This window comes from Margalitia sp. FSL K6-0131, from assembly GCF_038008735.1.
GTDB lineage: Bacteria > Bacillota > Bacilli > Bacillales > Bacillaceae_C > Margalitia > Margalitia shackletonii.
In genome coordinates this window covers 4,669,391-4,727,061 of record NZ_JBBOZS010000001.1, presented here as the reverse complement: position 1 = coordinate 4,727,061, position 57,671 = coordinate 4,669,391, and the positions used below count along the sequence as shown (strand labels likewise).

At 36.9% G+C, this 57,671-nt stretch carries 53 protein-coding genes and 1 riboswitch (1 of these 54 cut by a window edge); of the genes, 33 read left to right on the top strand and 20 right to left on the bottom strand.

The annotated features are described in order from the left end of the window. The 3 genes from NSQ59_RS23105 to NSQ59_RS23095 form a co-directional block, all read left to right on the top strand. Positions 1-520 carry the 3' end of a tripartite tricarboxylate transporter permease gene (locus tag NSQ59_RS23105; RefSeq protein WP_340832874.1) on the top strand. It extends 1,007 nt beyond the left edge of the window, so 520 of the gene's 1,527 nt are visible here — the last part of the coding sequence; its start codon lies beyond the left edge, outside the window; its stop codon occupies positions 518-520. A gap of 213 nt (positions 521-733) precedes the next feature. Next, the gene (locus NSQ59_RS23100) at positions 734-2,326 is read left to right on the top strand and encodes an ATP-binding protein (protein ID WP_083489543.1); all 1,593 of its coding nucleotides are present in this window, start codon (positions 734-736) and stop codon (positions 2,324-2,326) included. Further along, on the top strand, positions 2,323-3,027 hold the full coding sequence (locus NSQ59_RS23095; RefSeq protein ID WP_126647844.1) for a response regulator: 705 nt from the start codon (positions 2,323-2,325) through the stop codon (positions 3,025-3,027). The genes NSQ59_RS23100 and NSQ59_RS23095 overlap by 4 nt, the downstream gene beginning before the upstream one ends. Before the next feature lie 69 nt (positions 3,028-3,096). On the opposite strand, the gene NSQ59_RS23090 is transcribed toward NSQ59_RS23095, so the two are convergent. Then, entirely contained in the window at positions 3,097-3,729 is a 633-nt protein-coding gene (locus NSQ59_RS23090; RefSeq protein ID WP_340832873.1) for a DUF4349 domain-containing protein, read from the bottom strand. Continuing rightward, positions 3,659-3,979, bottom strand: coding sequence for a hypothetical protein (locus NSQ59_RS23085; RefSeq protein ID WP_340832871.1), 321 nt, complete (start codon positions 3,977-3,979; stop codon positions 3,659-3,661). Before NSQ59_RS23085 ends, NSQ59_RS23090 begins: the two co-directional genes overlap by 71 nt. Before the next feature lie 406 nt (positions 3,980-4,385). Between NSQ59_RS23085 and tet the strand changes: the two genes are divergently transcribed. Continuing rightward, a complete protein-coding gene (gene tet, locus NSQ59_RS23080; protein WP_340832869.1) occupies positions 4,386-6,353 on the top strand; it encodes a tetracycline resistance ribosomal protection protein in 1,968 nt (655 codons plus the stop codon). 47 nt (positions 6,354-6,400) lie between these two features. Here tet and NSQ59_RS23075 read toward each other — a convergent pair whose 3' ends face one another. Beyond that, positions 6,401-7,582 carry a NupC/NupG family nucleoside CNT transporter gene (locus NSQ59_RS23075; RefSeq protein WP_340832867.1) on the bottom strand — a complete coding sequence of 394 codons (1,182 nt, stop codon included), beginning with the start codon at positions 7,580-7,582 and terminating at the stop codon, positions 6,401-6,403. Positions 7,583-7,798: 216 nt separating this feature from the next. On the opposite strand from NSQ59_RS23075, the gene NSQ59_RS23070 reads away from it, so the two are divergent. Together NSQ59_RS23070 and NSQ59_RS23065 are read left to right on the top strand one after the other, a co-directional pair. Continuing rightward, on the top strand, positions 7,799-8,248 hold the full coding sequence (locus tag NSQ59_RS23070; RefSeq protein WP_340832866.1) for a MarR family winged helix-turn-helix transcriptional regulator: 450 nt from the start codon (positions 7,799-7,801) through the stop codon (positions 8,246-8,248). Between the two features lie 18 nt (positions 8,249-8,266). After that, positions 8,267-9,460, top strand: a complete 1,194-nt coding sequence (locus tag NSQ59_RS23065) for an MFS transporter (protein ID WP_340832865.1) — start codon at positions 8,267-8,269, stop codon at positions 9,458-9,460. A gap of 54 nt (positions 9,461-9,514) precedes the next feature. Here NSQ59_RS23065 and NSQ59_RS23060 read toward each other — a convergent pair whose 3' ends face one another. Further along, positions 9,515-10,000, bottom strand: coding sequence for a QueT transporter family protein (locus tag NSQ59_RS23060; protein ID WP_340832864.1), 486 nt, complete (start codon positions 9,998-10,000; stop codon positions 9,515-9,517). Positions 10,001-10,008: 8 nt separating this feature from the next. Then, positions 10,009-10,053: riboswitch (PreQ1 riboswitch) on the bottom strand. Between the two features lie 65 nt (positions 10,054-10,118). Further along, positions 10,119-10,580, bottom strand: a complete 462-nt coding sequence (locus tag NSQ59_RS23055) for a PaaI family thioesterase (RefSeq protein WP_445669247.1) — start codon at positions 10,578-10,580, stop codon at positions 10,119-10,121. Between the two features lie 160 nt (positions 10,581-10,740). On the opposite strand from NSQ59_RS23055, the gene NSQ59_RS23050 reads away from it, so the two are divergent. Next, the gene (locus NSQ59_RS23050) at positions 10,741-11,505 is read left to right on the top strand and encodes a MerR family transcriptional regulator (protein WP_055742356.1); all 765 of its coding nucleotides are present in this window, start codon (positions 10,741-10,743) and stop codon (positions 11,503-11,505) included. A 697-nt stretch (positions 11,506-12,202) separates the two neighbouring features. Here NSQ59_RS23050 and NSQ59_RS23045 read toward each other — a convergent pair. Continuing rightward, positions 12,203-12,337: a hypothetical protein gene (locus NSQ59_RS23045; protein ID WP_268888350.1), complete on the bottom strand. Its 135-nt coding sequence runs from the start codon at positions 12,335-12,337 to the stop codon at positions 12,203-12,205. A gap of 65 nt (positions 12,338-12,402) precedes the next feature. Then, entirely contained in the window at positions 12,403-14,151 is a 1,749-nt protein-coding gene (locus tag NSQ59_RS23040; RefSeq protein WP_340832863.1) for an alpha-glycosidase, read from the bottom strand. Positions 14,152-14,314: 163 nt separating this feature from the next. On the opposite strand from NSQ59_RS23040, the gene NSQ59_RS23035 reads away from it, so the two are divergent. The 9 genes from NSQ59_RS23035 (at position 14,315) to NSQ59_RS22995 (ending at position 25,594) form a co-directional block, all read left to right on the top strand. Next, positions 14,315-15,586: an extracellular solute-binding protein gene (locus NSQ59_RS23035; RefSeq protein WP_055742354.1), complete on the top strand. Its 1,272-nt coding sequence runs from the start codon at positions 14,315-14,317 to the stop codon at positions 15,584-15,586. A gap of 227 nt (positions 15,587-15,813) precedes the next feature. Continuing rightward, positions 15,814-17,097, top strand: a complete 1,284-nt coding sequence (locus NSQ59_RS23030) for a carbohydrate ABC transporter permease (RefSeq protein WP_126647853.1) — start codon at positions 15,814-15,816, stop codon at positions 17,095-17,097. Then, positions 17,098-17,940: a sugar ABC transporter permease gene (locus NSQ59_RS23025; RefSeq protein WP_055742352.1), complete on the top strand. Its 843-nt coding sequence runs from the start codon at positions 17,098-17,100 to the stop codon at positions 17,938-17,940. A 96-nt stretch (positions 17,941-18,036) separates the two neighbouring features. Further along, on the top strand, positions 18,037-20,406 hold the full coding sequence (locus NSQ59_RS23020; protein ID WP_340832862.1) for a glycoside hydrolase family 31 protein: 2,370 nt from the start codon (positions 18,037-18,039) through the stop codon (positions 20,404-20,406). Between the two features lie 30 nt (positions 20,407-20,436). After that, positions 20,437-21,459, top strand: a complete 1,023-nt coding sequence (locus NSQ59_RS23015) for a LacI family DNA-binding transcriptional regulator (protein WP_340832861.1) — start codon at positions 20,437-20,439, stop codon at positions 21,457-21,459. Between the two features lie 170 nt (positions 21,460-21,629). Next, positions 21,630-22,352, top strand: coding sequence for a ThuA domain-containing protein (locus tag NSQ59_RS23010; RefSeq protein ID WP_340832860.1), 723 nt, complete (start codon positions 21,630-21,632; stop codon positions 22,350-22,352). A gap of 97 nt (positions 22,353-22,449) precedes the next feature. Continuing rightward, on the top strand, positions 22,450-23,478 hold the full coding sequence (locus NSQ59_RS23005; protein WP_340832859.1) for a Gfo/Idh/MocA family protein: 1,029 nt from the start codon (positions 22,450-22,452) through the stop codon (positions 23,476-23,478). A 91-nt stretch (positions 23,479-23,569) separates the two neighbouring features. After that, the gene (locus NSQ59_RS23000) at positions 23,570-24,607 is read left to right on the top strand and encodes a Gfo/Idh/MocA family protein (protein ID WP_340832858.1); all 1,038 of its coding nucleotides are present in this window, start codon (positions 23,570-23,572) and stop codon (positions 24,605-24,607) included. 18 nt (positions 24,608-24,625) lie between these two features. Next, positions 24,626-25,594, top strand: a complete 969-nt coding sequence (locus tag NSQ59_RS22995) for a sugar phosphate isomerase/epimerase family protein (protein WP_340832857.1) — start codon at positions 24,626-24,628, stop codon at positions 25,592-25,594. 310 nt (positions 25,595-25,904) lie between these two features. Here NSQ59_RS22995 and NSQ59_RS22990 read toward each other — a convergent pair whose 3' ends face one another. After that, positions 25,905-26,195, bottom strand: coding sequence for a hypothetical protein (locus tag NSQ59_RS22990; RefSeq protein WP_055742345.1), 291 nt, complete (start codon positions 26,193-26,195; stop codon positions 25,905-25,907). Positions 26,196-26,322: 127 nt separating this feature from the next. Then, complete coding sequence (locus NSQ59_RS22985; RefSeq protein ID WP_321198488.1) at positions 26,323-26,736, bottom strand: NUDIX hydrolase; 414 nt, start codon at positions 26,734-26,736, stop codon at positions 26,323-26,325. A gap of 252 nt (positions 26,737-26,988) precedes the next feature. Between NSQ59_RS22985 and NSQ59_RS22980 the strand changes: the two genes are divergently transcribed. Continuing rightward, the gene (locus NSQ59_RS22980) at positions 26,989-28,656 is read left to right on the top strand and encodes a hypothetical protein (RefSeq protein ID WP_340832856.1); all 1,668 of its coding nucleotides are present in this window, start codon (positions 26,989-26,991) and stop codon (positions 28,654-28,656) included. A 344-nt stretch (positions 28,657-29,000) separates the two neighbouring features. Here the strand turns inward: NSQ59_RS22980 and bioB are convergent, their stop codons facing one another. From bioB to speD, 6 genes are all read right to left on the bottom strand, one after another. After that, positions 29,001-29,978, bottom strand: coding sequence for a biotin synthase BioB (bioB, locus tag NSQ59_RS22975; protein WP_055742343.1), 978 nt, complete (start codon positions 29,976-29,978; stop codon positions 29,001-29,003). A 316-nt stretch (positions 29,979-30,294) separates the two neighbouring features. Continuing rightward, positions 30,295-30,666, bottom strand: coding sequence for a hypothetical protein (locus NSQ59_RS22970; RefSeq protein WP_235950599.1), 372 nt, complete (start codon positions 30,664-30,666; stop codon positions 30,295-30,297). Between the two features lie 68 nt (positions 30,667-30,734). Further along, positions 30,735-31,253 (bottom strand): acyl-CoA thioesterase, encoded by a 519-nt coding sequence (locus tag NSQ59_RS22965; protein WP_055742341.1) that lies wholly within the window; start codon positions 31,251-31,253, stop codon positions 30,735-30,737. A 170-nt stretch (positions 31,254-31,423) separates the two neighbouring features. Next, positions 31,424-32,311: a cidABC operon transcriptional activator CidR gene (cidR, locus tag NSQ59_RS22960; RefSeq protein ID WP_055742340.1), complete on the bottom strand. Its 888-nt coding sequence runs from the start codon at positions 32,309-32,311 to the stop codon at positions 31,424-31,426. A 136-nt stretch (positions 32,312-32,447) separates the two neighbouring features. Then, positions 32,448-32,573 carry a YjcZ family sporulation protein gene (locus NSQ59_RS22955; protein WP_152982461.1) on the bottom strand — a complete coding sequence of 42 codons (126 nt, stop codon included), beginning with the start codon at positions 32,571-32,573 and terminating at the stop codon, positions 32,448-32,450. A gap of 108 nt (positions 32,574-32,681) precedes the next feature. Beyond that, positions 32,682-33,500, bottom strand: a complete 819-nt coding sequence (gene speD, locus NSQ59_RS22950; protein ID WP_055742339.1) for an adenosylmethionine decarboxylase — start codon at positions 33,498-33,500, stop codon at positions 32,682-32,684. Between the two features lie 186 nt (positions 33,501-33,686). On the opposite strand from speD, the gene NSQ59_RS22945 reads away from it, so the two are divergent. After that, positions 33,687-34,352 carry a Dph6-related ATP pyrophosphatase gene (locus NSQ59_RS22945; RefSeq protein ID WP_340832855.1) on the top strand — a complete coding sequence of 222 codons (666 nt, stop codon included), beginning with the start codon at positions 33,687-33,689 and terminating at the stop codon, positions 34,350-34,352. A gap of 130 nt (positions 34,353-34,482) precedes the next feature. Here NSQ59_RS22945 and NSQ59_RS22940 read toward each other — a convergent pair whose 3' ends face one another. Next, the gene (locus NSQ59_RS22940) at positions 34,483-35,595 is read right to left on the bottom strand and encodes a 3D domain-containing protein (protein ID WP_340832854.1); all 1,113 of its coding nucleotides are present in this window, start codon (positions 35,593-35,595) and stop codon (positions 34,483-34,485) included. A gap of 607 nt (positions 35,596-36,202) precedes the next feature. Here NSQ59_RS22940 and NSQ59_RS22935 point away from each other — a divergent pair. Continuing rightward, on the top strand, positions 36,203-38,038 hold the full coding sequence (locus NSQ59_RS22935) for a PAS domain-containing sensor histidine kinase (protein ID WP_055742336.1): 1,836 nt from the start codon (positions 36,203-36,205) through the stop codon (positions 38,036-38,038). A gap of 162 nt (positions 38,039-38,200) precedes the next feature. Here the strand turns inward: NSQ59_RS22935 and NSQ59_RS22930 are convergent, their stop codons facing one another. Continuing rightward, positions 38,201-39,181: a DMT family transporter gene (locus tag NSQ59_RS22930; protein ID WP_055742335.1), complete on the bottom strand. Its 981-nt coding sequence runs from the start codon at positions 39,179-39,181 to the stop codon at positions 38,201-38,203. A 265-nt stretch (positions 39,182-39,446) separates the two neighbouring features. After that, positions 39,447-39,899 (bottom strand): DUF3231 family protein, encoded by a 453-nt coding sequence (locus NSQ59_RS22925; protein ID WP_340832853.1) that lies wholly within the window; start codon positions 39,897-39,899, stop codon positions 39,447-39,449. Between the two features lie 319 nt (positions 39,900-40,218). Here NSQ59_RS22925 and NSQ59_RS22920 point away from each other — a divergent pair, with 319 nt between their 5' ends. The 12 genes from NSQ59_RS22920 to spoIIP all read left to right on the top strand — a co-directional run bounded on the left by NSQ59_RS22920 (position 40,219) and on the right by spoIIP (position 53,558). After that, positions 40,219-40,716 (top strand): CBO0543 family protein, encoded by a 498-nt coding sequence (locus tag NSQ59_RS22920; protein WP_055742333.1) that lies wholly within the window; start codon positions 40,219-40,221, stop codon positions 40,714-40,716. Then, positions 40,709-41,194, top strand: a complete 486-nt coding sequence (locus NSQ59_RS22915; RefSeq protein ID WP_055742332.1) for a CBO0543 family protein — start codon at positions 40,709-40,711, stop codon at positions 41,192-41,194. Before NSQ59_RS22920 ends, NSQ59_RS22915 begins: the two co-directional genes overlap by 8 nt. Before the next feature lie 128 nt (positions 41,195-41,322). Then, entirely contained in the window at positions 41,323-42,087 is a 765-nt protein-coding gene (locus tag NSQ59_RS22910) for a lipoate--protein ligase family protein (RefSeq protein WP_235950830.1), read from the top strand. A 12-nt stretch (positions 42,088-42,099) separates the two neighbouring features. Further along, entirely contained in the window at positions 42,100-43,053 is a 954-nt protein-coding gene (lipA, locus tag NSQ59_RS22905) for a lipoyl synthase (protein ID WP_055742330.1), read from the top strand. A gap of 601 nt (positions 43,054-43,654) precedes the next feature. After that, the gene (gene ltrA / locus NSQ59_RS22900) at positions 43,655-44,914 is read left to right on the top strand and encodes a group II intron reverse transcriptase/maturase (protein ID WP_055737770.1); all 1,260 of its coding nucleotides are present in this window, start codon (positions 43,655-43,657) and stop codon (positions 44,912-44,914) included. A gap of 426 nt (positions 44,915-45,340) precedes the next feature. After that, complete coding sequence (locus NSQ59_RS22895; RefSeq protein ID WP_055742328.1) at positions 45,341-46,846, top strand: DHA2 family efflux MFS transporter permease subunit; 1,506 nt, start codon at positions 45,341-45,343, stop codon at positions 46,844-46,846. Between the two features lie 204 nt (positions 46,847-47,050). Then, positions 47,051-47,824 carry a class I SAM-dependent methyltransferase gene (locus NSQ59_RS22890; RefSeq protein WP_055742327.1) on the top strand — a complete coding sequence of 258 codons (774 nt, stop codon included), beginning with the start codon at positions 47,051-47,053 and terminating at the stop codon, positions 47,822-47,824. 345 nt (positions 47,825-48,169) lie between these two features. Then, a complete protein-coding gene (locus tag NSQ59_RS22885) occupies positions 48,170-49,366 on the top strand; it encodes a GTP-binding protein (protein ID WP_280513098.1) in 1,197 nt (398 codons plus the stop codon). Between the two features lie 85 nt (positions 49,367-49,451). Next, complete coding sequence (locus tag NSQ59_RS22880) at positions 49,452-50,393, top strand: metal ABC transporter substrate-binding protein (protein WP_055742325.1); 942 nt, start codon at positions 49,452-49,454, stop codon at positions 50,391-50,393. A gap of 186 nt (positions 50,394-50,579) precedes the next feature. Continuing rightward, positions 50,580-51,308 carry a metal ABC transporter ATP-binding protein gene (locus tag NSQ59_RS22875; RefSeq protein ID WP_055742324.1) on the top strand — a complete coding sequence of 243 codons (729 nt, stop codon included), beginning with the start codon at positions 50,580-50,582 and terminating at the stop codon, positions 51,306-51,308. After that, positions 51,233-52,087, top strand: a complete 855-nt coding sequence (locus tag NSQ59_RS22870) for a metal ABC transporter permease (protein WP_055742323.1) — start codon at positions 51,233-51,235, stop codon at positions 52,085-52,087. Before NSQ59_RS22875 ends, NSQ59_RS22870 begins: the two co-directional genes overlap by 76 nt. 307 nt (positions 52,088-52,394) lie before the next feature. Further along, complete coding sequence (gene spoIIP / locus NSQ59_RS22865; RefSeq protein ID WP_340832851.1) at positions 52,395-53,558, top strand: stage II sporulation protein P; 1,164 nt, start codon at positions 52,395-52,397, stop codon at positions 53,556-53,558. A gap of 93 nt (positions 53,559-53,651) precedes the next feature. Here spoIIP and NSQ59_RS22860 read toward each other — a convergent pair whose 3' ends face one another. After that, a complete protein-coding gene (locus NSQ59_RS22860) occupies positions 53,652-54,119 on the bottom strand; it encodes an NUDIX domain-containing protein (protein WP_126649536.1) in 468 nt (155 codons plus the stop codon). Positions 54,120-54,339: 220 nt separating this feature from the next. On the opposite strand from NSQ59_RS22860, the gene NSQ59_RS22855 reads away from it, so the two are divergent. Further along, a complete protein-coding gene (locus NSQ59_RS22855) occupies positions 54,340-55,572 on the top strand; it encodes an ATP-binding protein (RefSeq protein ID WP_340832850.1) in 1,233 nt (410 codons plus the stop codon). Between the two features lie 83 nt (positions 55,573-55,655). Beyond that, complete coding sequence (locus NSQ59_RS22850; RefSeq protein WP_340832849.1) at positions 55,656-56,468, top strand: VOC family protein; 813 nt, start codon at positions 55,656-55,658, stop codon at positions 56,466-56,468. 285 nt (positions 56,469-56,753) lie between these two features. Here NSQ59_RS22850 and NSQ59_RS22845 read toward each other — a convergent pair whose 3' ends face one another. Further along, on the bottom strand, positions 56,754-57,578 hold the full coding sequence (locus NSQ59_RS22845) for a GDSL-type esterase/lipase family protein (protein ID WP_055742319.1): 825 nt from the start codon (positions 57,576-57,578) through the stop codon (positions 56,754-56,756). Positions 57,579-57,671: the final 93 nt, after the last annotated feature.

The following is a 57,671-nucleotide window of genomic DNA, read 5'->3' as shown; positions in this document are numbered from 1 at the left end:
GACGGCCATTTTAATGGGGGCGTTGATGATGTATAATGTCCAACCAGGTCCTTTATTGTTTGAAGATCATCCACAAGTAGCATGGGGACTTATTGCTAGTATGTTTATAGGAAACGTTATGCTTTTAATCTTAAATCTTCCGTTAGTAAAGGTTTTTGCCAAAATCATTGAGACGCCTAAAAAATATTTAATTCCATTAATTATTGCCATTTCGATTTTTGGGGTATATGCAGTTCAAGTATCAACAAATGATTTACTGCTATTGTTGGGATGCGGAGTTTTTGGTTATTTTCTAAGCAAAAATGATTATCCGATTGCACCCCTCGTTTTGGGGCTTGTCTTAGGACCGATGATTGAAAATAATATGCGCAGGGCACTTACCATATCGAACGGTGATTATTCGATATTCTTTACTCGTCCTATTTCCCTAGCGTTTTTAATTGTAACAGTACTTTGGCTGGTGATACCGATTTTAATGAAAGCAAAAGGAAAGAAAGTCGTTATTAATGTAGAAGGTTAATAGGTTTTGACGAAAAATCTCCTTTAATGGGAGGTTTTTTTATATAATAATAGTATAATTGTTGTGAATTTTAAGAATATATTTCGTTAAATGTTCATTAAATTGTTCAATCGATAATACCAATTCACATAAATACCAAGGGCTCTTCATCAACAACAAACATTCATGCTCATTTAAAAGACTTGCAACTTCAATTAATAGAGGTGTTTATGGTTGCGTTTACATACGAAATTAATGGCCGGGATATGTATATTAATTTTTATGATTGGGGGAATTTTTGAATACACCTTTCGGGATATGATTGAAACCAATCTAAAGCATGAAAAAGGAACGAAGGCATTAGCGGTTGCCGAAACGATTTCCAATATGCCGGACATTAGGGAAGCATTCTATACAAAGAATCCATCCAGCATTATTCAGCCAATCGTGGAGAAAATTCGCAAACTGGTTGATGCAGAGTTCATTGTAGTTGGAAACCGTGATGAAGTCCGATATTCCCATCCTAATCCAAAGCGAATTGGTCAAACCATGGTCGGAGGCGACAATGCTGCTCCGTTAAGCGGTAAAGCTATCATTTCCGAATCAACTGGAACACTTGGTCCATCCTTAAGGGGAAAGGCACCGATTTTTGATAAAGGGAAAGTCATTGGAGTGGTGTCTGTTGGGTATCTCCAGACCGATATTGAAGAAGAGGTTGTAAAGCTTCAGAAAAAAGTTCTTATCATTACTTTTCTTGTTATGATTGGTGGTTTACTAGCGGCAGTTCTTATTTCTTTCCATATTAAAAAAGCCATCCTTGGGCTGGAACCAAAGGAAATTGCCCGATTGTATCAGGAAAAGCATGCTATTTTGGAATCGATTCACGAAGCGATTATTGCGGTGGACAAAGAAGGGGGTATTACAGTTGTAAATGAAACAGCACATAAAATTCTTAAAATCCCGCTTAACATGATCCTTCGTGGAAAGAAGATCGATGATGTGATAGAGAATTCACGTCTTCTTGAAGTAGTGAAAGCAGGGAAGGCAGAATATGATCAGGAATTTATGATTCTCGGTGAAGTATATCTTGTTAATCGTATTCCAATATTTGATAAGCATGGAAAGGTAATAGGAGCAGTTGCAAGTTTTCGAAATAAAAATGATCTCTCCAAACTTCTTCAAGAGCTTTCCCATGTAAAAGCATATGCGGAAGGGTTAAGGGCGCAAACTCATGAATATTCGAATCGGCTTTATACCCTGCTTGGTTTGATTCAGCTTGGCTCATATAAGGAGGCGATTGATTTTATTTCAAAGGAAGTGGATGTGACTCAAGGGTTTATTCACTTCCTTATGAAAGAAATTCCCGATCCGGTTTTAGCCGGGTTCATTCTGGGGAAATTTAGCCTTGCAAGTGAATTGAAGATTAATTTTACAGTCGATGAATATAGTAGTTTTAAAGATATTCCGAAAGAGATAAGCAGGGACTCCTTAGTAACGATTATCGGCAATCTAATTAATAATGCATTCGATGCTGTTAGAGAGAATGGTAAGGAAGAGAAACAGGTTATTTTGTTTTTAACAGACCTTGGAAAAGAACTCATTATTGAAGTGGAGGATAATGGAAAAGGGATTGATTCGGAGACGACAAAAAGAATTTTTCAAAAGGGGTTCACAACAAAGGATCGACAATTTAATGCAGGGATTGGGCTTTCATTAGTACAACAGGCTGTCTATCTGCTGGGAGGTACGATAACTTTTTCAACAAAAGTGGGAGAGGGTACTCATTTCACGGTAGCAATTCCAAAAAATAGGGGGATTTTGGATTGAGTGATAGAAAGGATATTGAAGTTTTAATTGTAGAGGATGATTTGCGGATTGCAGAAATACAGAAACGCTTTATCGAACAGCTGGAAGGTTTTCAAACAGTTGGGATTGCGGCAAGTTATATAGAGGCAAAAAGTTATATGGAACTATTACAGCCGGACCTGATTTTGTTAGATGTTTATTTTCCTGATATGAATGGTCTGGATATTTTAAAAGAAGCAAAGCAGCAGCCGAACCAAATGGATGTCATCATGATCACGGCGGCAAAGGAAATCGATAAAGTGCAAGAGGCTATTAGGATAGGGGTATTTGATTACATTATAAAGCCAGTTATTTTTGATAGATTTAAAAATACGCTTATTCGGTATAGAGAATATCATACAAAGCTTGTCGAACTGCGAAAGGACCAATTACTAGTTACACAAGAACAAGTAGATGCTTTATTACGAAAAGATATTGATAGTTATTCTTCCGATAAGTCACTATTACCAAAAGGAATTGATCCTCTGACACTGGTAAAAGTGTTAGAAGTGCTAAAATTAGTGACAAATGGCGTAACAGCTGAATTTGTAGCAAAGGAAATGGGGGTTAGCAGAACTACTGCAAGACGTTATCTGGAGCATCTGATTGCAGAGGAAAAGATCGCAGCGGATTTGGCTTACGGAACGGTTGGCCGACCGGAGCGGGTGTATATGGTGAAATAAAATAGAGCCTTAGCCGGAAGTTGGCTAAGGCTATTTACGGACCAAGTATATTATTTTTCTATCGTATTATTATTCGATTTTTTTCCTTCGATATTTCCATATTAAAAAGACGATAAATCCGATCAAACCTAATAAAACAATTACCGGAAGATTTCCAATCACAAAAACTATTAACCACGAAAGGAAGGAAACAAGGAAATTAATGCTCTTCATAAATTGTTTTTTTGTTTTTTCCCAGGTGTTCAATTGATTATTCTCGAGCCCAGGTACAACCACTTTATTTTCGGCCAAATTAATGGTGACGGTAGAAAAGTCGACTTGATTGTCGAGATATTTTATTTTTCCTTCCAGCGTTTCGATTTCTTCCTGTACCTTAGATAGCTCATTCGAAATTTCCAATAATGTTTTCGTATCCTTTGCCTCGTTCATAAATTGTGTAAGTCTTTTTTCGGTTAATTTCTTTGATTTTAACCGCGATTGTAAATCCACATATTCCTCTGTAACATCCTGTCCACTAACGGATTGATTTTCCACTTTGATCCCTAATAGTTTTACCTTGCTGAGAAATATTTGAAACTGCGCTTGCGGAACCCTGACGGTTAGATAGCCTTCTTGTCGCTCCTTTGTATCCTCATACAGTCTTTGATCGACAATATAACCACCCCATTTGACTAGAAAGATCCCTGATTTTATCCTGAACATCCGGCAAATTTTTTACTTCCATTTGGAGACTGGCATTGTAAATTACTTTCCGGGATTGCACGTTTTGATTTTTTACGGTGTCTTGCTTTGCTTTGCTGCTTTGATCTAAGGAGGATTGTTCTGTTGTTTTCACGTGACCGGCATCGTCACGGGAGGATTTACTGCCGCTTTTAGATGATTCACTATTGCTGCATGCAACGAGTAATAGAACGGACAAACTTACTGAAATAACAGTTTTCCAAAATCGCATTCATTTCTCACCTCTTTCTTTAATAAAAGGCTCTTTTCTTAAACTATGTTGCCTTTGTAGCAGAAAGTCTTATTAGCATCATTAGTTGGGAATAATCCCTATTAAGAAAAATTGCCCAAAACAAAAATAAATGTAGAGCAATGATCTATACGAAAACAGCCTTAATTAATTTCTTTTCATAATAGACGTAAGTACGACGAAATGGTTACAAAATATTGGAAGGTAATTATAGATTGGTTATTTTTTAATAATTTTATAAATTAACTACTTTATGTAAATTTAATTTGCGAACTTTTTCCAAATCGATATAATGAAAATAATAAAACGATTGGAGTGATTATCGTGCGGAAATTTAACAAACGAAAAGAGGAAATGACAATGAGAAATGAAATGAGGATATTCATACATGAACATAATAAATATTGGAATTGTAGCGCATGTAGACGCTGGAAAGACGAGTTTGACTGAACGAATCTTATTTGAAACTAATGTCATCGACGAAATAGGCAAAGTCGACGAAGGAAATACCCAAACAGACACATTAGAATTGGAAAAAAGAAGAGGCATTACGATTAAAGCATCGGTCGTTTCCTTTATGTTGAAGGATAAAAAGGTGAATCTAATTGATACACCAGGGCATGCGGACTTTATTGCAGAGGTCGAGCGTTCCTTCTCTGTTTTGGATGGAGCCATTTTGGTCATTTCTGCCGTTGAAGGGATACAAGCACAAACGAAAATCCTGATGTCCATTTTAAAGAAACTTGAAATCCCGACCATTCTATTTATCAATAAAATTGATCGTAAGGGAGCACAATCTGCTTCTTTACTCGAGAAAATAAAGGGAAAGCTAACGGAGAATATTATTCCTTTATACACTGTTGAAAATATAGGAACGAAAGAAGCGCAAATAGTTGCAAAGCGTTTTGAGAAGGATTTTCTTGAGGAAATGATCGAAATAGTTGCCATGAATGATGATGTCATGCTTGAATCGTATGTTAACGGAGAAAAAATATCGGAAAGTATGGTCTTTGGTGCATTGAGGAAACAAGTAAGAGAAGCAAAGCTATATCCTGTCTTTTTTGGATCAGCCATGACAGGTATTGGAGTACAGGAGTTACTTGAAGGTGTCGCTGATATGTTTCCGGCTAATCATGGCGGGGGTGATACACCTTTATCCGGGGTGGTATTTAAAATAGAACGAGAACCATACGGAGAAAAAATAGCTTATGTACGGGTGTATTCTGGAAGCTTGAATGTCAGGGACTATGTGAATATAAATCGTAAAAAGTTGGAAGGGGAAATCGAGACATATTCGGATAAAATTAAAAAACTTCAGCTCTTTCAGGAAGGAAGCTGTGTTCAATCTCAAAAAGTTGTTGCTGGGGATTTTGGCAAAGTATGGGGACTAAGAAATATCAGAATTGGAGATGTTGTTGGAGAGTGGTCCGATCACATTGTAGACATTCGATTCGTAAGTCCACAGCTGGAGACGCGAATTGAAGCAATCCATAAGGAAAAAAGTCATCAGCTATACCAAGCTCTTCAATACCTTGCCGAAGAAGATCCGCTCATACAAGTGATAAAAGATGATTTTCATCATGAACTTTATATTCGACTGTTTGGCGAAGTCCAAAAAGAAGTGGTAGAGAATACTTTAAAGGAACATTACCATTTGGAAGTTTCATTTTCAGAAACCCGAATTGTATGTATCGAAAAACCAAAAGGCACTGGTTTAGCTTACGAAATAATGGGAGCTCCAGGTAACCCATTTTACGCAACGGTCGGATTTCGAATTGAACCAGGAAATACTGGAAGCGGCGTGACCTATCAGCTAGAGGTTGAATTAGGATCTTTGCCGCTGTCATTCCATAAAGCAATAGAAGATACGGTATATGAGGTTTTACAACAAGGTTTATACGGGTGGGAAGTCACCGATATCATTATTACACTCACTCATTCAGGATATGCAAGTCCTGTCACTACAGCGGCTGATTTCAGAAATTTAGTCCCTCTTGTCTTAATGGAGGCATTGAAAAATGCAGGTACAAATGTATATGAACCTATGAATGAATTTGAATTAACGGTCCCGGTTGGCAGCATCAGTACAGCAATGTTTAAATTATCGGCTCTTCAAGCAGAATTTGAGGAACCCATTGTTAACGAAGAGATGTTTATCTTAAAGGGAACCTTGCCTATGGCTGTAACGGAAAAGTTTAAGAGAGGTCTGAATTCTTTTACAGAAGGTGAAGGTATTTTAATGACAAAGCCTTTTGGATATAAAAAAATGGCGAATGATTATCCGACAAGAAAGCGGGTAGATTATAATCCATTAAATCGAAAAGAATATTTAATGCATGTGATGCGAACCATTTAACATAGGAAATACCTGTCTTTGATGAAAGGCAGGTGTTTTTCTGATACTTATACGACAAAACTAACAATAATAGCTGACAAAACACTAACCAAAGTAGCCCCATACAGCAATTTTAACCCGAATCGTGCGACGGTATTTCCTTGTTTCTCGCTCAATCCTTTTACTGCACCTGCTATGATTCCGATAGAAGAGAAGTTCGCAAAGGAAACGAGAAAGACGGAGATAATTCCTAAGGATCTTGGACTAAAACTCGCCTGAATTTTAGTTAAATCTATCATTGCGACAAATTCATTTGTAACAAGCTTGGTAGCCATTATTCCTCCAGCTTTCACCATCTCTGATCCGGGGATCCCCATTAAAAAGGCAAATGGTGAGAAAATATAGCCCAGAATCTGCTGAAAGGATATGCCAAAAATCAAACTGAAAACATTATTAATCGCCGCCATTAAGGCTACAAATCCAATCAACATTGCTCCAACAATAATAGCAACCTTAAATCCATCTAAAATATATTCGCCAAGCATTTCGAAAAAACTTTGCTTTTCTTCTTCTTGAATTTCCAAGATATCTTCTTTGCTGTCGACCCTATAAGGATTGATGATGGATGAAATAATAAATCCTCCAAATAAATTTAGGATGAGTGCGGTCACGACATATTTTGGCTGAATCATCGTCATATACGCTCCAACGATAGACATGGATACCGTTGACATCGCCGAGGCGCACAGGGTATATAATCGGTGTGCGGGCAAATGGCTTAATTGTTTTTTTACCGTAATGAACACTTCTGATTGCCCAACCATTAAGGAAGCAACTGCATTATACGATTCCAATTTTCCCATCCCATTTACTTTACTCAACACAAATCCAATCCCCCTCATAATGAGAGGAAGGATACGCAAGTATTGGAAAATCCCAATTAATACAGATATAAATACAATCGGCAGTAAAACATTTAAGAAGAAAGGAGATTCTCCTTTATTGGCGATTCCTCCAAACACAAACGAAATGCCTTGTTGAGCATAATCGAGCAGCTTCACAAAAATATTAGCGATCCACTTAATGAAAATTAACCCAAATTCAGTATTAAGCAAAAGTGCCGCTAAGATGATTTGAATGACAATCATCAGAATAATAGGCCGGTAGCGAACTTGTTTCTTGTTGTTGCTTGCTAGTAAGGCTAATCCTAAAACGACCAGCAAGCCAATGATAGCAATAACGTATTTCATTTTTTTCCTCCAATTTAATGAGATGCTCCATTCATGCAGCAACGTTTACCACATACAATAATTTCATAAACCTATGATGACTCAACAACGTATATTCTATACGAAATGGACTTCAATAGTGGTGTCATATACTAATTAATTTGTATACAAATTATATTTACACATATATTATGTTATTATATAATAAATTATATGCTCATAAAGGAGAATCTCTCTATGGTGATATCAATGGATAAGTCAATTGGATCAGCTTCTGTTCGTACTAGTAAAAAAATGAGTCGAATATTGAACCTTTATCTAAAACCGTTCAATATTACAACCGAACAATGGAGTGTGTTAAGGACATTAAGTGAGTCGGACCGAATCTCCCAAAAGGAATTATCTGAGCTCGCAGATAAGGATCAAGCAACACTCACTAAAATCCTTGATTTGCTTGAGAAGCATGATTTTGTTAAGAGGATCGCAAATCCCACAGACCGACGCTCGTACCTTATTGCGATTACGGAAAGCGGAATGGATCTTACGAAGAAAGTTGCTCCATATTTGGAGGATATTTTTACCAAAATAATCAACGGTATCGACGAAAAATCGCTTGCGGTTTATCAAGAAGTATTGCTTTCACTTGAAGAGAATATCGATACACTACTAGAGCAAGAAAACAACTAGAAAGAAGGAATTTTATCAATGAATGATTCATCTAGGTTGTGGACAAAACAGTTTGTCGCCATTGTGATAATGGCTTTTTTATTTTTCCTATGTCTGCAATTACTTACAGCAGGATTTCCGGCTTTTATTACGGAAGTAAAAGACAATCCGACTGAAGGGGGTCTAATGACCACTGTCTTCATGTTGGCCGCAATTTGCACACGCCCATTCATCGGATCCTTAATACATCAGATCAATATTAAGATGATGAGTATTTTTTCCTTTGCCTTTGTTGCCATTACCGTAGGATTAAGCTATGGCCAGGAATCGATTTCCTTTTTAATCCTTTTAAGAATTTTTCATGGGATTGGCTTCGGGATTATGTCTACGATTCTTGCCACTATGGCAACGAATATTATTCCGAAGAAAAAGCTTGGGGAAGGTATTGGATATTACGGTTTAGCAACGAGTGTGGGAACAAGTATGGGACCGATGCTTGGTCTTGCAGTTCTCCAATATTTTTCTTTTAATCTATTATTGATTATTTCTGCTTTATTAGCGGTTATTACAATGATTCTCAGTTTTACTATTAAGAAACCGCAATCTGCAGCAGCTCCTAAAAAGATGGAAAAAGGCGCATTCAAAAAATACGCATTTGATAAGACAGCCTTTATTCCATGTATTTTAACCGCCTTTTTTACGATTACTTTAGGGGGCGTTATTAGCTTTTTAAGGGAGCTTGGCAAGGAAGAGAATATTAGTGGGTCAGTTTCATTATTTTTCTTAGTGATGGCAATTGTTATGGTAGTTGCACGTCCGATATCCGGACGTTTGTTTGACACGTTTGGCCATAAACTAATTATTTATCCTTCCACTGTGTGCGGTATTATCGGACTCTTCCTATTAGCAATCACACATAGCTCATGGACATTGCTCTTAGCAGGATTATTCTACGGGATTGCGTACGGAACCGTAACACCTACCCTTCAAGCAATTGCAGTCAGCATCGTAACGAAGGATAAGCAAGGTACCGCAAATGCTATGTATTTCTCCTCTATGGACTTGGGGATGGCAATCGGATCCACGGGGTTAGGATTATTAGCTTCGTATACGGGTTATCATTTCATCTATGGTTTTTCCATCTTCTGTTTAGTAGCCTTACTAATTGTGTACACGTTATTATTCGGAAGAAAGAAAAGCTTGGATGTCGTTCCGGCAACTCAGAATATGTAAAAAAATCGGCAGCTTTTGGCTGCCAATTTTTACTTTGGTGCTTGATACCATATATTAAACTCTCTTTTCAAAGTGTATGCGTTGGTTTAGTAGATACATAATTGGTGCACCGATTGCCATTACAACAAATTCTCCAATTGCTGTTGTAAGCCAAGTAAATAAAAATGGCAAATGAAAGGCTAAATGGAGCTCGATTGCAATCAAGAACATGGTAATGGTAAATACAATCGTATTCACGATCATACGGGTCCAAATATTTTTGATAAAGCGGCTAACAATGATCGTAATCAGTAATGATATAATCGATTGGCCAAATCCGAAAACAAGATCATAGGCCCGCATCGGTGATAAAAATAGATTCGTAAGAAATACACCTAATAAAACACCATAGATGAACTTCTTATTAAATACAACTAAATGATTAAACATTTCAGAAACACGAAATTGAATATTCGTAAATCCAAATGGCTGAATAAAAAACGAAACAGCAATGTAAAGGGCAGCGACAATTCCATTCCCTACAAGCGTTTTAACTTTCATATAAATTCTCTCCCTTAGTTTTTTATCGTGGGATGGTTTCGAACCACGTATTACATACACAAAGTATAATGATAGGCCTATTTAATCATCTAGTCAATTGATTTTTCTTCCAAAAGTCTCAGCTTTCTTCTTTAACCGGGACAAAATAATGATCTTTACGATAAGCTAATGCTTCCATCGTAGCAATCAATTCCCCGTCACTTTCGACTTTTATGTTATACCAAGCGGTTCGGTGGTTTCGTTTTTCTTCCATGGCAGTTGCTTTTAACCGGGAGCCTTTCTTACCTGGTGCCATAAAATTAACGGTAGTGGAAAGCCCCACTGATGTTTTTCCGTAAGAATTGCAGGCAACTGCAAACACAAAATCAGCAATGGCGAAAATAATGGCTCCATGCACGGTTCCATGGGCATTTACCATATGGTCTGCTACATCCAGCTCTGCAACTGCCATTCCTTCACCCATTTCTATTAATTCAATTCCTAAAAACTGGGCATAAGGTTCACTTTTTAACTTCTGAAAAATTTCGTCCTTATACTGGCGGTGTATCTCCATTTCATTAATGTCATGCTTCAACTTAATTCCTCCCAATTCCTTTGATGATAAGGTAATTATATACTATTTGGAATTTTCGATATTAAGAATAACGCAATGATTTTCATTTAAATAACTTTTTTCATCAAACCTATTTACATTAACGTTACGTAAAGGTGTATATTGATGTTGTCAGGAGGGATAACACGTGGAGTACACAGTGCAAAAACTAGGGAAATTGGCCGGAATCAGTACGAGAACTTTGAGATATTACGATGAAATTGGGATTCTTAAGCCGGCAAGAATCAATTCATCCGGATATCGGATCTATGGTCCTCGAGAGGTTGATCGTCTCCAGCAGATTCTTTTCTATAGAGAATTAGGAGTCAGTTTGGAAAATATCAAAAATATTATGACTGATCCGTCATTTGACCGCACCAATGCATTGAAGGAACACCGCGAAAAGCTTCTGGCAAAGCGTGCGCAACTAGATCAATTAATTTCCAATGTAGATAAAACAATAGCTGTCACAGAAGGGAGAATAACCATGTCAGACAAAGAAAAATTTGAAGGCTTTAAGCAAAAAATGATTGAAGAAAATGAAAAGAAATATGGAGCGGAAATTAGAGCCAAGTATGGGGATGAGACAATTGACCAATCCAATCAAAAAATCAAAGGACTAACAAAAGAACAATATGCAGAATTGGAAAAATTGGGTGAGGAAGTTCTTGTGACTTTAAAGGAAGCAATGGCCACCGGAGATCCTGCAAGTGATTTAGCACAGAAAACTGCGGAATTACATCGTAAATGGTTAGGGTACACTTGGGCAAGTTACAGTAAAGAAGCACATGCAGGGCTAGCGCAGATGTATGTGGATGATGAACGATTTGCAGCTTATTATAACAAAGTACAATCAGGTGCAGCGGAATTTTTGCGTGATGCGATTCTTATTTATACAGGAATGAAAAAATAAAAATGAAAGAAAGGCGATTGGGAGGACCCGATCGCTTTTTTCTCTAGGAGATAATAAGTCGAGACAGGAATAATGCCCAAAATCGTGGATAGGCAAAGGATACGGTAACAATAGAGAGAGAATCGTGCCCGAAATCGTGGTAAGGCAAAGGAAACGGTAACAATAGTGGGGAAATCGTGCCCGAAAATGTGGTCAGACGAAGGAAACGGTAACAATAGTGGGGAAATCGTGCCCGAAATCGTGGATAGGCAAGGGAATCGGTAACGATAGAGAGAGAATCGTGCCCGAAGTCGTGGTCAGACGAAGGAAACGGTAACAATAGTGGGGAAATCGTGCCCGAAAATGTGGTCAGACGAAGGAAACGGTAATAATAGAGAGAGAATCGTGCCCGGAATCGTGGTAAGGCGAAGGAAACGGTAACAATAGAGTAGGAACTCGTATTCGAAATTGTGATCAGAACATGAAATCAGAAACTATGAAACTGTATTAAATGATGATATCCAAATTAATCCTTAAGCATAAGTTGCACAAAATTAAGTAATATTCACTTACATTGACCAACCGCTGCGGTTCATCTAGTGCTAGATATACTTTTATTTATCTTGATGCTTCATACAAGGTGAAATTCTTTTTCTGCTTCTTAAAAGTAGAGGAAAATGTCAATAAAACAACCGGGGTTTATTGCCCCCGGTTGCTTTTAAAAAATATGTTTAAAAAAATGAAACAGCATTCTCGGAATAGCGGTCAGGATATTCCCAATGATTTCCCCAATGATTTCTACTAATATACTTTTGAAAAAGGACTCCTTATTTTTCTTTCTCTTTTTTAACATGTGGAACTCCTTATTATGGAAAATATATCATAATATTACCGCCGTAAACATGAAAATTCAACATCTTATTTGATTTTCCAAATAGCAAACCCAAATGGAGGAAGATCCATTTCATCTTCAATCTCCACCTGACAATTATTCCATAAATCAAGTGCGGTTCGAATGCCATTAACAAACGGTATCTCCACTTCTTTATCACTATTATTAAGCATAAATAGTAATGTTTCGTCTTTTGACTGTTTTTGGTATACAAGATAATTTTTATTTCTATCAGCCTCTAAAAAACGAAACTCTCCATCATTGCAAAAAACAGGATACTGTTTACGCAGTTGAATAAGATGTTTTACAAATGTGAAAAGTTCCTGATCCTGTTTCTCTTGATCCCAAATCATACATTTTCGGCAGCCAGGGTCCTGTCCGCCTGTCATGCCGATTTCATCTCCATAGTATATACATGGTGTCCCGATGAAAGATAATTGAAATAATAATAGGAGCTTGATTCGGTTCTTATTTCCATCTGCAAGTGTCAAGATTCTTGGTGTATCATGACTGCCAAGGAGATTAAACGCCACCTCATTTACATTTTTCGGATAGGAATGGAGAACGTTTGTAATAACATTCTTAAATTCCTCTGCACTGATTTTTCCTTTAGCAAAAAAGTCAAGTGCACCTTGTGTAAAAGGATAGTTCATCACAGCATCAAATTGATCACCTTGCAGCCAAGGCATGGAATCATGCCAAATTTCCCCGAGAATATAGGCATCTGGTTTTATGCTTTTTACTGTTTTTCTAAATTCACGCCAAAATGCATGATCTACCTCATTCGCCACGTCCAGTCGCCAGCCGTCAATATCGAATTCTTCTATCCAATATTTTGCAACATCCAATAAGTATTTTTTTACTTCCTCATTTTCTGTATTTAACTTGGGCATCTGTTCCGTAAAGGCAAAGGTATCATAATTGGGAACAGGAGTTGTTTTCACAGGGAATTCCCTCAGATGGAACCAATCTTTATATTTAGATTTCTCTTGATTTTCCAATACATCCTGAAACGGACCAAAATAAAAACCACTATGATTAAAAACCGCATCCAACATGACTCTTATGCCATGTTGGTGACAAATGTCTACCAATCGCTTAAATGTCTTTTTGTCACCAAACTGTGGATCAATTTCCATATAATCAATGGTATCGTATTTATGATTCGAAAACGCTTTAAATATAGGAGTAAAGTATATACCGGTAACACCTAAATCCACTAAATGATCGATATGCTGGATAATTCCTTCAAAATCACCACCAAAGAAGTTATCCCTTAAAGGCTCTGTACTTCCCCAAGGAAGCGTATTTTTAGGATTAATAGAAGGATTACCATTTGCAAATCTTTCCGGAAAGATTTGATACCAAACCGTATCTTTTACCCATTCGGGTGCACGAAAAATATCCGCTTGATGTAAAAAAGGAAAGCAGAAATAATATGCTACATCATCACATGGGGCTTCTGTAAAGAATCCCTTTTCCGTATAAATAATGGATTCATCATCATTTGTAAGTTCGAAACCATACCGCATTCGCCTGAACTCTGGTGAAACTTCCACAAACCAATAATCAAATAACCCGTCATTTCCGCTAAATGTCATATCTTTATAAGAAAAAATCCAGCCATCCTTATTCCAGTGATAAGGATCCCCATATAAAAGCCTTACTTTCTCCACATCGTTTTTCTTTACCCGTAATTGAATATGCAGCGTTTTTTCGTTATAAGCGTAAGCAAAATTGTTTTTTGGACGGTGGTAGATTGCCTCCAATTGCATCTTTGAACCTCCCAATCTAGAAAATTTTTATCGTATTTTTAGGTAAAAATATCATAAAAAAATTTTTTGTGCAAACGGTTGCTTTTTCTAAATGTCTGAATATATAATAATAGTGCAAACGTTTTCATAGTTTTCTATTTTTAAAAACAAGGGGGAAATTACTTTGAAGAAGTTTTTAGCATTAGTGTTTACTCTTGCACTTATGGTTGGAATGCTGGCAGCATGTGGGCCAAAGGATTCGAGCAGCGGCAGTGCATCTGATGGAGGAAAGAAAGCAGAGGATACTAAGAAACCTGAAAAATTACTTGTTTGGGAAGATAAAAAAAGAGGCGTAGCATTAGAGCCTGCAATTAAAAGTTTTGAAGAAAAATATGGTATTAAAGTAGAGTACAAGGAACTTGGCATGGCGGATGAAATGCAAAAGCAGCTACCGCTTGATGGTCAAGCAGGAACAGGTCCAGACGTTTTGACTCTTCCACACGATCAGCTTGGGGCATTAGCAACACAAGGCCTTCTTGCGCCGATTAAAGTGGACCAGTCCGTTCTTGACCTTTACACAGAATCTTCTATTCAAGCAGAAACTTATAATGGAAAATTATACGGATTACCAAAAGCTACAGAAACACCAGTATTTATTTATAACAAAAAGTACATGAAAAAAGCTCCTGAAACCTTTGATGAACTGTATACATTTGCTAAAGATTTTACAAAGGGTGGGAAATATGGATTTTTAGCACTTTGGGATAACTTCTACTTTGCTAACGCAATTATGGCTGGTAATGGTGGATATGTATTTAAAAACAATGGCGGTACATTAGATGCTAAGGACATTGGTTTAAACAACGATGGAGCACTTACTGGTGCTGAATATATTGGAAAATGGTATAAAGAAGGATTATTTCCGAAAGGAATCGTTGGCAAAAGTGGCGGTTCTGCAAAAGACGGGCTTATGAATGATGGAAAAGTGGCATCTGAAATGGATGGTCCATGGGCATTCCAAGGTCTGCAAAATGCAAAAATTGATTTTGGTGTTGCACCACTGCCTAAATTACCGAATGGCGAATATCCAAAAACATTTGTAGGTGTTAAAGGCTGGCAAGTATCTGCCTTCTCTAAGAACAAAGAGTGGGCTACAAAGCTAGTAGAATGGCTGGCAAATCCTGAAAATGCAAAAATTCGTTATGAAAAAACTGGGGAGATCCCTCCTGTTAAATCTTTAATGGAAGACTCGATTATAAAAGATAATGAAGGTGCAAATGCTGTTGCAGTTCAATCTGAACGTGGGGTTCCAATGCCAAACATACCGGAAATGGGTCAAGTTTGGGAACCAATGGCTACTTCTCTTCAATTAATTGCAACAAACAAGCAAGATGCTAAGAAATCACTTGATGATGCTGTAAAAACCATTAATGAGAAAATAGCTTCAACAAAATAAGGATAAATGAGTGGTAAAGCGGTGCCTCTTTCTTGAGGCGCTGCTTCAAATTTTTAAATCAATGCTCCATAAAAAAACATATAGGGCACTTAGTCGTTCTTTAATTAAATGGCAACAAAAGACCCCAAAAGGAGGTTTGCATGTAAAGCTCTTTTGAGGGTTGGTATGAACCTCTAGATGCTAATGTTTCACTTACATATTATGAAGAAAGGGGAGCGGGTTTGTACATGGAAATGGAAGTAAGTCAATCAAAACATCAGAAATCTGCTGTAGCTTTGTCTATAATCCCGGGGTTTGGTCAAATTTATAATCGACAATATATTAAAGGAATTATTTTATTCATTCTTTCTTTTTCATTCATTGTAGTTTTTAAGGATCTTTTAAACATGGGGTTATGGGGAATTGTGACTTTAGGAGTAGAGGTGCCTAGAGATAATTCCATCTTTTTATTAATCGAAGGAATCCTAGCACTTATTGTTGTCGTATTTGGATTAGGTCTATATGCCTTTAATTTTTATGATGCTTTTCATAACGGGAAAAAGAGGGATCATGGTATCCAGTTAACTACCTTACGTCAGCAGTATCGCAATGTAGTAGATAAAGGGTTTCCTTATTTAATTTTATCTCCTGGTATGTTTCTATTAATCTTTGTAGTTATTTTTCCAATATTGTTTGTGGTTTTGTTAGCATTTACTAATTATGATTTATATCATTCTCCGCCTGCAAAGTTAGTAGATTGGGTTGGCTTTAAAAACTTTACAGATATCGTAAAGTTAAATATTTGGAGATCTACATTTATTGATGTTTTTTCATGGACTGTCATTTGGACATTTGTTGCAACGACCTTTCAAATCGCTATCGGAATATTTTTAGCGGTTCTTGTAAACCAAAAGGATTTAAAATTCAAGAAACTTTTTCGAACGATTTTAATTTTACCTTGGGCTGTTCCGGCATTTGTTTCGATACTTGTATTTGCCGGGATGTTTAATGATACTTTTGGAACCATTAATAACGATATTTTAGCATTTTTCGGTATTGACCCAATTCCATGGCTAACAAATCCATTCTGGACGAAAGTTGCCTTAATTATGATCCAGTCCTGGCTCGGTTTCCCTTTTATCTTTGCAATGGTAACAGGAGTATTACAATCGATTCCAGGCGAATTGTATGAAGCTGCAACCGTGGATGGTGCGACTATTTGGCAGCAATTTAAAAGAATTACGTTGCCGATGATATTATTTTCTATCGCTCCGATTCTGATCACTCAATATACATTTAATTTTAATAACTTTAATATTATCTATTTATTTAACGGCGGTGGTCCAGCGGTTCCGGGCCAGACAGCCGGCGGCACAGATATATTAATTTCATGGATTTACAATTTAACACTTGAAACGAAGCAATATGCGAAAGCAGCTGCTATTACACTGATTCTATCGATCATTGTTATTAGTGTAGCGATTTGGCAGTTTAGAAGAACGAAATCATTCCAAGAAGAGGATATGATGTAAATGAGTATAAAAAAACAAAAATTCATTCGTTTAACTTTAACCTATATTATTTTGGCGATAGTTGCGGTCATGATTATTTACCCTATCTTGTGGATTGTTGGATCTTCCTTAAATCCCGGAGATAGTTTATCTGGATCTTCGATTATTCCAAAGAATGCCACCTTTTCGCATTACAAAGAATTATTTGATTTGGATAAGAGCCAATATTTACTTTGGTATTGGAATACGTTAAAAATTTGTTTTTTCACGATGGTTTTAGCCGTTTTCATGATAGCCCTAATGGGATATTCCTTCTCTAGATACCGTTTCAAAGGAAGAAAATACAGCTTAATGACCTTTTTGATTTTGCAAATGATTCCAAACTTCGCTGCCCTTATTGCGATTTATGTCTTAGCATTAGAAACACATTTAATTGATAAACATATTGGGCTCATTTTGTTCTATGTAGGTGGACTTCTTCCTATGAACACATGGTTGGCGAAGGGGTATTTTGATACGATTCCTAAGGAATTAGATGAATCTGCAAGAATGGATGGTGCTGGCCACTTCAGGATCTTCTGGCAAATAATTTTGCCGCTTGCCAAGCCTATTTTGGCCGTTATCGCCTTGTTCAGCTTTATTTCTCCCTTTACGGATTTTATTATTGCAGGCGTTTTATTGCGGTCAGAAGATAAATATACCCTTGCTGTTGGGCTTTACCAATTAGTGGCGAAACAATTCGGAAATGAATTTACAACATTTGCTGCAGGTGCTGTGCTCATCGCAATTCCTATTTCTATCTTATTTTTATCCCTGCAGAAATATCTCATTTCTGGTTTAACTGCCGGGGGAACAAAAGGGTAAACCATTTTATATTTTTAGAAATTAATTAGAAAAACGCATTTTTCAATAGAAATAACCTCTTTGAAAATAGCTTTACGAAAATAGGAGGTATACACCATGCAGGATACCAGCTTTGCCATCCATCCAGGAAATAAGAAACAATTAAAGGATACTCCATACCGAGACATCGGTTCGTTTGAAGCATATGAACAAAATGGGAGTTTCATAGAAATAAAATGTGAGCAAGGGTATGTAAATATTGTCCTTTACAGAGAGGATATCATTCGGGTTGTCATGAATCCTTTTCAAAAACCAATAATGACAAGCAGCTTTGCTTTAATCACAGGTCCTAGAGATGTTTTCTTTCAGGTTCAAGAGGAGCGTGATCATCTTTATATTACGAGCAACAATCTTAAAATGATGATCCAAAAATCACCGCTCCGAATCAATGTGTTTTCAATAGACGACAGACTGCTGGTTGGAGAAAGCGAACGTGGAATGGGCTTCAATGAGCAAAAGGAAGTTATATGTTTTAAGGATATGCAAGAAAATGATCATTTCTATGGATTTGGGGAAAAAACAAGCTTTCTAGATAAGCGTGGAGAAAAGATGACAATGTGGAACAGTGATGTATATGCCCCGCATAATCCGGAAATTGATGCGTTATATGAGTCTATTCCATACTTCATGACGCTTCGTGATGGGAATGCACATGGAATCTTTTTCGATAATACGTATAAAACCGTGTTTGATATGAAGAGTGAACAGGATTGCTATTCCTTTTGGGCAGAAGGGGGACAAATCGATTATTTTGTCTTAGCGGGCCCAACCCCAAAAGATGTACTGGAACAATATACAACTTTAACAGGAAGAATGCCGATACCGCCTAAATGGGCGCTTGGTTATCATCAATCCCGTTATAGCTATGAAACAGAGCAAGAGGTTCGTGAATTAGCAGCAACCTTTATGGAAAAGGGCATTCCTGTTGATGCCATCTATCTTGATATCCACTACATGGATGGATATCGTGTGTTTACATTTGATTTAGAACGTTTTCCGAATCCAAAACAACTTATTTCTGATTTGAAAAAAGCAGGTATTAAAGTTGTCCCAATAGTGGATCCAGGGGTGAAAGAGGATCCTGAATACCAAACCTATCAAGAGGGGATATATGGTAATCATTTTTGCAAATATATGGACGGAGCAATCTATCACGGAGATGTATGGCCTGGAAATAGTGCCTTCCCTGATTTCACTAAAACTAAAACAAGAGAATGGTGGGGAGAGAAGCACCGCTTCTATACAGATTTAGGAATTGAAGGCATATGGAATGATATGAATGAACCAGCGGTATTTAATGAAACAAAGACGATGGATGTTAAAGTTATGCACGGAAATGACGGGAATCCCAAAACCCATAGAGAAATGCATAATGTGTACGGGCTTTTAATGGGTGAAGCAACTTATAATGCGTTAAAGCAGCAAAATAAAGGAAATCGCCCATTCTTACTAACGAGAGCAGGATATGCAGGAGTTCAACGTTATGGAGCAGTTTGGACTGGCGATAACCGTAGTTTTTGGGAGCATTTGGCGATGGCATTGCCAATGTGCATGAACCTGGGAATTTCCGGTGTACCGTTTACAGGACCGGATGTTGGCGGATTTGCCCATGATTCAACTGGAGAATTGCTTGCCCGTTGGACACAGTTCGGCGCTTTTACACCATATTTTCGAAATCACAGCGGACTTGATACCGTCAGACAGGAGCCATGGTCGTTCGGAGAAACGATCGAGAATGTGGTGAAGAAGTATATTCAATTAAGGTATAAATGGCTGCCGCATTTATATACCTTATTCTATAAGGCGAGTGAAACAGGCATACCAGTTATGAGACCTTTATTGATAGAATATCCAAATGACCCTAACACCTTTAATCTTTCCGACCAATTTTTAATTGGCGAAAATGTTATTATTGCACCGATTTTGAGCCCTACTACCAATCATCGTATTGTCTATTTGCCAGAAGGAAATTGGTATGATTACTGGACAAATAAACTTTATGAAGGGAATGCTCACATAATGGCAGAGGCTTCCCTTGACACATTACCGATTTTTGTAAAAGAGGGATCAATCCTTTCCCATGGCAAGTATATAAGGAACACTTCTGAATCATTGGAAAAGATGGAAATCCATATTTATAAAACGGAAAATGGTTCTAGTAAATATAGACTTTATGATGATGACGGAAAGACATTTGAATATGAGAATGGTGCTTACTTAATGAAGGAATTTCGCTGTCATTTCCATAGTAAAACGATTACAATAAACATGGAAGATTTACACAGTGTTTATCAACCAAGCTGGAGAACGCTTGAGTTCCACCTTCATGGTGTGACGGAGGAAATAGAAGTAATATTTAATGAAAAGAAAATAGAAATAGATTTAGATGAACAAAAGGGAACTGCGATATTTCAAGCATCTATCTAGAATACTAACTTATGAAAAGGGGAGGGTAGCATGACAGTTACAATTAAAGATGTAGCAAAATTAGCTGGGGTTGCTCCATCAACAGTCTCGAGGGTCATTGCAAATAATCCGCGAATTAGTGACTCCACGAAAAAAAAGGTCAGGGATGCAATGGACTATTTAGGATATCATCCCAATATAAATGCAAGAAGTCTAGCTGCCCGATCTACACAGGCTTTAGGTCTTGTAATGCCGAGTTCCGCAGATAAGGCGTTTCAAAACCCTTTCTTTCCGGAAGTCATCAGAGGAATTAGTACAAAGGCCCACGAAAAAGGTTTTGCACTCTATATTTCCACAGGTATGAACGAAGAGGAAATTTTTGATGGAGTAGTAGAAATGGTACAAGGAAGACGGGTAGATGGAATCATTCTTCTTTCAACCAGTATGGATGATAAAATAGTCGAATATTTGTATTCTTCGCACTTTCCATTTACGGTTGTAGGAAAGCCATATAAATATGAAGATAAAATCTCCCATGTGGATAATGATAATTACAAGGCTGCAGGGGAATTAACGAAACACTTAATAGATTTGGGGCATGAACGAATAGCATTTATTGGAGGCAGTCTTAATCTCGTTATGACAACAGATCGGCTACTCGGTTATGAAAGGGCTTTACGGAATGCAAACATACCCTTTCGTGAGGATTACATTGTTCATGAGGAATTTTTAAAAGAAGGTGGAAGCGGTGCGGTTGAAGCTCTAATGGCATTAGCGGAACCGCCAACTGCCTTTGTCGTAATGGATGATTTAATGGCTCTTGGCGTACTGGGAATGCTGTCTGAAAAAGGTATATCCGTGCCGGATGATGTTTCTGTAGTGAGCTTTAATAATGTGATGCTTGCTGAATTGTCCAATCCGCCGTTAACAAGTGTTGATATCAATATTTTTCAATTAGGATACAGAGCGGCAGATTGCTTATTAGATACTCTTGAAAATGAAGATAAAAAGCCCGAACGAATCATTATTCCTCATAAAATAATCGATAGAATGTCGAGCGCTCCTTATAGATAAAGCAAGAAAAACTAAATGGAAAGATTGTTCTTTCCATTTTTTAATAAAATTGATCTGCAAATTTAATTATTTTAGAATCTTTCATTCGCATACATTAATTAGAAAGTCATATATTTAGGGACAAGGCTTCTTATCTCACTAAATTCATACTTAAAAAGGAGTGTTTTTTTATGGTAAAAGTTACAGTCTGGAATGAAAATCGACATGAAAAGAAAAATCCAGTGGTAGCCGGTATATATCCAAATGGAATTCACGGAGCTATTTCTGCTTTTTTAGAAAAAGGGGGCTTCGATGTTAAAACAGCAACATTAGATGAGCCGGAGCATGGATTAACGGATGAAGTATTAGCAAACACAGATGTTCTTGTATGGTGGGGACATATGGCACATGATGAGGTGTCAGATGAAACGGTAAATAAAGTTGTTTCAAGAGTTTTAGATGGTATGGGGTTAATTGTTCTACACTCTGGCCATTTTTCAAAGGTATTTAAAAAATTAATGGGAACATCCTGCGACCTGAAATGGCGTGAAGCAGACGATCGTGAAAGACTTTGGGTTGTAGATCCAAGTCATCCGATTGTAGCGGGATTAAATCAATATATTGAATTAGAAAAAGAAGAAATGTACGGTGAGCATTTTGATGTACCTGCACCGGATGAGCTTATTTTCTTGAGCTGGTTTGAAGGCGGAGAAGTGTTCCGCAGCGGATGTACATATCGACGCGGAAACGGCAAAGTTTTCTACTTCCGACCTGGGCATGAAACATATCCAACTTATCATAATGAAGAAATTCAAAAAGTTATTACAAACGCGGTTAAGTGGGCTGCACCTGTAGACCATGCAAGACCTGTATATGGAAATGCCAAGCCATTAGAGGAAATTTCAAAAAAATAGCAGAGCTAATCTCATAATTTTATAGAAGCGGTAGATATCACTTTGAGCAAGAATGAAGGAAGTCAAACCGCTTTCCAGTCTTAAGGAGGAATGCCAAATGACAAAAATAAAGGTTGGCGTAATTGGCTGCGGGAGTATTGCTGGACATCGCCACTTACCCGAATATGCAGCGAATCAGAATGTCGAAATTGTGGCAGTATGCGATATTGTCGAAGAAAGAGCAAAGGAAAAAGCTGAAAAATATGATGCGAAATTTTACACCAAATATGAGGATCTTCTAGCAAACGAAGAAATTGATGCTGTCAGTGTTTGTACACCAAACTATCTGCATGCACCAGTCTCCATTGCAGCTCTGAACGCTGGAAAGCATGTACTCTGTGAAAAGCCAATGGCCACATCAGATGCTGAAACAAAAGCAATGATAGAAGCTGCTGAAAAAAACGGAAAAAAACTAATGATTGCTCATAATCAGCGATTTGTTCCTTCTCATGAAAAGGCGCGTGAATTCATTGAATCTGGTAAGCTAGGAAAAGTGTACAGCTTCCGCACTGCGTTTGGTCATGGCGGTCCTGAAGGCTGGAGCGTGGACGGTGCTGACAGTTGGTTTTTTAAAAAAGAGAAAGCATTTATTGGAGCAATGGGGGATCTAGGGGTTCATAAAACAGATTTGCTTCGCTATATTTTAAACGAAGAAATAGTAGAGGTTGCTGCTTTCGTCGATACATTGGCTAAAGAAAATTCAACTGTAGATGATAATGCGGTTTGTATTTTAAAGACGGAAAGCGGAATTGTCGGTACGCTTGCAGCAAGCTGGTCCTATGTTTCAAAAGAAGATAACTCAACGGTAATCTATGGTGAGAATGGTATTTTACGTCTAGAGGAAGATCCAGACTATTCCCTAGTGATTCAACATAAAAACGGGGAAGTGGAGAAGTTCGATTTAGGTAAAATCCAATCGAATGAGGATGGCGGTCAAAATACTTCCCATGTGATAGACCAATTTATTCATAGTCTTGTAGACGATACAGATGTGCCAATTAACGGGTATGAAGGGATGAAATCGCTGAATGTCATACTTGCGGCACTAGAGTCCAGCGAAACTGGCAAAATTACAAAGGTGAAATGAGAGTCATTGTAGAATCTATAAATATGAAAAAATAAGGAGTACCATGGCCAAAAAAGTGGTCTAATCACTTTCTTGAAATGAGGTGTTTTTTATGAGTAAGTTGCGCTTGGGTGTTATTGGTGTTGGTGGAATAGCAGTTGGTCGTCACATACCTGCTTTTCGCAAATTGAAAGAAGAAGTAACCATTGTTGCAGTAAGTGATGTGAATATTGAACGTGCAAAGAGTGTTGCAGAAGAATTTGATATTCCCCATTCTTATGAAGATTATCGTGACATGCTTTCAGAGGTAGATGCTGTTGTCGTATGTACTCCAAATAAATTTCATTCGGAAATAACCGTCCACGCTTTAGAAGCTGGTGTCCATGTCCTTTGTGAGAAGCCAATGGCGATGACGGCTGAAGAATGTCAAGCAATGGTAGAAGCTGCAAAGGCAGCAAATAAAGTATTAAGCATCGGTTTTCACTACCGCTATATGAAAGAATCACAAGCAGCGAAAAAAATAATGGCCACAAAAGAAATTGGAGATCCATTAGTGGTCCGTGTTCAGGCATTACGAAGAAGAAAAGTACCGGGTTGGGGAGTTTTTACTAATAAGGATCTACAAGGTGGAGGCAGTCTCATTGACTATGGATGTCATTTGCTTGACTTATCACTATGGTTGATGGGGAATCCAAAGCCTATTGAAGTAACCGGAACCACATACAATACGTTAAGTAAACAGCCTGGCCAGGTCAATCAATGGGGCAGCTTCGATCACGAAACCTTCAATGTTGATGATCATGTAACAGGTTATATTCGTTTTGATAATGGTGCTTCGATGCTTCTAGAAGTTTCCTGGGCAGCTAATATCGAAAGTGATAAGGAAAGCGTTACAATTTCTGGCGACCAAGGTGGACTTGAGGTATTTCCATTTAAATTGAACTATGCGAAGCATGGGATGCTTTTTAATAGTGAAGCTACCTGGATTCCAAGTGAGGAGGATCCTGGCTACAGCCAAGCGAAGAACTTCGTGGATGCTTGTGTAAATGGAGCAGAACTAGTGGTGAAACCGGAAGAAGCCTTATTTGTTTCACAAATTATCGAAGCTATTTACAAAAGCAGTCAAGAGAAGAAAAGTGTACAACTTTAAGGAATGGCGGGGATAGTGATGAAATTAGGTGTTTTTACCGTATTATTCTCTGATAAGTCTTTTACCGATATGCTGGATTATGTAAAAGCTGCAGGGTTAACGGCTGTTGAAATCGGAACGGGCGGTTATCCTGGGGATGCACACTGTAAATTGGATGAACTGCTGGAAAGTCAGGAAAAAAGAGATGCATACCTAAATGAAGTAACATCTCGCGGGTTGCAAATTAGCGCATTTAGCTGTCATGGAAATCCAATTTCACCGGATTCAGAATTTGCACAAGAAAGTCATGATGTTTTTGTCAAAACGGTCAAATTGGCATCCTTAATGAGTGTACCGGTGGTAAATTGCTTCTCCGGCACCCCTGGTGATCATGAAGGCGCAAAATATCCGAACTGGCCGGTAGTAGCATGGCCAAACGAGTACGCAGATGTTTTAAAATGGCAATGGGAAGAAAAGTTGATTCCTTACTGGAAGGAATGGGGACAATTTGCAAAGGATCATAATGTAAAGATCGGCCTCGAGCTACATGGCGGTTTCTTAGTGCACACCCCATATACATTGCTGAAATTACGTGAAGCTACATGTGATGCCATTGGTGCAAACCTTGACCCAAGTCATCTTTGGTGGCAAGGAATTGACCCTGTAGCTGCAATTAAAATTTTAGCAAAGGAAAATGCCATTCATCATTTCCATGCGAAGGATACTTACATTGATCAGGATAATGTAAATATGTATGGTCTAACGGACATGCAGCCTTACGGAGATGTAAGAACAAGGTCTTGGACATTCCGTTCTGTGGGGTGCGGGCATGGTCTTCAAGAGTGGTCGGACATGATGAGCGCTCTTCGCACATATGGATATGATTATGTTGTAAGTATCGAACATGAGGATCCAATCATGTCAATTGAAGAAGGATTCAAGCGTGCGGTGAAAAACCTGCAATCAGTGCTTATTGAAGAAACACCTGCGGATATGTGGTGGGTGTAATAGATACGAAAAAATGGAAAGAGATTGTCTCTTTCCATTTTTTTTGAGTTATATGCTTGACCAGTTTATTGATTTGAAGCTTTGTTCGTTGCCAGAAATCTTTATGCGGACAGAGGTTCCGTTATTTGTGGCAAAAGGGGTATTTTTTTGAGTAAAGCGGACACACAATCCGTTATTATGTCAAAAGACAGCCATTTTCGAATGAATTTCATATTATAACGGAATGTGTGTCCTCTAACATGATGAAAAAAGGGCTTTTCAAAGGAATAACGGAACGTGTGTCCGGAAAATCTGTGACAAAAGGCGGCAATTATTTATCCCTTATCCCTTGATACAGATTCACCACACCAATCAGGAAATGCATGATCATTCCTACAACCGGAATAAATGCAAGGATATTTCCGATGATACCGAAGACGGAAGCGGATTTTGCTCTATTGGCTACAAAAGCAATGATTAAGCCGATAAAGTGAAACACAATCAATGTGCCTAACGGCGTCCAGGCATGAGCGAGAATGATAGCTCCGCCTAAAAAAGGAATACTAAAGAATAACTCCACTAAACCAATAATTATTTTATATAACCTCAAAATTGAACTCATTGAATTGAAATTCTCCTTTTTAGGATAATTATACCATTACTATAGGATGGATTAAAAAATCTTTTTGCAACTTTTCATACTCTATTTTTTTATGTCTATATTGTCTTACAGATGATAAAAATTCTTTTTATGATTTTAGTAAAGTAAATATATCATTTTTTTCAAAATCAGCGAGGATATTTTTCGGAAGCAATGTTTTTAATTGATCTTTTGTTGCCCAAAGATATTCAGAATGTTCATCTGATAATAGAATATCACCTGCTTCGCAATGACATAGGTATGTAATGAGCACAACTTGTCTTGTTGGATCTGTTTGAAAACTTGTTGCATATAAGATCTTGTTAATTTGAATCTCTAATCCGGCTTCTTCTTTTGCCTCTCTTTTCATAGCACTTTCCAAATCCTCGCCAAATTCAACCTTTCCGCCAGGGCATTCCCAGGTTCCTCCTCCGACACGTGCGTGATTATTCCGCTTAATAATTAGCACTTTTCCATCCTTTATAATAATTCCTTTAACAGCTACTATCATTTGATTTTTCACAATCACAACTCCTCCATATGATGCAGGTAATTTATTATTTTCAATTAATTTACACTTACTCGTCAATGGAATTGCATTACTGCTTTCAAAACTTGATGTCAGATACTGTACATACGTGATGGACATGTCCATTTATGGTGTCAGGCACTTTGTGAAACTTTTTTCAATGTTAATCGTATGTATTGTTATCTTGTATACTCATTATCTATGTGTTTTTATAATAATGGATGATGAATAAATGGGGGGAACATCATGATATATTTGCTGTCTGTTTTAGCTCTAACATGGAATCCTGTTATATGGAGAGTACATTATAAACAAAGATCATTTATTTCTTTTCAAGTAATTAGATTATTACTCGGTCTTGCGATTATTTTTTGCATTTCCTATTTTGGGTTAGTTGATCATACCTTGCAAGCTTTCATTAGTTATGGTCTATATATACTAGGTTTTTTTCTACTATTGGACATTTTATATGCTCAAACGAAGAAAGCAAGGATAACGCCGATTATTGGAGCGGTTTTCATTATTGCAGGTTTATTTTTCAGTTTTATCTATCCAATTACGATTACGAACGACAAATACGAGTTTGTCAAAGCAAAAGTAAAAACTGTATCCAAAATAGATGCATCCATCGATGAAAAGCATATTCCGGTTGTACCGGAAAAATATGCCCGTTACCGCAGCGAAAAATTAATAGGGGAGTTAAAGCATTCATCCTATTATGACCTAGGAGACTCAACCATTCAAAAAATGGATGGTCATCTATATTGGGTAACACCAATCGAATACACTGGGTTTTTCAAATGGATCAAAGGGGAGAAGGTTCCCGGATATATCAAAATGAGTGCGGAGGATGAAAGAGCAGAAGCACAATTAATAAAGACAAAAATGACATATGTGCCATCTGCATTCTTTGGAAAAAATGTCAAAAGACATGTCCGCAGCTTGCACAAAGATAAAATATTATTGGATGTCAGCTTCGAGCCAGACGACCAAGACCACCCTTACTATGTTATTCCATATGGGGAGTACAAAAAGTTTAGAAATATTGTCGATGTTCAAGGAATTTATTTAGTCGACCCTGCTACAGGAAAGACTAAGGAATATACACTTGCAAACCTGCCGGACTTTATTGATCACGCTATTCCAACAAGCGTTGCAGAAGATTGGAATGAATGGTATGGCAAATATGTTCACGGCTTTTGGAATTCGCACTTTTCCCAAGAGGATGTGATGGTTCCGACCCAATGGAAGGGTGTCGACGAAGTAAACGGTGTATTCAATCAAGACCTGCAACTACATTGGTTTACGGACTTTACCCGTCCAAAATCAGGAAGCGGTTCAATGGTTAGCTATTCGATTTTAAATGCACGTACCGGGAAATTCACCTTTTATACAGAAGGGAATGGCCTCCTAAATGGGAAATCAGCCATGAACGTTGCGGAAAAAACCTTCAGGGCAAATAAATATGATGCGGGCACTCCTATTCTATATTCGATTTATGGTCAATTCACATGGGTAGTTCCGTTAATGGATTCGAATCATGTGTTAAGAGAAATGATGCTTATTAATGCAAAAGATGAAAAGGTATATAGCGCTGAGGACTCCAAACGAGCCTTATTTGATAACTATAAATATGCCATTGCCACAAAACTAGGAAACGATGTTGCAACACCAACAGATCAAGCGCTGCTTAAATCGTTAAAAGGAACCGTTACTCATGTATACAAAGCTGAAACGGCACAGAGTACAACGGTCAAATTCATGGTGGATGGCAGTGAGAAAATCTTTGTTGTACAATCAACGGATTTTCCGTATTCAATCTTTTTGGAGAAAGGTTCTGTCGTTGAATTTAAGTATATTGATACGAATGAAACGATCGCTTCTATTAATGGGGAGTTTAAAATATTAAAATAAAATAAAAAAAGGAGTATCTAAAGCAAAAGATGCTCCTTTTTTGTACATTAAATAAAAAGTAAAAAGTGCTAAATAGATGATTTATAAAAAATTTTCTTCAGACAAAAAGAAGATCCCATGCAATTTCCTTTGAAAAGTGGATGAAGGACAAAACCAAGAAGAAAACAAACAAAAATGTCCTTCACAAAGGGAATGAAGGACAAAACCAAGAAGAAAATAAACAAAAATGTCCTTCATAAAGTGGATGAAGGACAAAACCAAGAAGAAAACAAACAAATTATCCTTCATACAAGTAAATGAGGATCAAAAAATGGTGATTAGTTCCATCCGTACTAACTTAACTATTAATTTGCAACTACATCAATCTCAAACCCAAGATCCTCTAATAACTGATGATCAGCCGTTGCAGATTGTCCTTCTGTTGTAAGATAATCTCCAATAAATATAGAGTTGGCTGGATAAAGACCTAAAGGCTGCAGGCTCCTTAAATTAACCTCACGTCCTCCGGAAATACGAATTTCTTTCGAAGGGTTTATGTAACGGAAGAGGCAGAGCACTTTCAAACAATACCTGGGGTTAAGCTCATTTACCCCCTCAAGAGGTGTACCTTCGACAGCATGAAGAAAGTTTACTGGAATGGAATCGGCATCAAGGATTTTAAGGCTTCTTGCCATATCTATAACATCCTGTTTTGATTCCTTCATCCCAACAATAACGCCGGAGCAAGGGGAAATGCCGCTATCCTTGACCAGATTCACCGTGTTAACACGATCCTGATATGTATGTGAGGTAGTAATACATGTGTGATGAGACTCTGAAGTATTAATATTATGATTATATCGATCCACACCTGCTGCCTTCAGTTTCGATGCTTGTTCAGGCTTTAGAATACCAAGACATGCGCAAATTTTAAGTGGATAGTTCGCTTTGATATCTTCTACAGCGGAAACAATATGATCCAGTTCCCGATTGGTTGGTCCGCGTCCGCTCGCAACAATGCAATAAGTTCCAGCCTGGAGTTCAGCGGCATGTTTAGCACCTTGTACAATCGTATCTTTGTCAACCAAGGCATATTTTTCAATCGGTGCCTTTGAAATAATCGATTGAGCACAGTAACCGCAATTTTCCGGGCAAAGTCCCGATTTTGTATTAATAATCATGTTTAACTTAACTTTGTTTCCATAATAATGCTTCCTTATTTGGTAAGCACCATGGAGTAATTCCAATAGATCCTCATCCGGGCAATTTAAAATGGCTAGCGCTTCATTATCCGTTAATTCATACCCATCTAAAACTTGACTCCCTAATAGTTTCCAATCCATCTGTATTCCCCTTTCCATCTGAAAGTACCATATGCTTCTATAGAATAAAGGAAAAACAGAAGTAATGTCAACTTTATATAAAAATAGGTTAACATTATTATATCTAATGTTAACCTATTCAATCACAATATAAACCCACAAATCTAAGATTGAGATAACATATATCCTATTACCTATAAGTGGAAATAAAAATAAGCAGAGAACAAAATGTCTCTGCTTTTCAAAGTAGGAGGGATGTGGGGAATCTCCTTTGAAATCTATCTATATGACAATATGAGGCAAAAGAACTACAAGAGGAAATTCGTGAAAAGGGGATTTATTTAATAATAGGAGCCCCAACGATTCTTTCTGGTGAATTCCCTAAGATCAATAAACTAATTCGGGAATATCCGATGCCTTTTATATTTATAAAAGTTTTCTTTAATACCGGAAAATCAATATCATCCTTCAATGTTTGAAGTTCTTTCTTATATAAACGTAAAACAGAACCTTGGACAAATGGAGGAGTATAACGACTTGCATCTTCATCCATCAATAAACTGCCCATGTACTGATATTTAAATTGCAATGCTCTAGTAAAGCTAACAACATGAACGAGTTTTTCGTAAAGCTCAGGGTATGAAGTCTGAAGCTCTGCTAATGCCTCTTTTGCAATTTTTAACTCATCAAGGCTTGTTAGTGTCAGCATCATCCATCCTCCTTAAAATATTTTTTAACTAATGAAGACTATGTCTAGATCCAGCGCCTACGCTTTTCTTAGTTATCCCATGGCTTGTTAATAGTAATGTAGCCTGCTAATTCCTTACTTTTTTGTCTTCTTAATTTACGTATTTCGGCACGTTCTTTACCTGTATTGTAAAGGAATTTTTCTTCTTCTGTTTCTGGTATTACACCTGGTACTTCCACTGGTTTCTTGTTTTCATCTAATGCAACAAAGGTTAAAAATGCGGTTGCTGCAATTCGGCGTTCGCCGGTCATGATATCTTCCGCGATGACTTTGCAGAAGATCTCCATAGACGTTCTTCCTGTATACGTAACAAATGACTCCACACATACGGAGTCTGTTTGATGAATAGGGCAAAGAAAATCAATCGAATCGGTTGATGCAGTAACACATTCTTTAATTCTAGAGTGTCTGCGTGCAGAAAGTGTGGCGGCATCGTCTAGTTTTTTCATTAAAATTCCGCCGAATAATGTATTATAATTATTTAAATCACAAGATAAAACTTGTGCAGTATTTACGATACGGCTTTCTTTCACTTTTTTTGCGTTCATATTACAACATCCTTTCTTGTTTGGAATCCAAAGATGAAATACCAGAAAGGTTTTTAGCCTACTATAAAATTGTAAGCCGCATCGTTATGTAAGTAAAATGGATATATTTTATGTGTAATATAGCTTTTATCTATGTAAATGCTTCCAACCATAATGAAAAGGCATACAACTTATATTCCTTTTTTGAGTTCCTTTTTTGTAAAGGTGAGCCATTCGCGAGCTGCGAAGGAAAGATACTGATGCTTTGCCCATATAATTCCTAAATTCCAGCTTATGGATGGGTTTACAACCTTTATTGATCGGACTTTTTTATTTAATTGATGGCACAGACTTTCCGGTAAAAGGGAGACCCCCAAATTCCAAGAAACCATTTCTTCAATAAAGGACCATTGAGAACTTTTAGAGATAATTTTTGGATCAAATCCTACACTGTGACAAGAAGAGATGATACGGTCATGCAGAACAAATTCCTTATTAAATAAAATAAAGGATTCATTTGCAAGCTCTATTAAATCGATTTGTTCGCGATTTGCTAACGGGTGAGAAGGATGCAAAATGAGATTTAAATCTTCTTCCATAAAGGAAAAATGGTTAAAAATTTCATTATTAGTTGGAAGCACAACAACGCCAACATCCAGTAAATTGTTTTCAACTTCCTCCTCTACTTTTTTGGATCCGTCCTCTGTTAATTGAAAGGTAATACCTGGATATTTATTAGCAAAAAGGCCAATAAATTTAAGCAAAAAATGCGCGTCAAAAATAGGGGGAAGTCCAATTCTGATGGTCCCCGTTTTAAGACCTAAGAGATTATCTAATTCCGATTCTAAATTATGAAAAGCCTGGTCCACTAACTTTGCTTGCTCTAATATCACTTTGCCGGCATCTGTTAATGTTAATTGCTTCCGAGAGCGGTCAAAGAGAGAAACACCCAGCTCTGTTTCAAGGTTCTTGATCATTTTGCTAATGGTGGGCTGTGTAATAAATAAATGCTCCGCTGCAATCGAGAAGCTATTATATTTCGTTACTTCGATAAAATACTGCAAATGCTTGATGTCCAAATAGATACACCTGCCTGGATAAAATGTATAAATAATATTTTACTTATCGACGCAATGTTTTTAAAGTCTTAGTCCTTTATAAATGGAAATGAAGCGTCAAACTGACGCCTCATCTTATAAAGGAGGTAGTGTGATGTTAACAAACCCAAGCAGCACCAACGATAATTAACAAGATGAACAATACGACTATTAATACAAACATGTTGCCTCCACCGCCCACTGGCATAGCATAACTATATCCTCTATTACAGCAAAATCCCATTATAAGCACCTCCATTCAAACAGGATTGTTATATTGTATGTAGAAACTATTTCTTTTGTATGGACGTGTGCTGAATAATGGGAATATAGGTGAAAGTATTTGAGTCTTTTAATAAAACCCGTCATCCATATTTTTTCCGTAAAAAATTTCATCCATTTCGGTTTGCAATTTTTTTGTAATATGTTCAATCTCAGCAGATGTTAGCTTATCTTTTGTATATCCAAATAGATAGTTATTAAGATCAAAATCCTTGAGCTTGCATTTTGTATGAAAAATATGCTCTTGGTAAACATTCACATCAATCATGTCATATTGGTTTATTATATTGTCAGGTATGTAATTTTGAATCGAACTAATTTCATGATCAATAAACAATTTATGACCAGTTTTATCTCGTGTAAATCCCCGAACACGATAATCAATGGTCATAATATCGGTATCAAAGGAATGAATAAGATGGTTTAATGCTTTAAGAGGAGAAATTTCTCCACATGTAGATACATCAATATCGGCACGAAAGGTGCTGATTCCTTCATCCGGATGATATTCCGGGTAGGTATGGACGGTAATATGACTTTTATCCAGCTGCATGACAACGGAGTCAGGCAATGGACCGGGTGACTCAGAAAAAGATTCATTCGGCACTTCTACAACTGGCCCCTCTGAAATAAGCATCGTTACACTGGCACCCTGTGGTACATAATCCTGTTGAGCAATATTTAAAACATGCGCCCCAATAATATCCGAAACAGCCTTAAGTATTTTCGTTAACCGGTCGGAATTATACTGTTCATCAATGTAAGCAATGTATGCTTCACGTTCGTCTTTCGTTTTAGTATAACAAATATCGTACATATTGAAGCTAAGCGATTTAGTCAGATTGTTGAAGCCATGCAGTTCAATTCGCTGTTCAGGTGTTAAATTCATTATGCATTTCCCCTTATTATAAATATTTTTATATTGCCCAATGATGGGGAAATCATGCTAAATTAAGGGGAAGCCAGGGGGAGAAGGTGCGATATTAACAAACCTTCATCCTAACCCTTTAATCTTTTTCGCACTTAAAAAAGATATGCTAAATTTAATTTATATCAAAGAAAAGGGGAAATCGTAATGAAAGAGAAAATCGTGGTTTCTTTTAGCGGGGGGAAGGATTGTGCATTAGCAATGAATAGATTGATAAAGGAAGGAAAATGGGAAATTGATTCACTCTTAACAACTGTTACGGATGATTACAACCGGACATCTATGCATGGGGTTCGCGAAGAATTCCTTGAAAAGCAAGCAGATTCATTAGGAGTAAAACTCCGAAAAGTGCGAATCCCCAGCCATTGCAGCAATGAAATATATCAACAAAAGATGAAAGAAGCAGTAGCGCAAATAAAAGAAGCTGGAATCCATTATATTATGTTTGGGGATATTTATTTAAAGGATGTAAAAGAATATCGTGAAAAAATGTTGGAAGGAACAGGATTAACACCAATTTTCCCTATCTGGGGTGAGAAGCCAAATGATTTAATTCGAGAGTATTTAGCAGAAGGCTTTCGAACAAGATTGACATGTGTGGATTCTGAACAATTGGATCCAGCATTTGTTGGACATGAAATTGACCCGCAATTCATCGAAGACTATCCATTGAACGCAGATATATGCGGTGAAAATGGGGAATACCACACATTTGTATTTGATGGGCCAATTTTCTCTTTTCCGATTAAGCATACATTAGGGGAAAGCAGAATAGCAGATAAACGTTTTTATTATGTAGATATTATTGATTAAAGAGGATTTTTTCTGAAGAATATGTGGGGAAATAGACAAACTTATACGAGGAACAATATTGATGTGAAAATATAAATAAAAAACGGAGTAACCTTTATCAAGGTTATTCCGTTTCATTTTTCATTCATCATTAGTTTAAAATCTTTATCTTAACCGTTCTGCGTCCAAAGGACACGGCCGCTTTGTGGGATGGCATGAGAATATCAATTCTATGTCCATTAATGGCACCGCCTGTATCACCTGCGATTGCAACACCATATCCTTCCACCCAGACCTTGCTGCCTAGAGGAATGACATTTGGATCAACTGCAATTAATTTCATATTAGGGTTTTTACGAATATCGTATCCCAGTGTGGTGATATGTCCTTTAGTATCTTGATAACTATAGGCTGTTGCGTTCATATACAATTCTGTTCCACCGGCAGGCTGTGGGTCTGAAACTACCGTTCGTTGATCGTCTTGGATTCTTGCCTTTGCAGCTACTCTCTCTTTACGAATATTTTCTTTAATAGTATTGATTTGAGAATATAGACTAGATTTTGTTTGTTTCGCCCGCATGAGGTCTTGATTGATATTTTTATATTTTGCTTGAAGTGTATTAATCACTTCTTGCTTGGATGAAAGTTTCACTTGAAGTTCTTCTTGGCTTGCTGTTAGTTTTTTTCGTTCCGTCGTTAATTCGTCTTCTTTTTTGGCAATTTCTTTTTTATCGTTTTTAATTTTTTTAATATCCTGCTGCTGCTGATCCAATATTTCGCTATCAGCTGAAAGCAGGGTGGATATAGCACTAATTCGGTTAACGAGATCATCGAAGCTTTCTGCATTTAAGAGAGCGTCTAGGACAAAGTTGATTTTGCCCCGTTTTTGAAAAGCAACTAATCGCTTTTTTATGATATTTTTTCGTGCCAACACTTGATCTTCAAGCTGGACGATTTCTTCTTTCTTTTCTTCAATGACCTTGTTAACAGAGCTGATTTTATCCTCAATCGTTGAAATTTCATCTTTGTTTTTTTGAATTAAAGACTGAAGGGATTCCCATTCATTTTTTACGTTATTCAGTTCATCATTAACCTCTTGCTGTTCTTTTTCCTTTTCCGTAATAGCTTGTTGATTGCTTTGTAAATTTCTTTGCATGTTATGTAAGCTATCCACACTAGTCTGTGCATTCGCCGCTATTTCCGTAACAGAAAAACAAAGTGCAGCGGTGGCTAATACCACAATGCCTTTTTTCATTATTTGCATAGGGTAACCTCCTATTCCGTAGTTTAAGTTATAACATAAGAAGGTTAAGGCAAGATTACAGAACTATTACTCTTTATTACTTTTAAATGTCATAGGTAAATAATAGCAATGAAGACTAATAAATAAGTTGATTAAATAGAAATCGAAATCTACAATTAAGGTAAATAGTGGATGTGCAATCTCCTTAGTAGATAAAGGTATATTTTTAAGGATAAAGCTTATAGGTTCGAAAGTTTTCTACTTCAATTTGTTGAACAACCTACTTGAACAGACAGCTAACTCGTAGTTGTAGGAAGTCAGAACATTTATTTATTCTGGTAGAATCTGCTCGAAAAGTTTTTATAAGAGGGCTAAAAAACATGTTGTTAATAGTTCGATTCTTTTTTTATAGTAATAAGAAAGTATAAGTTTAGACTTTGTCTAGCTACAGCGCCTATGGGCTAGCGGATTTCTCCGTCTCCTCCCTGCGGGTAAAACATCAGCTCGTGAACTACCTCAGCACGGTTTCCTTTATCTCGAGGTGAGCGACTACGAAATCAGTACGCCGATAAGCAGGGTGCTTCTGCTTTTCTTATAAATTCACTAGAAAGGAACTGAATAGAGAAAGATGGACAGTTCTATTAATGCTTTAAAAAAGGAAAAAAGGCTTTTACTAGAAAAGTATTTAAAAGAAAACATGCCTAGATACGAAACAATTTTTATGGAGAATGAGGATGCAATATATGCTCTGGATTTAGATGGTCATTTTATGAAAGTGAATCCTGCATGTGAAAGGATTCTCGGAATTCAAGCGGACAATTTAGCGGAAATGACTTTCCAAAAACTTGTTCCAGTGGATGATTTACATAGAGTTTTTCAAAACTTTCATGATGCCTTTGAAGGGAAAATCCAAAACAATGATTATAAAATTACCAAAAATAGCGGGGATCAGGTTTTTTTAAATGTTACGAGCCTGCCGATTATTGTGAATAATGAAGTAGTTGGAATATATGGAGTCGCTAGAGATATCACGGCAATAAAGAAAAAAAACGCAAAAAATCGTAAAGAACAGGATATACATAGATTATTGACAGAAAATTCACTGGACATAATTGTAAGAACAGATTTGGATGGGAATTTTCTTTACCTTTCCCCTTCGTGCGAGCACATTCTTGGCTATACCCCTGAAGAGTTGCTTAACCAGAATAAATTTTCGTATGTTCATTATCATGATAAAAAGAGAGTTATGAAAAACCGTAGTGATGTTATCAGCAAAGGTGAAAATGGAAGAACGACCTTTCGAATGCGTAAAAAGAATGGAAATTATGTATGGGTAGAATCTCTGTTCAAGCTTATCAGAGACCCAAAAACAGATGAAGTAACAGAAGTAATTAGTGTTATTAGAGATATTACGGAAAGAAAATTATCAGAAGATGATGTTAAGAAAAGGGAAGAAACCTACCGGAATTTAGTGGAGAATGCACCGGATGCGGCTATTTTAGCAGCCGGAAATGAAATTCTGTTTATCAATGATACCGGTGTGAATTTACTGGGAGCTTGTACAAAGGAAGTAATATTACAAAAATCACTACTGGATATCATACATCCCGATTATCATGATATTGCATCTAAACGAATGAATCTGGAGGAAGATGGAGAAGACTTCATCGAATATAGGCTTATCCGCTTGGATGGAAGCGAAGTTGATGTGGAAATGAAAGGAATTACGACCATCTATCGAAATAATCCGGTCAAACATATTATTATTCGTGACATTACGGAACGCAAAAAAACACAGGAGCTTCTGTTGCATTCTGAAAAATTATCTGTTGCTGGTCAACTGGCTGCAGGAATTGCTCATGAAGTAAGAAATCCATTAACGGCTATCAAAGGTTTCCTTCAACTTATGCAATCAGAGTTAAAAACTCATTCCAATTATTTTAATATTATTGAATCTGAAATGGACAGAATCGAAATTATTCTTTCAGAGCTATTAGTCCTTGCCAAGCCACAGGATTTGAAGTTTGAAATAAAAGAATTAGCCGTAATGATTGAGCATGTGAAAGCGCTGATTGATACACATGCCATTATGAAAAATATTGTGATCAGCACCAACTACGATTGTGACAATCTCAAGATTAAATGTGATGAGAATCAATTAAAACAAGTATTTATTAACCTGTTGAAAAATTCCATTGAGGCCATGCCTGACGGCGGTAATATAACAATTGAATTAAAAGAACATGGTCAAGATAAAGTAAAAATGTTATTTAAAGATACAGGATTCGGTATTCCAAAGGAGCTTTTGAAAAAGATTGGACAGCCATTTTTTACAACAAAAGAAAATGGCACGGGACTCGGTTTCATGATATCTAAACAAATCATCGAAAATCATCATGGCACTATTCATATTTGGAGCGACTCGAAAGGAACGATCATTGAAATTATCTTGCCGCTAAACTAAACATTCCCACCCAGAACAACTCCATAAAATGACATACAGCACAAGATAGCCTTGTGCTTTTAGTTTGGTAGTAACAAGATAAAAAACTTACGTATAAAAAGCTTGGTCCATGGCAGAACCAAGCTTTTTAAATTTCCTTTGATGAGATTGTTGAATTCCTTTTTATATTCCAACGTTTCGATGGTCTCCAAGGAATTGTTTTTTACGCGTAATTTGTGCCACATAACTATGCATTACCATCCCAACAATCACGACAAACATTCCGAACCACGAAAGAAGAGACGGATTTGGAATGGATAGAAACAGCAGTTCTCCGATTAAGGTAAAAAGCACTTCCATGGATTGGGTAGCTTCTACAGAAGCAAGTTTTTGCATATTTCCTCTTACCATATCGGTTGCTTTGAAAAATAAAACAGTTGCAATAACACCGGAGCAGATGGCAACTAATCCTGATTGAATGGTTTGGCCGAAGCTAGGCAGCCCAACGGTAAAAACTCCATAGACAGATAATAAAATCCAGAGAGGCAAGCTAGCCAAAGTCATGCCTAGTACACGCTGATACGCATCTAAACGTCCCATACAAATATCCATCATTTTTCGATTTCCCAACGGATAAGCTAGTGAGGCGATGAGAACAGGTATTACTCCGAGCAGAACATTTTCAAGGGAAACATGCTTGGAATGCTCTAATTGCATTAGAATAATTCCTAATAAAATGATAAGCGACATGACCAATCCTTTATACGGAATTTTTCCTCGAATCTTCACCGGGCCGTTGATAGTCTCCACTGTTTCAAAAAAAAGCGGAGTGAGCAGGGCACCTGAAATAATCGTAATCTGCCATGTTCCTGCAATAAGCCAACCCGGTGAATAAGCGGCAGCAAAGCATAAAGGTGCATAAAAAAGTCCAAATCCAACAAAGCTCCATAGCAGCCAGCTGACGGGACGTACTCTTAATTCGTGGAAAAGTTCCTTGAGATTTCCTTTTATTCCTACAATACATACTAAAAATGGGACCATGAATATATATCTCAGCGACGCACTCCAAATCCAGCTTCCCCCTGATAAGTCCATCGCCTGATTAAGAATAAAAGTAAACGCAAAAAAGAAGGCAGCACAGATGCCAAGAAAAATCGGTCGCAATATAAACACCTCTAATTAGTAACAATTTCGGTAACCTAAACGATAATATTATATAAATATATCTTAATTTTGATGTTCATTCAATGGGAAGTTTGAATATTCTCATAAATATAGATGGCTTTGTACACTTTATGTGAAATGGTGAATTAGCGTGGATTTTATGCTGAGGAATAAATTGGTCTCACGGAAGACAACAGCACCCGCGAGACTTATCACTAATATTTACATATTAAAATTTTTCCCTTATTTGGAAATATGGCGGATATCAACTGCCAGGAGCTCCGGGAGTATAATAATACGGAGGTACTTTTATCCAACCGTTTCTTCTCATTAAAGTTTTAAAAGAGGAACCGTACTTTAAAAGTTCATATTGAATTTGTAATAATAACTCACATGAATCACTTCTGACTGACATAGCCAATGCTTGTCCGATTAATGTAATTTGAGCTGCCACTTTTACAGAAACCAGATTAGCTAGTTCTTCATCTGTATACTTTACCCCAAGAGGAATGGAATTTGGATCTGACTTTGGCTTTTCCTCTGAGGTATCGGGAAGTGGAATTCCTTCTTTTTTAAAAAAAGTTCTTAATTGGTTTGAAATTGCCTTTGATGATTGCTCGCCATTTTTTAATGCATGTATTAAATCATCATCATTTGTTGTGTTTAAGCCAATTTGATAAACACTAATTCCCTCTTCTAACATGGTCAAAAGGACCATAGACTATTAACTTCTCCGACATGAAGTGGATTTTTCTCCTCACAATCAATAAGAGTTTTGAAAAAGTCTTTGGTTGATTCAAAAAGATTTGTCATAAAATGTGACCTCCTTATTGAAAAGTATTTTCATATTAATTTGTATTATTCGTTCCTTTTGTGTTAAAAAATGTAAGTTTAATTAATGAGTTTTAATTTTTCTAGGTAACACTTATTGGACACAACAGTTTTTACATCTTTGTATGAAAAAGGGGGCATATCACAAATACTATTTTTGTGAAAAATGTACATAGTAACTATAAAAAGAAGGCAGAGGATAATTTATGGTTTTCTCTAAAAATGTTTTATGGATTATCATCACTTCTATCATCGTCATTTTTCTTCTTTTCCTCATTGTGCCGAAAAATCGAATGCGGGAAGCGTGGTTAAATTTTATTTTTTTTCAAAGCTTAACGTGGGGAGCAGGGGTTATTTTGGCTGAATATGATTTGGTAAAAAGCACTTTTCGGATGTTTCCAAAGGCAACGACACAAAACTTTTTCAATGATTTTATTATTTTCCCGGTCTTTTCTGTACTTTATTATTTTCTTTTTCCATATCATCGAAATCGGTATATCCAATGTATATTTGTTCTGGGGGCTACTATTTTCATTAGTATATATGATTTTTCAGTTGAAAAATTTACGGATATGAAGAGATACATTCATTGGAGCGTATTCAACCAATTTATTCTGGCATTGATATTTAATTTAGGGTCCTTATGGTTTACAAAATGGTTTTTTAAGAAATCAAAGGAGCGTAATATGGTGAACTATGAATAGGAACATCATCATTGAGACATTAATATGGATTATTTCCTTTCTGTTGCTTTTTATTTTTGTTCCCAAACAAAAAATTCGTGATGCATGGGTTAGCTTTTTATTTATGCAGCTTCCAGCCTGGATTCTTGGACTTGCAGTTGTCCAATATGGGCTTATTGAATATCCAAGTCGTTTCTTTGCTCATGCGGTACGGACAAGCTTTACATTTGAGTTTCTTGCCTTTCCTGTGATTAGTGTTCTTTTTAATATCCATTATCCAACCCAAAAAGGTTTTTGGTGGAAAATCTTTTATGTTTTTGCCTTTCCTACTATATTAGTACCAGTTGAAGTCCTAATATTACGCTATACTGACTTGGTTAAATATATTCATTGGACATGGTACACTTCATGGATCTCCATCATGCTCACTCTTCTTCTTTCCTATCTATTTTATAAATGGTTTAACAAGAAAAATAATGTAAGTAAGGGATTCCGTTGACAAAGATGGGGAGAATGTTAAACTAAAATTGTTTAAAAAAGGGACACAATTAAAGAATGGGAGTGGGAAAAACCTTGGAAGAAGAATGGTTATTTCTTGATACTGGGATAAGCTCTCCTGCGTTTAACATGGCAATGGATGAGGTTCTTCTTAACTGGCATAGTAAAGGGGAGATTCCACCTGTGCTTCGTTTCTATGAATGGGAGCCGGCGGGATTATCACTGGGACATTTTCAGAAAACAGTTGGAAGAATCGATGTTTCTGCCGCAAAGGAGAGGGGAATTGACATCGTCAGGCGTCCGACCGGGGGTCTCGCGGTATTGCATGACAAGGAGTTAACCTACTCTGTTATTATTAGTGAAAAACATAAAAAAATGTCGCCTTCTATCATTGAATCTTATCGGGTCTTGTCCCAAGGGTTGTTAGAAGGTTATCGATTACTTGGTATTTCAGCTGAATTAGCGATACCGGATGCCCCGATAGGGAAAACGGGGACAGCTGTTTGTTTTGAGGAAGCATCATGGTATGAATTAGAAATTGGCGGGAAAAAGGCTGCAGGAAGTGCCCAAACCCGACAAAAAGGGGTCATTTTACAGCATGGCTCGATTCCAATGGAGATGGATGAAGATGCTTTATATAATCTATTTATCTTCCCTAATGAAAAAGTAAAGCTAAGAGCGAAAAACGCATTTAAAGACAAAGCTGTCTCGATTAATCAAATTTTGGGCAGAAAAGCAACACTGGAAGAGGTTAAAGACGCTTTTAAAAATGGCTTCAAAAAAGGGCTGAATATCGAATTAACTCCATATGAACCACCACAACAAATGATTGATGAAGCTCAAAGCCTAATGGCAGAAAAGTATGCAACAGATAGTTATACCTTTTATCGATAAGGAGTGTACATAGTGGTTAACAAAAATGATGAATACTTAAGAAAGCCTGAGTGGTTAAAAATTAAATTAAACACAAACAAAACCTATACCGGTTTGAAAAAAATGATGCGCGAAGAAAGATTGCATACCGTTTGTGAGGAAGCAAAATGTCCTAATATCCATGAGTGCTGGGCGGTACGAAAAACAGCAACCTTTATGATCCTTGGTGATCTTTGTACACGCGGCTGCCGCTTCTGTGCGGTGAAAACTGGGTTACCGACTGAATTAGATTGGGAAGAACCGGAACGTGTAGCTAGATCTGTTGAAGTAATGGGATTGCGCCATTGCGTTATTACCGCTGTTGCACGTGATGACCTTGCTGATGGAGGTGCGGCTATTTTTGCTGAAACGATTCGTGCAATTAGACGCCGTGTTCCATCTTGTACGGTAGAAGTGCTGCCTTCAGATATGAAAGGTGATTACGAAAGCTTGAAAACATTAATGGATGCAAAACCGGATATTTTTAACCATAATATCGAAACAGTGGAGCGATTAACAAAACGAGTTCGTTCTAAAGCAACTTATCAACGTTCATTAGAACTTTTGAAAAGAGTAAAAGAAATTAGCCCGAATACACCAACAAAATCAAGTATTATGGTTGGACTTGGTGAAACGAAAGAGGAAATCATTCAAGCAATGGATGACCTACTGGCACATAATGTAGATATTATGACAATCGGTCAATATTTACAGCCTACTAAGAAACATCTTAAAGTTGAACGCTATGTACACCCAGATGAATTTGCAGAATTAAAGGAAATTGCCTTGCAAAAAGGTTTCAAACATTGTGAGGCAGGTCCACTCGTTCGTTCAAGCTATCATGCAGATGAGCAAGTGAACAAAGCTGCACGTTTAAGACAAATGCAGGGAGAAAACTTAGAGCCTGATCTGGTAATTAGCCAGTATAAATCACAGTTTTCAAATTGACGGAAAAAAATCGAATGGTTTTACCATTCGATTTTTCATTGTGCGCCCGGCATGGGTGTAGTCTCTAGGGTGAAAGTCCCGAACTGTGAAGGCAGAAGTAGCAGTTAGCTTAACGCAAGGGTGTCCGTGGTGACGCGGAATCTGAAGGAAGCGAGCGGCAAACTTCCGGTCTGAGGAACACGAACTTCATACAAGGCTAGGTATCATTGGATGAGTTTGCAATACAAAACAAAGTCCTTTCTGCCGAAGGTGATACAAAGTAAATGAAGCAGATAGATGGAAGGAAAGATTGCACTCTTACCCGGGGAGGTCTGGTTGATACGCCAAGTACACTTGGTAACCTATCTAGTAATGGATAGCTGAACAATCAGAAGTCAGCCGAAGTCGTAGTACTTGGTTTGCTCGAGAGAATCAAGGAAGGACTGAACCATTTTAGGAGAACAAACACTCGGCAAACGGTTCTTTATGTATGAAAGCAGAAAATTCTTACGGAACCTACCTGAAAGGAAGAAATGGTGAATTCCATGGGGGACTTCGGGAGGGCTTAGTAAAGAACCCACTTAATGAGAATGTATTGTTCACGTAGAAAGGATAAATCTCAATGTTAATGGAACGAATGCTGTCACGGGAAAATCTTTTATTGGCATTAAAGCGAGTAGAAAAGAACAAAGGAAGTCATGGAGTAGACAATATGTCCGTAAAAGACCTACGAAGACATATTCTCGAAACGTGGGATACACTTAAAACATCCTTAATGGAGGGTACTTATCAACCTTCTCCTGTCCGTCGGGTTGAAATCCCAAAACCGAACGGTGGAGTAAGGTTATTAGGTATCCCAACCGTGACAGACCGTTTCATCCAACAGGCGATTACTCAGATTTTAACCCCTATCTTCGACCCGACTTTTTCAACACAGAGCTATGGTTTTCGACCAAACAAACGAGGTCATGACGGTGTTAGACAAGCGAAGAAATATATCGAAGAGGGATACCGATGGGTAGTCGACATGGACTTGGAGAAATTCTTTGATAAAGTCAATCATGATAGATTAATGCGGACTCTATCCAAAAGGATTCAAGACAGAACGCTCCTATCACTAATTCGGAAGTATCTACAGTCTGGCATTATGATTAATGGAGTCATAACGAAATCCGAGGAGGGTACGCCCCAAGGTGGACCATTAAGTCCTTTACTCTCCAATATCGTTCTAGATGAACTAGACAAAGAGTTAGAAAAGAGAGGGCACAAGTTTGTCCGATACGCAGATGATTGTAATATCTACGTAAAATCGAGAAGAGCCGGAGAGCGAGTAATGGACTCGATTACTACTTTCATTGAATTTACTCTAAAACTAAAGGTGAATCGAGAAAAGTCAGCTGTAGACAGACCTTGGAAAAGAAAGTTTTTAGGTTTTAGCTTCACATTTCATAAGAAACCGAAGGTGCGGATGTCAAACCAAAGTATTCAACGTGTCAAGAAACGGATACGAGAATTAACTTCAAGGTCAAAACCAATTCCAATGGATTATAGAATAGAGAAGCTGAATCAATATTTGATTGGCTGGTGCGGATATTATGCATTAGCAGATACACCCACTATTTTCAAAGAATTAGACGAATGGATTAGAAGGCGTCTCAGAATGTGCCAATGGAAAGAATGGAAGAAACCAAAAACCAAAGTAAGAAAACTCATTGGATTAGGGATTCCAAAAGAGAAGGCATACGAATGGGGAAACTCTAGAAAGAAATATTGGAGAATAGCCAGAAGCCCAATCCTACAGAAAACCCTCACAAACTCCTATTGGGAGATGCGAGGGCTGAAGAGTCTTTATGTGAGATATTCTCAACTACGTCAGACATAAATGGAACCGCCGTATACGGAACCGTACGTACGGTGGTGTGAGAGGTCGGGGGTTAGTCACCTCCTCCTACTCGATTTAATAAAAAGTATTTCGAAATTCGTAATTTTAGCTTGACAAATCTTTTGAAGGTATGTAAAATTCAATACATTGTGTTAGTACTTACAAATATTAATCTACTAATCTATTGTAATTATTCAAATCATGGAAAAATGCATTCCCGCTTCTTGGCGGGTATTTTAAATGCATTCCTCAAACATTATCATTTGCTGGTTCTTATCAACCTTATTATTATGTAACCCAAACTCATCTTAGAAAATGGAATTTTATTTTAAAACATAGCAATACCTGGTGAATTTACAGCAATGACACTAACTCAACTTATAAGAGTAAAAAAATATACAACATCAAGGAGGAACAGAAACAAAAATGAATACGACAAAAATGAATAGTTCGGTTCGAACAGGTCCCATTTTTACTGTGATGCTAATTGGAGCTGTGATTGCCTTTTTGAATCAGACGTTAATCAATGTTGCTTTGCCACAGATGATGAATAGACTTCATATTTCTGCGACAACAGCTGACTGGTTAACTACTATTTTTATGCTTGTAAACGGAATTGTTATCCCTATTACGGCTTATTTAATGAACCGTTTTACAACAAGACAGCTTTATCTTACCTCTATGGGTTTATTTGCAATAGGTACATTAATCTGCGGCATTGCTCCGAATTTTTCTGTTATTTTAATCGGAAGAGTAGTGCAGGCTGTTGGTGCAGGAATTTTATTTCCATTAATTACGAATGTGATTTTTATTTTATTTCCACCTGAGCGCCGTGGCTTTGCAATGGGTCTATTTGGTGTAGCAATGAACTTTGCTCCTGCTGTCGGTCCTACATTATCCGGGTGGATTGTCCAAAGTCATTCATGGAGAGTTTTATTCTTTATCATATTTCCATTCGCGCTCTTGAACTTTATCATTGCGATTTTTCTTATGAAAAATGTTTCAGAAACGAGTCGCCCGAAATTGGATGTTATAGGTGTAATCTTATCCACCATTGGGTTTGGCGGAATTTTATATGGATTTGCAACAGCAGGTACAAATGGCTGGGGTGGAGCCGATGTCATAAGCATGTTCATTATTGGCGGTATCAGCTTAATTTTGTTTGTATGGAGACAATGGGTGGTCGAAGAACCTATCCTGGAATTTCGAATTTTCCGCTATAAAATTTTCTCGCTTACTACCGTTATTAACGTTGTCGTAACAATGGCAATGTACTCCGGTATGATACTAATGCCGATCTATATGCAAAATGTACGTGGATTTTCACCGCTCTTGTCTGGACTTATGCTTTTGCCTGGCGGAATTGTGATGGGAATTATGTCGCCGATTACCGGAAAATTATTTGATAAATATGGTGCGAAATGGTTAACGGTTATCGGTCTCGCAATTACGATATTAACCACTTTTGCTCTTACAAGGCTGGAAGTAACCACGACATTCACCTATATTGTAACGGTGTATACGATAAGAATGCTGGGAATGTCATTAGTGATGATGCCAATCTTTACGGCTGGTTTAAATGAATTATCATCCAATTTAAATAAGTTTGGTACGGCAATGGTTAATACACTTAGAATGATTGCCGGAGCAGTCGGGATGGCATTCTTCGTCTCTATTATGACGAATAAAGGTGCTAGTCATATGAAAGATATTATGATACAAGAACATATTTTGAAATCGGATAAAGTACATTTTTTACTTGCAGAGCATCAAGGTATGGTCATGGGAATTAATGATGCCTTTATGGTAGCGACCGCCTTATCCATTGTTGCGTTTCTTCTATCCTTTTTTATCCGGAGAACAACCCCTCAGAAGGATACGATTTCTAATCGGGTAAGAAAGCCAAGAAGGAAAATAGTCGGAGTTCAATAATCATTGAAAAGTCATTGCCGGTTTTGAAATTAATCAACATCATACGAATAAAGCCTACCCCATCTTTGATGAGAGGTAGGCTTTTGTTTTCCTATAAGATAACTTTTTCTTATGTTAAAACATTAAAAATCGAACATTTTCATAAAGTACCTTCTGTCTTATAGTAAAAATATAGTAACGAAGAAAGGCCGGAGGGGATAAAGAATGGAGCAAACAAAAAAGGATGTCAGGCAACAATTTGGGCAAAGTGCGCAGTCCTATGTGGAAAGTAAACAGCATAAAGATGGGAATGATCTTCAGAAGCTAGTAGGAATGGCAAGCATTACGGGTAAGGAAGAACTGCTTGATATTGCAACAGGCGGGGGGCATACGGCTAATGCATTTGCATCCCGTGTGAGAAGTGTAACGGCACTTGATTTAACAAAGGAAATGCTAGCTGCTGCTGAAAAATTTATAAAAGGCAATGGGCATCATAATGTTCAGTTCATGGAAGGGGATGCTGAGAAATTACCATTTGCGAATGAAACTTTTGATATTGTAACTTGCCGAATTGCACCGCATCATTTTCCGAATATCCGTGATTTTCTTTCAGAGGTTAATAGGGTATTAAAAAACAATGGTCAATTCTTACTGGACGATAATGTTGCACCAGAGGAAAAAGCTTTTGATGAATTTTATAATACGATAGAAAAAATACGTGATTACAGCCATTTTCGTGCCTGGAAAAAATCAGAGTGGATTCAGATGCTAGAAGATAACGGTTTTGAAGTAGGAGAGTGGCACCGCTTTGAGAAAGTGTTTATTTTTGAACCATGGTGCAACCGAATGAATTTATCAGATAAAGAAAAAGAGCATTTAAATTCATTTATATTAAATGCTTCCGAAGAGATAAAGGCTAAATTTGCTATAAAAGTGGAAAATAGTCGTGTTGTTTCATTCAAAGGGGAAGCAATTGTTTTGAAAGCTTTAAAAAATTAAATATTATCCTACCGGTGCATTCATATTTTGTTGCACCGGTTTTTTTGGGGGCATTGGTAAAAAAGTTTGGAAAGGATCGTTCAAGCTTGCTTAAAATGAAAAAGAAAAAAAAGAGTTGACGCAAGCTAATGTATCATCTACAATATAAAAACGTAATCATTACGATTTGAATTATAGTTATGTATATTAAGTGAAATTCATACATATTAATGGTGGAAAGTTTAAAAGTAGATTGTAAATCGTAATGAATTCGTTTTGGATTGCTTGGAATATTCAAGAAGACAAATAGGATATATTATTTTTGTTCACTAAATCGTAATCATTACATTTTAAAAAGGAGGAAACATAATGAGTAAAATACCAGTAACAGTATTAAGCGGATATTTAGGGGCAGGAAAGACAACTATTTTGAATCATATTTTGCAAAACCGAGAGAACTTGAAAGTGGCTGTCATTGTCAATGACATGAGTGAAATTAATATTGATGCAGAACTCATAAAGCAAGGAGGGGGACTTCACCGAACAGAAGAAAAGCTTGTTGAATTATCAAATGGCTGCATTTGCTGTACATTAAGAGAAGATCTATTGATTGAAGTGGAAAAATTGGCGAGAAATGGGGAAGTCGATTATATTGTGATTGAGTCAACGGGTATTAGTGAACCAGTACCTGTCGCTCAAACCTTTTCATACATAGATGAGGAATTAGGGATTGATTTAACAAATCTATGTAAATTAGATACAATGGTTACGGTTGTCGATGTTAATCGATTCTGGAAGGATTTCTCTTCAGGCGATTCATTATTGGATAGATTGCAAAATGTCAGCGAGGGTGACGAAAGAACAGTAGCTGATTTACTTATTGACCAAATTGAATTTTGCGATGTCCTTATCATGAATAAATGCGATTTACTTGAAAACGACCAGCTGGAACAATTAGAGCATTTCTTAAGAAAGCTTCAACCTGAGGCTAAACTACTTCGAATAGAACATGGAAAAATTAGTCCATCAGAAATACTAAATACCGGATTATTTGATTTTGAAAGAGCTAGCCAATCTGCTGGATGGTTAAAAGAATTGGAAGCAGAGGAACATATTCCAGAAACAGATGAATATGGGATCAGTTCATTCGTTTATCGAAGTAACATTCCATTTCATTCTGAGCGATTTTGCACTTGGATAGAGAATCTTCCTGCTGAAATTGTCAGATCAAAAGGAATTGTATGGTGTGCTACAAGAAACGACGTTGCGCTGTTGTTATCACAAGCCGGACCATCCATTGAACTTAGTCCGGTTGCGTATTGGATTGCTTCACTTTCTGAAAAGGAACAATCTTATTATTTCGAAAGCGAGCCTGAACTTTTACAGGAATGGGATTCGCAATATGGTGATCGAAAAACAGAGCTTGTGTTTATCGGAATTGACATGAATCAAGAAGAAATCCTAGCATCTCTGGATCAATGTTTACTTACAGAGGAGGAAATAAAACAGGATTGGACTAAATTGGTAGATCCATTTTCATGGATAATAACGGAGCAGATGTAATGATATGCTTGAAAGTGAAAATAATAGTTGGTATAAATCGGAATGATTACATTTTTAAAATATCATGATAGAATGGAGAATAGTAATGCGTTATTTAAAAAATGTTAAAGTGTTAGTGCTTCTTTGTACATTTATTCTTTTGCTCGCAGGATGTGCCAATAGCGGAGACACGAATAAGGCAAAAGACAATGGAAATAAGAAAATGAAGGTAGTTACGACTTTTTATCCAATGTATGAATTTACAAAGAAAGTTGCCGGGGATAAGGCGGATGTACAACTTTTAATCCCGGCGAACGTTGAACCGCATGATTGGGAGCCAACACCAAAGGATGTAGCAAACATTCAAAATGCAAAGCTTCTAGTATATAACAGTGATTCTTTGGAAACATGGGTCCCAAATATAAAGAATAGCTTAGGAAATAATGGTCCGACGTTTGTTGCTGCCAGTAATGGAATCTCCTTAATGAAGGGTGTTGGGGATGAGGAATCAAAAGGCGGCAGCCAAATGGACCCGCATGTATGGTTAAGCCCTGCGCTTGCTGGGCAAGAAGTGAAAACCATTACGCAAGCATTAGTAAAAGCAGATCCTAAAAATCAAAGCTATTATGAAAAAAATAGTAATGAATATTTAAATAAATTGAATAAACTTGATAATAAATTTCGTACGGAATTAAAAGATGTAAAGAGAAATGAAATTATCACACAACATGCAGCATTCGGCTACCTTGCCAAAGAGTATCATCTGAAGCAGGTTCCAATTGCAGGGCTGTCTCCAGATCAAGAACCTAGCCCGGCAAAGCTGGCGGAGCTGAAAAAATTCGCTAAAAAGCATGATTTAAAAGTTATATATTATGAGGAATTGACTTCTCCAAAGGTTGCCGAAACACTTGCAAAAGAAATCGGGGCTAAGACTGAAGTGCTTAATACATTAGAAGGGTTAAGCAAAGAAGATCAGAAAAAAGGAATGGATTATATTTCTGTAATGGAAGAGAATTTAAAAAGCCTAAAACAAACGTTGAATGAGTAATAACTCTAATGAGAGATATTCACAGGCTTAGAATATAAATGTTGGTCAATCTACTTTTTCTTTTGCTGTTATTCGGCATTAAAACATATTCAGGTAGATTGACCAACAATATATTTTTTTACAGAGAAAATAGTTAATATTTCTTCCTGATGATAGATTTAAGTGTTATAGAAAGGATGCAAAAATATGAAACTAGCAGCATTAGATGATATTGTTTTTGGCTATTCTCATTTTCCAACATTAAATGGAATTTCATTTGAAATAGATTCAGGAGAATTTGTAGGGATAACAGGGGCTAATGGCGCCTCCAAATCGACTATGCTTAAATTGATGCTTGGATTAATTAAACCATGGTCTGGAAATGTATTTATAAGTAAAAAGAACAGCTCAGGAGATCCATTAAAAATTGGGTATGTGCCACAACAAATTGCCTCTTTTAATGTCGGTTTTCCTAGTACGGTTATTGAATTAGTTCGTTCTGGCAGATTTCAAGAAAAGAAGTGGTATCAACGACTAACGGAAAAAGACCATATATTAGTAGAAAATGCCTTGAAAATGGTGGGAATGTGGGAATTTAGGAATAAAAAAATTGGTGCCCTTTCTGGAGGGCAAAAGCAAAAAATTTGTATCGCAAGAGTTCTTGCTACAGAACCAGATTTATTAGTTTTAGATGAACCAACAACTGGAATGGATTATGAAAGTCGCCAAAGTTTTTACGAATTCATGCGCCATCAAGTAAAAAAACATAAAAGAACGGTTGTTATGGTAACACATGATGGGGAAGAAGCGGGTGCTAGCTTTGATAAAGTCATACATCTCGAGAAAGGAGAACACGGAGAATGGAAATGTTTAACCTTGAGTTCATGCAACGGGCATTTTGGGCAGGCGGACTCATTGCTATCATCGCACCTATAATAGGAATATTTCTTGTGTTAAGAAGACAGGCTTTGATGGCTGATACGTTATCGCATATTTCTTTAGCGGGTGTGGCGATTGGCTTTTTTATTCATTCCAATGTAACGTTTTCCAGTATGTTGATTGTTATTATTGGTGCCATCGGAATTGAATATATGCGCCGGTCTTATCATTCTTATTCCGAAGTTTCGATTGCTATTTTAATGGCGGCAGGTTTATCCTTTGCATTATTTTTAATGAGTGTAACGGATGGCGGGATGAGCCCAAATATAGAGCAGTATTTATTTGGATCGATCGTCACGATTAGTAGTGAGCAAGTAAATGTTTTAATAGGTGTAACATTCCTTGTGCTATTATATTTTCTTATTTTTAAGAGGCAATTATTTTTAATGACGTTTGATGAAGATACAGCCCATTCAAGTGGAGTGAATACGAATCTATTATCCTTATCGTTTAGCATCCTAACAGGTCTTGCGGTCTCCGTTATTATTCCAACTATTGGTGTTTTATTAGTTTCCGCCCTATTAGTGCTCCCGGCTTCCTTCGCGATTAAATTAGCGAAAGGTTTTAAGTATGTTTTTATCACTGCTATTCTCGTAGCTTTAGGTAGTGTTTTTATCGGATTAGTTTCTTCTTACCACCTTGGAACTCCTCCTGGCGCCACTATTACATTGCTTTTAGTTATCATCCTCTTATTAGGATTTAGCATTCAAAAAATAGCTACTTATATAATTAGAATGAGAAAACGAAGGAAGAATCCTTTAAAAAATATAGACTAGTCATCCATCTGACTAGTCTGTTTTTATGCCAATATCGTATACATACGGCTGAGCCGGTTCCTTATTTTTTCGACAGATTTAACAGATAAACTTACAATGAAACAGCCATTTTCATTTTCCTCCTCCTAGTTGAGAAATAGGATTGAATTATACAGCATATACATTATAAATCGTAATCATTTTGATTATTGTTCACCTACAAGCGTTACAAGAGAAACAATGACTTGAATCTTCTTTAAGAAATTTATCTATTAGATTCTAACAACAAAGTTACATTCATAGAATGCTAGTAATAGGAGGTAGACAAATGTTTGAAAAAAATCATAAACCAATCCATATTGTCGTTTTTTTGAGCAGGATATTTGTTGGTGTGATAATGGTTTTTTTATTTGTATTCTGTTTAGTCATTTCACCGTTGAGTCCTTCATCCGCATCCTTAAAACATTCTATGAGCAAGTCAGATATTTCAGGTTTGTTTGTCTATATGCTACAAAGTGAAAACCACTCGTTGTTTACGGGCAAGCATGTCAACGCTGATATTTCTCTATCTAAAGTTCTATTCACTCTAGTAACAAATATCAATCCCTCCAAGTCTATTACTCTACTTGGGAGCGAAATACCAGGATTAGATGTATACAATACGGAAATTGCAATTGCTGGAAAGGGGACAAACCTTACAAATCTTCCATTTGATCCTCCTCCTAAATCAGATGATGACATCACGAAGGAGCGGCAAATAGCTGATGAACAAAACGTAAATGATAAGGAGAATAACTCTGGAGGAAACAATCAACAAGGCCAAGATGATAAAAACAACTTGAAAAAGGCAGTATATATTTATCATACACATAGTTGGGAATCATTTTTACCGCTAATCAACGGTGCTAAAGTACCCGATGACGCAACAAGTACAAATAATAAAATTAACGTAGTAGCTGTAGGAACGAGACTAAGTCAAGACTTGATAAATAAAGGTATTGGTGTAGAACATGATACTAGTAATATGGGTGCAGAATTAAAGGGGAAAAATTGGAATTATAATAATTCATACTCCCTTTCGCGTGAGCATGTTCAGGAAGCGATGACAGGGGATCGTGACGTAAAGTTTTTAATAGATATTCATCGGGACTCGCAACGAAAGGCGATTACTACAACGACTATTAATGACAAAAAATATGCAAGAATAGATATCATTGTTGGAAAAGAAAATCAAAATTATAAAGAGAATTTAAATTATGCCAAGGAACTAAACTCTTTGTTAGAGAAGTTATATCCGGGTCTGAGTCGTGGAGTTTTTATTAAGAGCAAGAGTGATGGAAATGGGATTTATAACCAAGATCTTTCTAATCGTTCTATTTTGCTTGAGTTTGGTGGTGTCGATAATAATTTAGAAGAATTATATAATGCGGTGGATGCTTTTGCTAAAGTATTTAGTGAGTATTATTGGAAAGCGGAAGAAGTAAATGGCTAAACTTTCTCCTATTAATTATCAACTTGATTTGTATAAAAAAATAGCTCAGGTATTGTCCTAAGCTATTTTTTAATTGGAAAATCTCCCAATAACTTAATTACCATTTATTATTTCAAGATTAGATTTTATTTTAGATATATTGTTTTTAATAAAGGGAATAATTTGTTCGGGTAACTGATTTAAATGAAAAAACCGTGCTTCTTTTTCTTGATGGTTATTCTGGTTTATTTCTCCTTCGTATTCAGTACATAAGTACACGATCGCAACAGGATGATATTCATCGCCGCTTTCCAGGACACGATTGATTAATTCCTTACCTGAATATACACTTAATAATTTTAGCTTCAGTAATTTTACACCTATATCTTCTAGAACAATTCGTGACATACACTCTTCAACGGACTCATTTAACTGTAAAATCCCACTTGGTATGTTCCAAGTTCCGCCTGCGTTTCGAGTCAATAATACTTCTCCTTGTTTATTAAGAATAGCTACACATGGGCGTACAACAATTAATGGAGAATTTCCAATCATTTTTCTTATATCTTCACAATAATCCATCATATCCCACCTTAAACGTATTTCTTTCATAAAACGCTGTCTTTTAATAAATGATGATGTGCTAAATTCATTTAAGTACGCTCTTTAATTTATCTTATATTAAAACCTATTCCGTTTACTAGGACATTCAAAAAATGTTTATAAATTCAATTTTGAATTTTTATAAAATTTAAAACCAACATGGTATAATTGACTTATATTAGAAAATAAGGGGTCCAATATGAAAAAGACGGGGCGTATTACACTTATTTGCATTTCTTTCTTGTTTTCAATTGTCGAATATTTTTTTTCTAGCGATGGTCTTTTATTAGCAATAATCGATTTTACCGTTGCTGCAATCATTGCATGGTTTGTTGGGTGGCAGCTTGATAAAGTAAGGTTATTTGCAAAGGAGAAAAAGGAAAGTGAGGAGAATTATAAACAGTTAATTGAACTGTTTCCTAAATCGGTCATTATTCACCGAAACTACGACATTCTTTATGTTAATAAATCTGCCTTAAAATTAGTAGGTGCCCTTCAGATGGAAGAATTAGTCGGAAAGTCCATTTTCGATTTTATTGATGAAGAGAAAAAAGAGCAGATACAAGAAAGGTTGGATTATTTACATAAAACAACAGAGCCTATTTCAGTCACAAATCTGAAATTAAAACTTTTAGACGGGAAGAATATTTATATTGAGTCAACATCCTTATCTATTGTTTATGAAGGAAGCTCTGCAGTATTATCCATTTGCAAGGATATTACCAGGAGCAAGGAACAAACCGAACAAATGCTTCAAAAATCAGAAAAGCTGGCACTTGTTGGACAAATGGCAGCAGGAATTGCACATGAAATCCGGAACCCTCTGACGTCTATTAAGGGTTTTATTCAGTTATTCCGGTCTAATACAGAGGAAAAAACGTATTATGATATTGTCCTTTCAGAGCTTGATAGAATTAATCACATTTTAGGGGAATTTCTTGTATTGGCAAAACCAACAGCAGTTGATTATAAAGAGGTTGATCTTCCGTTGATCCTAGATGATGTTGTGACTTTAATTAACACACAATCTATTTTGGCAAATATAGAAATTCAAACGGTGTACGCAGATCAATTGCCATACATTTTAGGAGAAGCAAATCAATTAAAACAAGTCTTTATTAATGTTTTGAAAAATTCTATTGAAGCGATGCCACATGGAGGAATTATTCAAATAAAGGCGGAAAAGAAGGATGATTCCCTGATCTCCATTTATTTTATCGATCAGGGGGTGGGAATACCGGAGGAACGTATCCCTTCGCTTGCAGAACCATTTTATACAACAAAGGAAAAGGGGACAGGCCTGGGATTAATGACCTGCTATAAAATCATTGAAGGGCATCGCGGCAATCTCCTTATTTCCAGCAAGGTTAACGTAGGAACGACAATTGAAATACGGCTTCCAGTTGCAACAGAAAAGCCAATTGCAATTTAGAATGCAAGGATAAGTATTTGAAACACAAATATAATCATAATTTAGATATGCAGCAGTCTATATAATGGAACGGAGGAAACCCAATGGAATTTTCATTCGATCATCTTGTCCATTTTGTTCAAAACCCACAAGAAGCGGTGGAAGAAATGAAAAGTATTGGACTTCATGCTTTTGTAGGAGGTAACCATGAAAAATGGGGGACCTATAACTCTTTAGCTTATTTCGGGTTAAGCTATATTGAATTTTTGGGGATAAGGGATCGTGTTAAAGCGGAAGAAGCGGCGCTCCATCATGATCTTACTAATCAAGCTATTAATCTTTTACCGACTATTCAAGGGTTTAATAGAATCGCTCTGCGAACAAATCAGATAGAGGAGGTTGCTGAGAAGGCGCGCATACTTGGTTTTAACATAGATGGGCCAGTTGAAGGGACGAGAACAAGAGATGATGGTGTAACTATCAGATGGAAAATGCTTTTTATTAAGCATGAGCAAACGGAATTGCCTTTCCCTTTTATCATTCAATGGGATCAGAGTGATGAGGAGCGTCGGCTGGATTTAAAAGAAAAAATAAATGGACATTCTATTGGTAGAGTGAAAATACAGGATTTGGTGTTTGCTGTCTGGGATCTGGAAAGGCAAACAGAAAAATGGAGCCGTTTTTTTGGATTAAAGAAAAGCTCCCCTTATGTAGATGAGGAGCTAAAAGCGACCTGTATTCAGCTTTCCTTAGGGGGAGGAAATCTCACGTTCGCCTCTCCTTCAGGTGATGGTTTTCTTTCTGATTATTTGAATCAACGTGGAGAAGGGCCGTTTTTGCTAAGGCTACAAGGAGAGCAGTCTATTCCGGCACAAAAGATTCTAGGTTCATATTTTCAAGTAATAGGGCAGGGATAAAAAACAAATTTGTCTTCGATCTTAAAAAATAGCGGACAGAGATTCCGCTATTTTTATTAAATGGTCCTAATTTAAGAGCTAACCGGACACAGAATCCGTTAATCACGCAAAAACACAAGAAAATGATTGCTTTTTTGTAATATAACGGAACCTGTGTCCGCAAACATTAGGATTTACCCCATTCTGTCACAAATAACGGAACTAGTGTCTGCCATTATTAGTCCGTAACTACTATAAGCTGTAGATCTGGCTGACCGTCTACTTTAGGTGCTCTGCACTACACTATTATGTCGATGTCGGCATTGCAGTATGCTGGAATTCGTAGAACATTTTCCTCGAAATTGCTAAATAGCCTTTTGAATTTGGATGAACACCATCAGGGCTAAGGTATTGTAAATGCTTATCATTGATAACTTTAGATGTTTCCACTACGATTGATGAATGGATTTGATCGGCTGCTTTATAAATATTAATATTCCACTTTGGCAGTAATTTATTAGCCAATCCGTAAAACTGATTGTTTGGATTAAGTGGATTATATAATTCCAAATAGACTAATGTTGCTTTTGGATTTAGCCTATTGATGTGCGTCGTTATTTGCATTAGGTTATTTTCAAAATCGTTTTGCAGTGTACGGAAAGATTGAATCGTTTGATAAATATTTTTTTGCTTAGCCAATCGAAGAATATCATTTCCCCCCACATTAACGGTAATAATATCTGCACCTTTTATTTCGTTATCAAACTTTCCCTGCTGGATAAGGTCATTAAGCTCCGTACTTGTAATGCCAGGAATGCCTTCATTGCTTGAAATAACCGTTTTTCCAGTAGCATGTTTTAATTCATTTGAAAACTGTGTAATGAAATCTTCCTGTTGATTTGCGCCAATTCCTTTAATCACCGAATCTCCAATAGCTAAATGATGAATTTTATGTGCTTTCATTTTAGCAAAGTATTGTAAATAGGAAGTTTCCTTATGATGTTGTTTTTTTGCAGACATTGCATGTGCTCTTTGCAATTTGTTTATTTGATATTGTGGGTAGTAATACCAAGCAGCTCCGACTCCTGCAACGATAATAAATAAAATAAGTATATATTTAATCCATTTCATGTTGCTTCTCTCCTTATATTTTTACATTATAACAAGTTAGGCATCATTTCATTCTGAAAATAAATCCAATATGTTTTCAACCTCGGAAAATTT

Excerpts from the sequence above, each read along its gene's own strand:
- NSQ59_RS23090 (WP_340832873.1), bottom strand. The coding sequence starts at position 3,729 with ATGTTCAGGATAAAATCAGGGATCTTTCTAGTCAAATGGGGTGGTTAT.
- NSQ59_RS23085 (WP_340832871.1), bottom strand. The coding sequence starts at position 3,979 with ATGCGATTTTGGAAAACTGTTATTTCAGTAAGTTTGTCCGTTCTATTA.
- tet (WP_340832869.1), top strand. The coding sequence starts at position 4,386 with ATGAACATAATAAATATTGGAATTGTAGCGCATGTAGACGCTGGAAAG.
- NSQ59_RS23075 (WP_340832867.1), bottom strand. The coding sequence starts at position 7,582 with ATGAAATACGTTATTGCTATCATTGGCTTGCTGGTCGTTTTAGGATTA.
- NSQ59_RS23070 (WP_340832866.1), top strand. The coding sequence starts at position 7,799 with ATGGTGATATCAATGGATAAGTCAATTGGATCAGCTTCTGTTCGTACT.
- NSQ59_RS23065 (WP_340832865.1), top strand. The coding sequence starts at position 8,267 with ATGAATGATTCATCTAGGTTGTGGACAAAACAGTTTGTCGCCATTGTG.
- NSQ59_RS23060 (WP_340832864.1), bottom strand. The coding sequence starts at position 10,000 with ATGAAAGTTAAAACGCTTGTAGGGAATGGAATTGTCGCTGCCCTTTAC.
- NSQ59_RS23045 (WP_268888350.1), bottom strand. The coding sequence starts at position 12,337 with ATGTTAAAAAAGAGAAAGAAAAATAAGGAGTCCTTTTTCAAAAGTATA.
- NSQ59_RS23040 (WP_340832863.1), bottom strand. The coding sequence starts at position 14,151 with ATGCAATTGGAGGCAATCTACCACCGTCCAAAAAACAATTTTGCTTAC.
- NSQ59_RS23030 (WP_126647853.1), top strand. The coding sequence starts at position 15,814 with ATGGAAATGGAAGTAAGTCAATCAAAACATCAGAAATCTGCTGTAGCT.
- NSQ59_RS23025 (WP_055742352.1), top strand. The coding sequence starts at position 17,098 with ATGAGTATAAAAAAACAAAAATTCATTCGTTTAACTTTAACCTATATT.
- NSQ59_RS23020 (WP_340832862.1), top strand. The coding sequence starts at position 18,037 with ATGCAGGATACCAGCTTTGCCATCCATCCAGGAAATAAGAAACAATTA.
- NSQ59_RS23015 (WP_340832861.1), top strand. The coding sequence starts at position 20,437 with ATGACAGTTACAATTAAAGATGTAGCAAAATTAGCTGGGGTTGCTCCA.
- NSQ59_RS23010 (WP_340832860.1), top strand. The coding sequence starts at position 21,630 with ATGGTAAAAGTTACAGTCTGGAATGAAAATCGACATGAAAAGAAAAAT.
- NSQ59_RS23005 (WP_340832859.1), top strand. The coding sequence starts at position 22,450 with ATGACAAAAATAAAGGTTGGCGTAATTGGCTGCGGGAGTATTGCTGGA.
- NSQ59_RS23000 (WP_340832858.1), top strand. The coding sequence starts at position 23,570 with ATGAGTAAGTTGCGCTTGGGTGTTATTGGTGTTGGTGGAATAGCAGTT.
- NSQ59_RS22995 (WP_340832857.1), top strand. The coding sequence starts at position 24,626 with ATGAAATTAGGTGTTTTTACCGTATTATTCTCTGATAAGTCTTTTACC.
- NSQ59_RS22990 (WP_055742345.1), bottom strand. The coding sequence starts at position 26,195 with ATGAGTTCAATTTTGAGGTTATATAAAATAATTATTGGTTTAGTGGAG.
- NSQ59_RS22980 (WP_340832856.1), top strand. The coding sequence starts at position 26,989 with ATGATATATTTGCTGTCTGTTTTAGCTCTAACATGGAATCCTGTTATA.
- bioB (WP_055742343.1), bottom strand. The coding sequence starts at position 29,978 with ATGGATTGGAAACTATTAGGGAGTCAAGTTTTAGATGGGTATGAATTA.
- NSQ59_RS22970 (WP_235950599.1), bottom strand. The coding sequence starts at position 30,666 with ATGCTGACACTAACAAGCCTTGATGAGTTAAAAATTGCAAAAGAGGCA.
- NSQ59_RS22965 (WP_055742341.1), bottom strand. The coding sequence starts at position 31,253 with ATGAACGCAAAAAAAGTGAAAGAAAGCCGTATCGTAAATACTGCACAA.
- NSQ59_RS22955 (WP_152982461.1), bottom strand. The coding sequence starts at position 32,573 with ATGGGATTTTGCTGTAATAGAGGATATAGTTATGCTATGCCAGTGGGC.
- speD (WP_055742339.1), bottom strand. The coding sequence starts at position 33,500 with ATGAATTTAACACCTGAACAGCGAATTGAACTGCATGGCTTCAACAAT.
- NSQ59_RS22945 (WP_340832855.1), top strand. The coding sequence starts at position 33,687 with ATGAAAGAGAAAATCGTGGTTTCTTTTAGCGGGGGGAAGGATTGTGCA.
- NSQ59_RS22940 (WP_340832854.1), bottom strand. The coding sequence starts at position 35,595 with ATGCAAATAATGAAAAAAGGCATTGTGGTATTAGCCACCGCTGCACTT.
- NSQ59_RS22935 (WP_055742336.1), top strand. The coding sequence starts at position 36,203 with ATGGACAGTTCTATTAATGCTTTAAAAAAGGAAAAAAGGCTTTTACTA.
- NSQ59_RS22925 (WP_340832853.1), bottom strand. The coding sequence starts at position 39,899 with ATGGTCCTTTTGACCATGTTAGAAGAGGGAATTAGTGTTTATCAAATT.
- NSQ59_RS22920 (WP_055742333.1), top strand. The coding sequence starts at position 40,219 with ATGGTTTTCTCTAAAAATGTTTTATGGATTATCATCACTTCTATCATC.
- NSQ59_RS22915 (WP_055742332.1), top strand. The coding sequence starts at position 40,709 with ATGAATAGGAACATCATCATTGAGACATTAATATGGATTATTTCCTTT.
- NSQ59_RS22910 (WP_235950830.1), top strand. The coding sequence starts at position 41,323 with ATGGCAATGGATGAGGTTCTTCTTAACTGGCATAGTAAAGGGGAGATT.
- ltrA (WP_055737770.1), top strand. The coding sequence starts at position 43,655 with ATGTTAATGGAACGAATGCTGTCACGGGAAAATCTTTTATTGGCATTA.
- NSQ59_RS22895 (WP_055742328.1), top strand. The coding sequence starts at position 45,341 with ATGAATACGACAAAAATGAATAGTTCGGTTCGAACAGGTCCCATTTTT.
- NSQ59_RS22890 (WP_055742327.1), top strand. The coding sequence starts at position 47,051 with ATGGAGCAAACAAAAAAGGATGTCAGGCAACAATTTGGGCAAAGTGCG.
- NSQ59_RS22880 (WP_055742325.1), top strand. The coding sequence starts at position 49,452 with ATGCGTTATTTAAAAAATGTTAAAGTGTTAGTGCTTCTTTGTACATTT.
- NSQ59_RS22875 (WP_055742324.1), top strand. The coding sequence starts at position 50,580 with ATGAAACTAGCAGCATTAGATGATATTGTTTTTGGCTATTCTCATTTT.
- NSQ59_RS22870 (WP_055742323.1), top strand. The coding sequence starts at position 51,233 with ATGGAAATGTTTAACCTTGAGTTCATGCAACGGGCATTTTGGGCAGGC.
- spoIIP (WP_340832851.1), top strand. The coding sequence starts at position 52,395 with ATGTTTGAAAAAAATCATAAACCAATCCATATTGTCGTTTTTTTGAGC.
- NSQ59_RS22860 (WP_126649536.1), bottom strand. The coding sequence starts at position 54,119 with ATGGATTATTGTGAAGATATAAGAAAAATGATTGGAAATTCTCCATTA.
- NSQ59_RS22855 (WP_340832850.1), top strand. The coding sequence starts at position 54,340 with ATGAAAAAGACGGGGCGTATTACACTTATTTGCATTTCTTTCTTGTTT.
- NSQ59_RS22850 (WP_340832849.1), top strand. The coding sequence starts at position 55,656 with ATGGAATTTTCATTCGATCATCTTGTCCATTTTGTTCAAAACCCACAA.
- NSQ59_RS22845 (WP_055742319.1), bottom strand. The coding sequence starts at position 57,578 with ATGAAATGGATTAAATATATACTTATTTTATTTATTATCGTTGCAGGA.